This is a genomic window from Sorangium sp. So ce590 (genome assembly GCF_051521365.1).
Classification (GTDB): Bacteria; Myxococcota_A; Polyangia; order Polyangiales; family Polyangiaceae; genus Sorangium.
In genome coordinates, this window is sequence record NZ_CP150346.1 from 6,925,699 (window position 1) to 6,981,756 (window position 56,058).

General features: G+C 71.1%; 48 protein-coding genes and 2 pseudogenes (1 of these 50 only partly in view). 20 read left to right on the forward strand and 30 right to left on the reverse strand.

Annotation, left to right across the window (positions count from 1 at the left end):
• Positions 1-131: 131 nt before the first annotated feature.
• Entirely contained in the window at positions 132-848 is a 717-nt protein-coding gene (locus WMF28_RS25785) for a hypothetical protein (RefSeq protein WP_437595972.1), read from the reverse strand.
• A gap of 360 nt (positions 849-1,208) precedes the next feature.
• On the opposite strand from WMF28_RS25785, the gene groES reads away from it, so the two are divergent.
• The 6 genes and pseudogenes from groES (at position 1,209) to WMF28_RS25815 (ending at position 6,661) form a co-directional block, all read left to right on the forward strand.
• The gene (gene groES / locus WMF28_RS25790; protein ID WP_437595973.1) at positions 1,209-1,499 is read left to right on the forward strand and encodes a co-chaperone GroES; all 291 of its coding nucleotides are present in this window, start codon (positions 1,209-1,211) and stop codon (positions 1,497-1,499) included.
• Between the two features lie 33 nt (positions 1,500-1,532).
• Positions 1,533-3,164 carry a chaperonin GroEL gene (gene groL / locus WMF28_RS25795; protein ID WP_437595974.1) on the forward strand — a complete coding sequence of 544 codons (1,632 nt, stop codon included), beginning with the start codon at positions 1,533-1,535 and terminating at the stop codon, positions 3,162-3,164.
• 456 nt (positions 3,165-3,620) lie between these two features.
• The gene (locus tag WMF28_RS25800; RefSeq protein ID WP_437595975.1) at positions 3,621-4,502 is read left to right on the forward strand and encodes a hypothetical protein; all 882 of its coding nucleotides are present in this window, start codon (positions 3,621-3,623) and stop codon (positions 4,500-4,502) included.
• 74 nt (positions 4,503-4,576) lie between these two features.
• Positions 4,577-5,578: pseudogene (locus WMF28_RS25805) on the forward strand (sigma-70 family RNA polymerase sigma factor); the annotation flags it as partial.
• 119 nt (positions 5,579-5,697) lie between these two features.
• A complete protein-coding gene (locus tag WMF28_RS25810; RefSeq protein ID WP_437595976.1) occupies positions 5,698-6,189 on the forward strand; it encodes a DoxX family protein in 492 nt (163 codons plus the stop codon).
• 55 nt (positions 6,190-6,244) lie between these two features.
• Complete coding sequence (locus WMF28_RS25815) at positions 6,245-6,661, forward strand: VOC family protein (RefSeq protein WP_437595977.1); 417 nt, start codon at positions 6,245-6,247, stop codon at positions 6,659-6,661.
• A 287-nt stretch (positions 6,662-6,948) separates the two neighbouring features.
• Here the strand turns inward: WMF28_RS25815 and WMF28_RS25820 are convergent, their stop codons facing one another.
• The gene (locus WMF28_RS25820) at positions 6,949-7,212 is read right to left on the reverse strand and encodes a hypothetical protein (RefSeq protein ID WP_437595978.1); all 264 of its coding nucleotides are present in this window, start codon (positions 7,210-7,212) and stop codon (positions 6,949-6,951) included.
• Positions 7,213-7,282: 70 nt separating this feature from the next.
• Positions 7,283-7,639 (reverse strand): ArsR/SmtB family transcription factor, encoded by a 357-nt coding sequence (locus tag WMF28_RS25825; protein ID WP_437595979.1) that lies wholly within the window; start codon positions 7,637-7,639, stop codon positions 7,283-7,285.
• 366 nt (positions 7,640-8,005) lie between these two features.
• Here WMF28_RS25825 and WMF28_RS25830 point away from each other — a divergent pair, with 366 nt between their 5' ends.
• Positions 8,006-8,503: an SRPBCC family protein gene (locus WMF28_RS25830; protein ID WP_437595980.1), complete on the forward strand. Its 498-nt coding sequence runs from the start codon at positions 8,006-8,008 to the stop codon at positions 8,501-8,503.
• A gap of 211 nt (positions 8,504-8,714) precedes the next feature.
• Here the strand turns inward: WMF28_RS25830 and WMF28_RS25835 are convergent, their stop codons facing one another.
• The 4 genes from WMF28_RS25835 to WMF28_RS25850 form a co-directional block, all read right to left on the reverse strand.
• A complete protein-coding gene (locus tag WMF28_RS25835) occupies positions 8,715-9,233 on the reverse strand; it encodes a hypothetical protein (RefSeq protein ID WP_437595981.1) in 519 nt (172 codons plus the stop codon).
• A 67-nt stretch (positions 9,234-9,300) separates the two neighbouring features.
• Positions 9,301-9,669 carry a hypothetical protein gene (locus WMF28_RS25840; RefSeq protein WP_437595982.1) on the reverse strand — a complete coding sequence of 123 codons (369 nt, stop codon included), beginning with the start codon at positions 9,667-9,669 and terminating at the stop codon, positions 9,301-9,303.
• 64 nt (positions 9,670-9,733) lie between these two features.
• Entirely contained in the window at positions 9,734-10,117 is a 384-nt protein-coding gene (locus tag WMF28_RS25845; protein WP_437595983.1) for a DUF4180 domain-containing protein, read from the reverse strand.
• A 759-nt stretch (positions 10,118-10,876) separates the two neighbouring features.
• Positions 10,877-11,812 carry a DUF2935 domain-containing protein gene (locus tag WMF28_RS25850; RefSeq protein WP_437595984.1) on the reverse strand — a complete coding sequence of 312 codons (936 nt, stop codon included), beginning with the start codon at positions 11,810-11,812 and terminating at the stop codon, positions 10,877-10,879.
• Positions 11,813-12,386: 574 nt separating this feature from the next.
• On the opposite strand from WMF28_RS25850, the pseudogene WMF28_RS25855 reads away from it, so the two are divergent.
• Together WMF28_RS25855 and WMF28_RS25860 are read left to right on the forward strand one after the other, a co-directional pair.
• A pseudogene (locus WMF28_RS25855) lies at positions 12,387-12,476 on the forward strand (YciI family protein); the annotation flags it as partial.
• A gap of 454 nt (positions 12,477-12,930) precedes the next feature.
• A complete protein-coding gene (locus tag WMF28_RS25860) occupies positions 12,931-14,151 on the forward strand; it encodes a cellulase family glycosylhydrolase (protein WP_437595985.1) in 1,221 nt (406 codons plus the stop codon).
• A 13-nt stretch (positions 14,152-14,164) separates the two neighbouring features.
• On the opposite strand, the gene dauA is transcribed toward WMF28_RS25860, so the two are convergent.
• The 3 genes from dauA to WMF28_RS25875 are packed head-to-tail and all read right to left on the reverse strand — an operon-like array spanning position 14,165 to position 18,101.
• Entirely contained in the window at positions 14,165-15,907 is a 1,743-nt protein-coding gene (gene dauA / locus WMF28_RS25865) for a C4-dicarboxylic acid transporter DauA (protein ID WP_437595986.1), read from the reverse strand.
• Positions 15,908-15,909: 2 nt separating this feature from the next.
• On the reverse strand, positions 15,910-16,329 hold the full coding sequence (locus WMF28_RS25870) for a hypothetical protein (RefSeq protein WP_437595987.1): 420 nt from the start codon (positions 16,327-16,329) through the stop codon (positions 15,910-15,912).
• Entirely contained in the window at positions 16,329-18,101 is a 1,773-nt protein-coding gene (locus WMF28_RS25875) for a phosphoenolpyruvate carboxykinase (GTP) (protein ID WP_437595988.1), read from the reverse strand. The genes WMF28_RS25870 and WMF28_RS25875 overlap by 1 nt, the downstream gene beginning before the upstream one ends.
• 252 nt (positions 18,102-18,353) lie before the next feature.
• Here WMF28_RS25875 and WMF28_RS25880 point away from each other — a divergent pair, with 252 nt between their 5' ends.
• On the forward strand, positions 18,354-19,328 hold the full coding sequence (locus tag WMF28_RS25880) for a sigma-54 interaction domain-containing protein (RefSeq protein WP_437595989.1): 975 nt from the start codon (positions 18,354-18,356) through the stop codon (positions 19,326-19,328).
• 202 nt (positions 19,329-19,530) lie between these two features.
• Here the strand turns inward: WMF28_RS25880 and WMF28_RS25885 are convergent, their stop codons facing one another.
• Entirely contained in the window at positions 19,531-20,382 is an 852-nt protein-coding gene (locus tag WMF28_RS25885; RefSeq protein WP_437595990.1) for a hypothetical protein, read from the reverse strand.
• Positions 20,383-20,647: 265 nt separating this feature from the next.
• On the opposite strand from WMF28_RS25885, the gene WMF28_RS25890 reads away from it, so the two are divergent.
• Positions 20,648-21,307 (forward strand): hypothetical protein, encoded by a 660-nt coding sequence (locus tag WMF28_RS25890; protein ID WP_437595992.1) that lies wholly within the window; start codon positions 20,648-20,650, stop codon positions 21,305-21,307.
• On the opposite strand, the gene WMF28_RS25895 is transcribed toward WMF28_RS25890, so the two are convergent.
• From WMF28_RS25895 to WMF28_RS25950, 12 genes are all read right to left on the reverse strand, one after another.
• Positions 21,302-21,601: a type II toxin-antitoxin system RelE/ParE family toxin gene (locus tag WMF28_RS25895; RefSeq protein ID WP_437595993.1), complete on the reverse strand. Its 300-nt coding sequence runs from the start codon at positions 21,599-21,601 to the stop codon at positions 21,302-21,304. The genes WMF28_RS25890 and WMF28_RS25895 overlap by 6 nt on opposite strands.
• On the reverse strand, positions 21,598-21,852 hold the full coding sequence (locus tag WMF28_RS25900) for an addiction module protein (RefSeq protein ID WP_437573748.1): 255 nt from the start codon (positions 21,850-21,852) through the stop codon (positions 21,598-21,600). The genes WMF28_RS25895 and WMF28_RS25900 overlap by 4 nt, the downstream gene beginning before the upstream one ends.
• Positions 21,853-21,944: 92 nt before the next feature.
• The gene (locus tag WMF28_RS25905) at positions 21,945-22,139 is read right to left on the reverse strand and encodes a ferredoxin (RefSeq protein ID WP_437477000.1); all 195 of its coding nucleotides are present in this window, start codon (positions 22,137-22,139) and stop codon (positions 21,945-21,947) included.
• The gene (locus WMF28_RS25910) at positions 22,136-23,389 is read right to left on the reverse strand and encodes a cytochrome P450 (RefSeq protein ID WP_437595995.1); all 1,254 of its coding nucleotides are present in this window, start codon (positions 23,387-23,389) and stop codon (positions 22,136-22,138) included. Before WMF28_RS25910 ends, WMF28_RS25905 begins: the two co-directional genes overlap by 4 nt.
• A gap of 493 nt (positions 23,390-23,882) precedes the next feature.
• On the reverse strand, positions 23,883-24,593 hold the full coding sequence (locus WMF28_RS25915; RefSeq protein WP_437595996.1) for a hypothetical protein: 711 nt from the start codon (positions 24,591-24,593) through the stop codon (positions 23,883-23,885).
• 204 nt (positions 24,594-24,797) lie between these two features.
• The gene (locus tag WMF28_RS25920; RefSeq protein ID WP_437595997.1) at positions 24,798-26,162 is read right to left on the reverse strand and encodes a hypothetical protein; all 1,365 of its coding nucleotides are present in this window, start codon (positions 26,160-26,162) and stop codon (positions 24,798-24,800) included.
• A gap of 387 nt (positions 26,163-26,549) precedes the next feature.
• Positions 26,550-27,191 carry a bifunctional 4-hydroxy-2-oxoglutarate aldolase/2-dehydro-3-deoxy-phosphogluconate aldolase gene (locus WMF28_RS25925; RefSeq protein WP_437595998.1) on the reverse strand — a complete coding sequence of 214 codons (642 nt, stop codon included), beginning with the start codon at positions 27,189-27,191 and terminating at the stop codon, positions 26,550-26,552.
• 8 nt (positions 27,192-27,199) lie between these two features.
• Positions 27,200-28,297, reverse strand: coding sequence for a PfkB family carbohydrate kinase (locus WMF28_RS25930; RefSeq protein WP_437595999.1), 1,098 nt, complete (start codon positions 28,295-28,297; stop codon positions 27,200-27,202).
• A 110-nt stretch (positions 28,298-28,407) separates the two neighbouring features.
• Entirely contained in the window at positions 28,408-30,072 is a 1,665-nt protein-coding gene (locus WMF28_RS25935; protein ID WP_437596000.1) for an MFS transporter, read from the reverse strand.
• Positions 30,069-30,842, reverse strand: coding sequence for an SDR family NAD(P)-dependent oxidoreductase (locus WMF28_RS25940; protein ID WP_437596001.1), 774 nt, complete (start codon positions 30,840-30,842; stop codon positions 30,069-30,071). The genes WMF28_RS25935 and WMF28_RS25940 overlap by 4 nt, the downstream gene beginning before the upstream one ends.
• Entirely contained in the window at positions 30,839-31,957 is a 1,119-nt protein-coding gene (locus WMF28_RS25945; protein ID WP_437596002.1) for a hypothetical protein, read from the reverse strand. The genes WMF28_RS25940 and WMF28_RS25945 overlap by 4 nt, the downstream gene beginning before the upstream one ends.
• Positions 31,954-33,195, reverse strand: a complete 1,242-nt coding sequence (locus WMF28_RS25950; protein ID WP_437596003.1) for an enolase C-terminal domain-like protein — start codon at positions 33,193-33,195, stop codon at positions 31,954-31,956. Before WMF28_RS25950 ends, WMF28_RS25945 begins: the two co-directional genes overlap by 4 nt.
• 392 nt (positions 33,196-33,587) lie before the next feature.
• On the opposite strand from WMF28_RS25950, the gene WMF28_RS25955 reads away from it, so the two are divergent.
• Complete coding sequence (locus WMF28_RS25955; protein WP_437596005.1) at positions 33,588-33,755, forward strand: hypothetical protein; 168 nt, start codon at positions 33,588-33,590, stop codon at positions 33,753-33,755.
• A 155-nt stretch (positions 33,756-33,910) separates the two neighbouring features.
• Entirely contained in the window at positions 33,911-34,780 is an 870-nt protein-coding gene (locus WMF28_RS25960) for a PAS domain-containing protein (protein WP_437596006.1), read from the forward strand.
• A gap of 49 nt (positions 34,781-34,829) precedes the next feature.
• On the opposite strand, the gene WMF28_RS25965 is transcribed toward WMF28_RS25960, so the two are convergent.
• The gene (locus tag WMF28_RS25965) at positions 34,830-35,429 is read right to left on the reverse strand and encodes an antibiotic biosynthesis monooxygenase family protein (protein WP_437596007.1); all 600 of its coding nucleotides are present in this window, start codon (positions 35,427-35,429) and stop codon (positions 34,830-34,832) included.
• Between the two features lie 37 nt (positions 35,430-35,466).
• Complete coding sequence (locus tag WMF28_RS25970) at positions 35,467-35,910, reverse strand: hypothetical protein (protein ID WP_437596008.1); 444 nt, start codon at positions 35,908-35,910, stop codon at positions 35,467-35,469.
• A gap of 363 nt (positions 35,911-36,273) precedes the next feature.
• Here WMF28_RS25970 and WMF28_RS25975 point away from each other — a divergent pair, with 363 nt between their 5' ends.
• The 3 genes from WMF28_RS25975 (at position 36,274) to WMF28_RS25985 (ending at position 40,963) form a co-directional block, all read left to right on the forward strand.
• Positions 36,274-36,915 carry a hypothetical protein gene (locus WMF28_RS25975; RefSeq protein ID WP_437596009.1) on the forward strand — a complete coding sequence of 214 codons (642 nt, stop codon included), beginning with the start codon at positions 36,274-36,276 and terminating at the stop codon, positions 36,913-36,915.
• Positions 36,916-37,038: 123 nt separating this feature from the next.
• Positions 37,039-39,726 (forward strand): protein kinase domain-containing protein, encoded by a 2,688-nt coding sequence (locus tag WMF28_RS25980; protein ID WP_437596010.1) that lies wholly within the window; start codon positions 37,039-37,041, stop codon positions 39,724-39,726.
• Between the two features lie 388 nt (positions 39,727-40,114).
• Positions 40,115-40,963, forward strand: coding sequence for a GDSL-type esterase/lipase family protein (locus WMF28_RS25985; RefSeq protein ID WP_437596011.1), 849 nt, complete (start codon positions 40,115-40,117; stop codon positions 40,961-40,963).
• A 28-nt stretch (positions 40,964-40,991) separates the two neighbouring features.
• Here the strand turns inward: WMF28_RS25985 and WMF28_RS25990 are convergent, their stop codons facing one another.
• Positions 40,992-41,807, reverse strand: a complete 816-nt coding sequence (locus tag WMF28_RS25990) for a hypothetical protein (protein WP_437596012.1) — start codon at positions 41,805-41,807, stop codon at positions 40,992-40,994.
• Between the two features lie 545 nt (positions 41,808-42,352).
• Between WMF28_RS25990 and WMF28_RS25995 the strand changes: the two genes are divergently transcribed.
• Positions 42,353-46,582, forward strand: coding sequence for a TOMM system kinase/cyclase fusion protein (locus WMF28_RS25995; protein ID WP_437596013.1), 4,230 nt, complete (start codon positions 42,353-42,355; stop codon positions 46,580-46,582).
• A 106-nt stretch (positions 46,583-46,688) separates the two neighbouring features.
• Positions 46,689-47,153 carry a BMA_0021/BMA_0022 family TOMM bacteriocin gene (locus WMF28_RS26000; RefSeq protein WP_437596014.1) on the forward strand — a complete coding sequence of 155 codons (465 nt, stop codon included), beginning with the start codon at positions 46,689-46,691 and terminating at the stop codon, positions 47,151-47,153.
• A 1-nt stretch (position 47,154) separates the two neighbouring features.
• Here the strand turns inward: WMF28_RS26000 and WMF28_RS26005 are convergent, their stop codons facing one another.
• Together WMF28_RS26005 and WMF28_RS26010 are read right to left on the reverse strand one after the other, a co-directional pair.
• Positions 47,155-48,327, reverse strand: a complete 1,173-nt coding sequence (locus tag WMF28_RS26005) for an amidohydrolase family protein (protein ID WP_437596015.1) — start codon at positions 48,325-48,327, stop codon at positions 47,155-47,157.
• Positions 48,328-48,356: 29 nt separating this feature from the next.
• Entirely contained in the window at positions 48,357-50,564 is a 2,208-nt protein-coding gene (locus WMF28_RS26010; RefSeq protein WP_437596016.1) for a TOMM precursor leader peptide-binding protein, read from the reverse strand.
• A gap of 215 nt (positions 50,565-50,779) precedes the next feature.
• Here WMF28_RS26010 and WMF28_RS26015 point away from each other — a divergent pair, with 215 nt between their 5' ends.
• Entirely contained in the window at positions 50,780-52,633 is a 1,854-nt protein-coding gene (locus WMF28_RS26015) for a sigma 54-interacting transcriptional regulator (RefSeq protein ID WP_437596017.1), read from the forward strand.
• Between the two features lie 109 nt (positions 52,634-52,742).
• Here WMF28_RS26015 and WMF28_RS26020 read toward each other — a convergent pair whose 3' ends face one another.
• The gene (locus WMF28_RS26020) at positions 52,743-53,618 is read right to left on the reverse strand and encodes a sensor histidine kinase (RefSeq protein WP_437596018.1); all 876 of its coding nucleotides are present in this window, start codon (positions 53,616-53,618) and stop codon (positions 52,743-52,745) included.
• A 706-nt stretch (positions 53,619-54,324) separates the two neighbouring features.
• On the opposite strand from WMF28_RS26020, the gene WMF28_RS26025 reads away from it, so the two are divergent.
• Positions 54,325-55,245 (forward strand): transposase, encoded by a 921-nt coding sequence (locus tag WMF28_RS26025; RefSeq protein ID WP_437596019.1) that lies wholly within the window; start codon positions 54,325-54,327, stop codon positions 55,243-55,245.
• Between the two features lie 371 nt (positions 55,246-55,616).
• On the opposite strand, the gene WMF28_RS26030 is transcribed toward WMF28_RS26025, so the two are convergent.
• Positions 55,617-56,058: the end of a hypothetical protein gene (locus tag WMF28_RS26030; protein ID WP_437596020.1), read on the reverse strand. Its footprint extends 1,346 nt past the window's final position; only the last 442 of its 1,788 coding nucleotides appear in the window; its start codon lies beyond the right edge, outside the window; the stop codon is at positions 55,617-55,619.

Below are 56,058 nucleotides of genomic sequence, written 5' to 3' on the forward strand. Positions count from 1 at the left end.
TGTGGAGGAGGGCAGTTCGCGCGCTGGCATCGCGTCGGCATCGCGTCGGCATCGCGCTGGCTTGCGGCCTTTTGCCGCGGACATCGAGACCTGGATATCGCTGCTGAGCTGGAGACACGGGGCGCTCGTGCTCAGAACGCGACGCGCAGCCCCGCGCTCAGGGGGCCAGCCCCGGGCGACGCAGCGACGGCGCCCGGACCGACGAGGAGCCGCGCGACGACAGGCGCGCTCGACGCGGCGTCGCGCCGCACCCGCTTCTTGCCGATCACGTAGAGCGGCAGGCCGATGGCGGCGCCGGCCACCCCGCCGGCCGCGGTGGCGATCGCCAGCTTGGACGCTTCGCTGCGCCCCGCGCTGCTGTCGTCGTAGCTCGCGAAGACCAGCACCGCGCCGCCGAGGATGGCGGCGCCGCCGAGGCTCGCGAGGACGAGCCCCGAGACCATCATGACAGGGCTGTTCCACTCCGTCGTTCGCTCCTCGAAGTCGTCGAAGTCCCTCCGCGCCGCCGCGAGCTCCAGCTCGATCCGGCGCTGCGCGGCGCGCCGCTCGTCCTCGGAGCCGATCTCGTGGACGCGGCGCGCCTGGCTCTCCAGCGCCGCGATGCGCGCCTCGTGCACAGCGGCGGTCTCCTCCCACGTGGCCCCCGGCCGGAGACCCGCCACGGCCGGCGCGACAGGGGGCGCGGGCGCCGCGGGCGGCGGGGTCGAGGCGCCCGCCGCGCCTCCCGCCGGCGGCTCCGCGGCGGCGGGAGGCGCGGGCGCCGCGGCGGCGAGGGCCAGCGCCCACGCGACGAGACGACAGCGCGCTGCGCGACCACGGCGGTGCGCCGACGACACGCGCGGACGCACGGGTTGGGACTGGACCGGTTCCATCAACGCAGCGTCATCGCTCGACTGAGCGGGGTCAAGGCGCGAGCAGGCGAGCAGGCCGCCGGGTCCTCAGGCCCTCAGGAACGAACGGCTCTGACGGCGTCTTAACGATGGACAACCCGGGGCGGCCGAGTATAGTGCCACGTTCTTGCTAGCACTCACATCTCGTGAGTGCCAGAACCCCAAGCCAACGCCAGCATCCGGCCAGACGGCAGAGGCGCGCCCGAAGCTGTTCCCGGGGAGACCCGGGAGCCGAGGCACGAGCGTGCCGCCATGCACGACGCACGGGATGAAGTGACGTCAGGTCGTGACCGGTGGGTCACGCCAGGAGAAAACAGAATGAAAATCCGACCGCTCCAGGACCGTGTGATCGTTCGTCGCGTGCAGGAAGAGGAGAAGACCAAGGGGGGCCTCTTCATCCCGGACAGCGCCAAGGAGAAGCCGATGGAGGCCATCGTGCTCGCCGTGGGCAACGGGAAGACGCTCGAGGACGGCACCGTCCGCAAGCTCGACGTGAAGGAGGGCGACCGCGTCCTCTTCGGCAAGTACACGGGGAACGAGATCAAGATCGACGGCGAGCAGGCCCTCATCCTCCGTGAAGAAGACATCCTCGGCATCATCGAGAGCTGATTCGGGCAAGACCGTTTCAAGGAGATTCGCACCATGGCAGCCAAAGAAATCATCTACAACGAGTCGGCCCGAAGCATGATCCTCGCGGGCGTCAACGCCCTCGCGGACGCGGTGAAGGTCACCCTCGGTCCCAAGGGCCGGAACGTCGTCATCGAGCGGAGCTTCGGCGCTCCCACGATCACCAAGGACGGCGTGACCGTCGCCAAGGAGATCGAGCTGGAGAACCGCTTCGAGAACATGGGCGCCCAGATGGTGCGCGAGGTCGCCTCGAAGACCAGCGACATCGCCGGCGACGGGACGACCACCGCGACCGTGCTCGCCCAGGCGATCTACCGCGAGGGCTCCAAGCTCGTCGCCGCGGGCCACAACCCGATGGAGATCAAGCGCGGGATCGACAAGGCCGTCGAGGCCATCGTGGCGCACCTCAAGGGCGCCGCCAAGTCGACCCAGGACGCGAAGGAGATCGCGCAGGTCGGCACCATCAGCGCCAACGGCGATCTCACCATCGGCAAGCTCCTCGCGGACGCGATGGAGAAGGTCGGCAAGGAGGGCGTGATCACGGTCGAGGAGGCGAAGAGCCTCGAGACGACGCTCGATGTCGTCGAGGGCATGCAGTTCGACCGCGGCTACCTCTCGCCCTACTTCGTGACCGACCCCGAGGCCATGAAGTGCACGATGGAGGACGCGTATGTCCTCATCTCGGAGAAGAAGATCTCCAACATGAAGGATATCCTGCCGGTGCTCGAGGCGATCGCCAAGAGCCAGAAGCAGCTCCTCATCATCGCGGAGGACATCGAGGGCGAGGCGCTCGCGACGCTCGTCGTCAACAAGCTCCGCGGCACGCTCCACTGCGCCGCCGTCAAGGCGCCCGGCTTCGGCGATCGCCGCAAGGAGATGCTCAAGGACATCGCGGTGCTCACGGACGGCCAGGTGATCGCGGAGGAGCTCGGGCTCAAGCTCGAGAACGTCACGCTCAGCGACCTCGGCCGCGTGAAGACCGTGATCATCGACAAGGACAACACGACGCTCGTCGGCGGCGAGGGCAAGAAGGACAAGATCAAGGCCCGCCTGACCGAGATGCGCGGGCAGATCGAGAACTCGACGAGCGACTACGACCGCGAGAAGCTCCAGGAGCGCCTGGCGAAGCTCGTCGGCGGCGTGGCGGTGGTCAAGGTCGGCGCCGCGACCGAGACCGAGATGAAGGAGAAGAAGGCCCGCGTCGAGGACGCGCTCCACGCGACCCGCGCGGCCGTCGAGGAGGGCATCGTCGCCGGCGGCGGCGTCGCGCTCATCCGGGCCCAGGCCGCCCTCGAGAAGCTCCAGGTGAGCGACGAGCAGCGGACCGGCGTGAACATCATCCGTCGCTCCATCGAGGAGCCCCTCCGCCAGATCGCCGCCAACGCCGGCGAAGAGGGCTCGATCGTGGTGCAGAAGGTCCGCGAGGGGAAGGGCTCGTTCGGATACAACGCCGCGACCGGCGAGTACGGCGACCTGATCGCGATGGGCGTCATCGACCCGGCGAAGGTCGTCCGCTCGGCGCTCCAGAACGCGGCGAGCGTCGCGAGCCTGATGCTGACGACCGAGGCGCTCATCGCCGAGCGTCCGAAGGACGAGAAGCCGGCCGGCGCCGGTGGCCACGCGGGCCACGGCCACGGCGACTTCTAGTCTCCTGAGGGCGCGCGCCGGGCGATGAGCCCGCGCGCGCCGCCGGGAGGAGCGTGAGGGCCGGTCTCCCGGGCGGGAGACCGGCTCTTCGCCTTTTTGTGGCCGGGAAGCGCCCCGCCGGGCGCGCTCACCCCTGGCCGCTCTGCGCCGCCGGCGGCCGGCCGCGGCGCCGCCTCCCCTCCCCCGCCGGCCGCGCGTCCGCGGCCACGCGGAGCAGCTCCTGGAGAACTCGCGGGTGCCCGCGGCCTCGAGCAGCTCCGCGGCCTCGATCTGCGCGCGGACGCCGTCCCGCAGCCAGGCGAGCGCAGGGGCGTCGCCGTCGCGCCGGAAGCGGCTGCGCGCCGCCCGGCGAGCTCGGGCAGAGCGAGCGATCGGGCTGCCCGGGCTTCGCGAGGGGATCCATGACGCCGCTCGTCGAGGGCCGTCGGCCCGGCCAACTCGAGTAAGCTGCTCGCCATGGACCCTGCCCTGCTCCGTTATCTCGATCTCGTGCAGCGCGAGCTGTCCGCCGATGACGTCCTGATCGAGCTCGGCGGCAGGCCGCCCGGCGATCCGCGCGCGGTGTGGTGCGCGCTGCCGAACGGCTCGCGGCTGGTCGCGCGCTTCGCCGAGCCGCCCGGCGAGCCCGCCAGGGTCTCGAGGCAGCTGGAGGAGCTCGCCGCGTCGTTCTCGGGGCTCTCGTCAGGGGGTGGCGACCAGCGGCCCTCGCGCAGCGGGTCGACGCACCGCCTGGACGACGAGCTGGAAGGGCTCGCGTCGCGCGCGGGCGCGCTCGGCGCGATCGTCGTGGATGACACCTCCCCGGTGATCTGGGGGACCTCGGAGCCGCGCCGGGACGAGGTGGACGTCGGCGATGCGTTGCTCCTGGCGCAGTGGGCCGACGACGTGGAGCGCGTCGGCGTGAACCTGATCGATCTGCTCGAGCTCGACGACGCCGCGCTGGAGCAGGCGCTCGCGACAACGTCGCTCGGCCCCGGGGCGCGCGAGACCATCGCCGGCCACCTCCAGAAGATCCGGGAGCGCGGCTCACGCAGCCCGATGGCGTGGCGGCGGCAGGTCGCCATCGCGCGCGCCATCGACCGCGTGCGGGGCCCCGCGGCCTCGGAGAGCGCCGCTCACGGCAGGTTCATCAGCCAGCACGAGCAGGTCGGCGTGTACGCGCGCGCCTTCGCGAACATCTACCGCCTGATCCTCGCGTATCCTGGCCCGTTCTCCGAGCTCCAGGCAGAAGGCTCGGTGCAGCAAGCATTGCCGCTGATCGAGCGGCTCGTGCTCGCGTTACCCCCGATCGACCCCCATCGCGGCGCGAAGATCCTCCACTTGCGGCGCCCGAGCTGATGCGGGGAGGGGGTTCCGGGGCCGGGTCGTGAGCGTCCTTTGACCCCCACCCTGGACACCGATGCTCCGCGCCGAGCACGCGTGACCGATGGACCCGCCGGAAAGCCGATGATACTGTCCGGCCGATGTCGGAGAGCGTAGCCCAGCTCGAGGAACACCGCGCGGCGCTCACCGGGCACTGCTACCGGATGCTGGGTTCGGTGGTCGACGCCGACGACGCCGTCCAGGAGACGATGGTGCGCGCCTGGCGCAGCCTCGATCGGTTCGACGGGCGCTCGTCGCTGCGCACCTGGCTGTACCGCATCGCGACAAACGTCTGCATCGACCTGCGGGCCGACCGCGCGCGCCGGGCGCGCCCCATCGAGGAAGGCCCGGTGGGCACCGCGGACGACACGCTCGAGACGCGCCCGCGCACGCACTGGCTGGAGCCCATTCCCGACGCGCACGCCCTGCCGGCGGACATCGACGCCGCCGAGAAGGCGATGCTCCGCCAGAGCATCCGCCTCGCGTTCGTCGCGGCGCTCCAGCACCTGCCGCCGAAGCAGCGCGCCGCGCTGCTGCTCACGGAGGTGCTCGGCTGGTCCGTGGCGGAGGTCGCCGACAGCCTCAGCACCTCGGTCGCCGCGATCAACAGCGCGCTCCAGCGCGCGCGGGCGACGCTCGCGAGCCGCGATCTCGGCGACGCGCGCGTCTCGCTGCCCGAAACGCAGTCCGCCCTGGTCGACCGCTACGTCGCCGCCTTCGAGCAGTACGACGTGGACGCGCTCGCGGCGCTGCTGCACCAGGACGCGGTCCTGTCGATGCCGCCCTACACCCTCTGGCTGCGCGGCCCCGAGGCGATCCGCACCTGGTTACTGGGCCGGGGAGCGGGCTGCCGCGGGTCGCGGCTCGTGCCGACGGCGGCCTGCGGCGCGCCGGCGTTCGCACAGTATCGCCCCACCCCCGAGGGCGGCCACCGGGCCTGGGCGCTCATCGTGCTCGACATCGCCGGGGACCGCATCGCCGGCATGACGTCCTTCCTCGACACCGAGACGCTCTTCCCGCGGTTCGGGCTGCCGCTCGATCTTGCGGCCTGACTTCCGGCCTGACCGCGGGCGCCCTCCCGGCATCGCGGCACGGCGATCTTTTTTTTCGGCGACCGATGATTCTCGACGGGCGCGGGGGTCTATGGGGTGAATCCAGCACGGAGGCACCCATGACCGCGAACGTCGCCAGCACCCATCATCGTGACAAAGATCTCACCACCGGGCCCCGGACCGAGGCGCCGACCCGCGTCGCAGCGCCCGGCGCGGCGCCGTCCAGGCGAGCCCTGTGGGCGGGTCGCGTCCTGAGCGGGCTGGGCGTGCTGTTCCTGACGTTCGATGCCGCGGTGAAGGTGCTGCGGCTGGTCCCCGCGGAGGCGGGGACCGCCGATCTCGGATTCCCGGCCAGCCTCGTCCCCACCCTCGGCTATCTCCAGATCGCCTGTCTGGTGACGTACCTGATCCCGCGCACCGCGGTGCTCGGCGCGATCCTGTGGACCGGTTACCTGGGCGGCGCGATCGCGATCCACGTGCGGGTCGGGAGCCCGCTCTTCAGCCACACGCTCTTTCCGATCTACATCGCCGCGCTCCTCTGGGCGGGGCTCTGGCTGCGCGACCGCCGCGCGCGCGCGCTGCTCGCGAGCCCGGCGTCGCTCGACCGATGAGCTTCACGTTTCCCCGGAGTCCGTCACAGCAGAGGAAGCAGAGGAGAAGAGAGCCATGACAACGAACAACCCTCGCAAGATCTTCGTCAACCTGTCCGTCCGCGACCTGAAGCGGTCGATGGAGTTCTTCGGCAAGCTCGGGTTCGAGTTCAACCCGCAGTTCACGGACGAGAACGCCGCCTGCATGGTCATCAGCGAGGAGGCCTACGTCATGCTCCTCGCGGAGCCGTACTTCAAGACGTTCACGAAGAAGGAGATCTGCAGCACGAGCACGCACACGGAAGGGCTCTTCGCGCTCTCGTGCAGCAGCCGGGCCGAGGTCGACGAGATGGTGAAGAAGGCGCTCGAGGCGGGCGGGTCGCACGCGATGGATCCGCAGGATCACGGCTTCATGTACGGCTCCAGCTTCTACGACCTGGATGGCCACCACTGGGAGGTCCTCTGGATGGACCCCGCGGCGATCCAGCCGTAGCCCGCGGCGGCGGCCGCGCCGCCCGGAGGGAGCTCACATGAAGGCACCTCAGCTCGCGCTGATGCCTATCTCTGCTGCGACCTTCCGCATCTTCTGATCGTCCGGCGCAAGAACGCTCAGGACACGCCGAGTGAGCTCGGGACCTGCAGCTTCCGGCGTTCCCGCGTTGAACGGCGGGGCAGGGTGCGGCGCCGCGCCTGGCCATGACGAGCGCCCTGTCGACGGCGCTCGGTGGACCTGACTGTGAGCGACGCCGAGGTGAACCGACAGGACATTCCACCCTGCTTTCAGGACACGGGGCTCAGGCCCCCGCGCGAAGTTGCGAGGAGCACCACGAGATCCCTCGCCACATCGTACCCGAGCTCCTCTTCCACCAGCGAGAGCGCGAGATCGATGCTCGCGGTGGTGCCCGCGGACGTGTAGATCTTCCCGGATCGAACGAAGGTCGCGTCGGGGTCGTCACGCGGGGAGCGCTCTTCGATGGCCGGGGCCGATTCACGCGATGACGCTCCCCCGCTGCGCAGTTGACCGTCAAGACAAGGTACCTGCATTTCCTGCCAAGCACCCTGAGCGCGGAGAAGGTGGTATGGGACCGTTCTCCGAGCGACCTGCGCAGAGGGCTCAGCGCTTCGAGCGCTCGCCCTTGCTCTCCTGCTCCTTCAGCTCCTCCAGCAGGGCGTCGAGGCGCTCGTAGCTGCCCTCCCAGAAACGACGGTAGTTGTCCAGCCAGCCGCTGGCGTCCGCGAGCGGCGTGGCCTCGATCCGGCACGGCCGTCGCTGCGCGTCGCGACCGCGCGAGATCAGGCCCGCGCGCTCCAGCACCTTGAGGTGCTTCGAGATCGCGGGCTGGCTCATCGCGAACGGCTTCGCCAGCTCGTTCACCGACGCCTCGCCGGACGCGAGGCGCGCGAGGATCGCTCGCCGTGTCGGATCGGCGAGCGCAGCGAACGTTGCGTCGAGGCGCTCGGAGGGCGTCATCTTATAACTCCTTGGTTAAAAAACCATGTGGTTATACATGATACGGGCGCCACCGTCAAGCCTCCCGTGAAGGTGAGGCTGCTCGGCGTCCGTGAGGCCGTCCTTCACGGGCGCTCCCAGCGCGGAGCGATCCCTCGATGGCAGGACCCGGAGGGCGACGTCGGTGCGCTCGCCGACGAGATCGACATGACGATCGACGGTGAGGCCCTCGACGCGGAAATCGGGCGGAGCTCCGCCTTGACAAGCGCGGGGCGGCGGTATACTTAACCCAAAGGTTAATTAACCAATTGGTTAACCACGGGTGCCGGCCCATCCGCTGGGCATCCCGTACAGGATCGGGAACGATTGCGCAGGAGGAGGAGAGTCATGGTCGCAACCAGCGTCGCCAACAAGAGCAGCTTCCAGGTCACGACGCCGTCGGAGCAGGAGATCTGCATGACGCGCCTGTTCAATGCGCCGAGGCACCTCGTGTTCGAGGCGATGACGAGGCCCGAGCACGTGAAGCGATGGTGGGGCTGCCTGAGCGAGGGATACTCGGTGCCCGTCTGCGAGATCGACCTTCGCCCGGGCGGCGCGTGGCGCTTCGTGAACCGCTTCCCCGAGGGCGAGGCCGCTTTCCACGGCGAGTACAAGGAGATCACGCCGCCGAGCCGGATCGTGTTCACCGAGATCTTCGAGCAATTTCCGGACACCGTCTCGGTGGTGACATCGGTCTTCACCGACGAGGGCGGCAAGACGCGCGTCACGACCACGGTGCGCTATCCGTCGAAGGAAGTGCGCGACGCGGTCGTCGCGTCCGGAATGGAGCAGGGCGCGGGCGTGAGCTACGACCGCCTCGAGGAGCTGGTCGCGCAGCTGCAGTAGCGATGAGGCGGCTGGGGTCAGCGGGGGCGCTCGGCTGGCCCTCACGGCGGCTCGGGGTGGCTGCAACGCATTGACTGCATATGGCACCTCCACATGCTCCACCCGAAAGCCTATGTCGCCGACTGCATGAGGCTGTTCGGCGAGATCCTCGATCACGACGGCGGGTTCGGCGGAACATGCGAGGAGGAGCCGGTGCTCCAGGCGATGTTCGTCAGGACGGCCGCCTCTGGGAGGCGAAGCTCGGCGAGCCGTACCTGGGATCCGTCGTCGCGTGCAAGCGGAACTGCGTGAGCCGCTGCCGCCGGAGGTGCTCGTCGCGGGCGACCACGTCGCAGCTCGACCCGACCTGCTGCTCCTCCCCCGCTTCACGAGCACGCCCGTGTCGGTCGCGCCAAGCCATGCAGGGTGGCCGTCGAGCGGGACCTTCCGGGGGGCGCCGCGCCTCGGCGCCTCGTACAGGAGCCCGCGGAGCACGTCGCCCCCCCCAGAACGAGCGCAGCCGCAGCGCGGCCGGCAGCGCGCCGCCGAAGGCCTCGTAGGCATCGCAGGCGTCGTGGCCGGGGTCGAGCGGGAGCAGATCGGCGTCGTCCGGGACGAGGCGAGCGAGCGCCGCGTCGCGCGCCTCCACGAAGCGCGAGAGCGCGCGGCGCAGGCGGGCGGGGGGCAGGTTGGCGACCGATGCGGATCCAGCGCTGCTCGTCGCGGACGAGCCACGCCGCCGTGGCCTCATCGAGCGCGCGATCGAGGTCAGCCTGGTTCGGCGGCGGAGAAGGCGCTGTAGGCCACGCCGCCATGAGTTATGCCTTCGGCTTCACGGGGATGTAGTCCTCCGGACCGCTAATGGGAATCGGCTTACTGGTCTCCGGATCGAGCCAGTTATTCCCGGTCACCGGGTGCTTGGCGACGCCGTGCACCTTGGGATCCCAGGGCGTGCCGCTCATCTCGCCGGGGTGGATCACGCCCTTCGGCCCATTCACGTAGTCCTTGCCGTCGATCGTCGTCTCCGACTTCGACCAGAAATTGTACCAGGGCCGCGGCTTGACGAAATTCCCTTCCCAGTCCCCAGCGCGGTCACCTTGGCCATCGCGTCCGACCTCCTGGTGGGGAGCGTACAGGGCGCCGCAGGGCGAGCCAACAGGCCCCTGGGCAGCACCGGCGACGGCCACGCAGCAGGACCCGCGCGCCACGGGCGGACGCGCGCGCGGCGCCTGCCCGCGTCATCGCCGCATGTCACACCGCATCTGCATCCGACGTCCGGCGGATCCACTCGACGGCAGCCTGGCGCGTCTCGAACACCCCGAAGTGCGCGCCGCGGCGCTCCTCGGCCACCATCTCACCGAACCGGCTGCTGAAATCGGATCCCCCCGGCGGACACACCACGGCGAGCCGGATCCAGTAGTTCCTGAGCTTCTGCAGGATCTCCCCGGCCTCTCTCGAGCTGAGATCGAAGAAGGCGGCCGGCAGGTTCGCCGCGTAGAGCAGGGCGCACCGCACGCCATCCGAGAAACAGGCCTCGAGCACGCGATCGACGTCGCGAGCGCTCGACATGAGCGCCTGGTCCGGCAGGCCTTCCACGAACCTCACACCGCCCTCGTCGACCGCCGTCAGATCCATCGCTGCCCTCGCATGCGGCTCCGGCGCCGCGGGCCCAGCGCCGCAAGAACCGCTAGGCCCGCGCTGGGTAATACCAGAGGAGCCTAGCGCCGCGCGCCGGCAGCGGCCACGTCGGGCTGACGCCGAGACCAAGATCGCGCTCGCCCGCCCTGCGGCAGGCCAGCGCGACCTCATGTGCGTCACCGCAGCGACGCTATCTCCCCGCGAACGGGAACGGCGTGGGAGGACAGCTCGCCAGGCATCTCCAGTAGCGCTGGTAGCACACGTGGGGCAGCGCAAATGACAAGCAAGCTCGATACATGCGCTGGCACCTGAACCTGCAATAGGGCGAGATGGCCTCGACGGCGCTGCCGATCGTCTCGGAGTCTGTCTCCTCGACGGCCCGGGGCTGAACCTCTCCATCGGCTCCGCCCGGCAAGAGCTCCTCTGCGCTGGCCGGGCGCGCCCCGCCGGCGAAGGCCGCCAGCATGCCGAAAGCGAGGACTGCCTGAATTCTTCTCGTCGTTCTCATGGTCGCCCCCTCCGCGTGGAATCCGCTGCATAAGACGAACGATCGGAATCGCGCACCGTCTCATGGCCGCACGACATGTTGTGCGGGCATCGCTGGATGTCCACCCGGCCGCGCGGGGCGGCGCGGTGTCGCTCTTCTCCGCGTCCGATCCGCGTCCGATCCGCGTCCGATCCGCGTCCGATTCGCGTCCGATTCGCGTCCGAGCGACCTATCCATGCTCGCTCATCGAGCGCGGTCGACCGGCGACCTCACTGGGCGCGCTGGATCTCGTCGGAGAACCTCACCGCCTCCCGGAGGATGTGATCGGCGAGCGACGGATCGATGATGCTCTTGATCTGCCCGGTCTCGATGCCCTGCTCCGCGGCCGTCTTGAAGTCGATGACCTCGTCGGCCATGCTCGCGAGCTGCCCGCTGCCGACGCGCTGCGTGTGCGCTTGATACAGCTGCTCCGCGCGCGCGTTCGCGTCCGCGACGAGCGCGCGCTCCTGCGGGTCGAGCAGGTGCGCGACGAACTCGAGGTGATCCGCCATGATCGTCGTCCAGAACGCCGAGACCTCGTCGCGCTGGAGCGCGGCGCTGCCGTTCGCGAGCAGCTCGAGCCGGGCGGCGAAGCGCTCGGCCTCGCGCGCGATGTGGTCGAAGAAGAGCGGCCAGACGAGGCTCCGGAGCGTGCCGGCCTCCTGCGCGCGCTGCATGCGGCGCTTGTACTCGATGAACGGGAGGACGCTCGCCCGCGTCGAGGAGAGGAGCCAGGAGAGCCCGTCGTCGCGATAGCCGCCGTCACGGGCCGAGAGGAAGTGTCTCGCAAAGACGATCTGGAACTGCCGCGCCTCGCTCCGGGGCCCGCGGAGGTGGTCGCCCGGCATGAGCAGCGACATGAACATCGCGTGCTCCATCATGATGTCCGTCCAGAAGAGGACCTCCGAGACGGCGTACCCGGCGAGCCCGGCGTTCATGCCGGGCAGGTAGATCGGCTTCCTCGCGCGCTGATCGACGAAGACACCGGGCGTGAACGCCGCCCCCTCCGGCAGGGAGAGCGGCCCGATCGACTCGCAGCTGCCCTGACCCTTGCTCGGCTCGAGCGCGAGGACCGGTGTCGCGATCAGCGATACACCGGCGGCGGCCGCCGCCGTGCCGGCGAATTGCCGGCGTCCAAGTTTCCCTTGCAAAGCACGCTTCTCCATCGACGCTCCTCCAGGTTCGTACGGCGTTGAGAATCCGAGCGCGAGGGTGCATGTCCCGCGCCCGGGCCGAGGCGCGGGACGGAGAGCGGTCCGCCAATGCGCGTCCCGCAGATCCCACCGACCCGCGGCGCCGTGATTCACCACGCCCGGGCGCCTCGTCGCGAGGGATGCCGCCGGAGGATCCGTCGGACGCATGGCCGCGGAATCCGCCCGTGATGGGAGGTCGGCGAGCGACAACCTGCGAAGACCGAGCACATGCTCCCTCATTCGCGGACCACCTGCGACGACCGAGCACACGGGGCCCCAACCTACCGTCCGCGGGAGAGCCCCGGACGCGCTTCGAGGACGTACCGCCGCTCGCCCCCTGCCGGCGCACGACGCGGGCGGAGCGGACAACGTCGCCCACGCAAGCGCAACGGCCAGGTCGCCGGCGCGACAGGCACCGCCGACACACGCCCACCCTCACGCCAGCGACACCTACATTCCCCTACCCTCGCCCTGTATTGGTCCCAGAATTTTTTCGCGATCGTCGCCCGGGATGTCGAGACCCCGCCCTCGGCTCCGACCCGCCCATGAACGCGCCTACGAGCTCGCCGCGCAGGCGTCCGCCGCGCCGGGCCCCGGCGGCGGGCCGCTCCACCTGGCGATCGACGTGCGAGAGGTGGCGTGTCGAGCGAGCCGCTGGAACTGGAAGAAGACGAGACCGATCTCATCGTGCACGGCTTCCCCCGCGGGTTGCGGCGACGGCGTCTGCAGCACCGGCGAGAGCACCTCGTCCTGCCCGGCGGACTGCCAGCTGGAGGTGCTGTACGACGAGCACACGCCGCAGCCGAACTGGGTGACGCCGGGCATCCAGGTGCGCAATGCAGGGCCCGCCAACTGAACCGGTACAGTAGGAGAGGAGCGATACCGTGAGCCTGATGGCGAGTGAAGGGTGATCGCGCGAAAATGGTGAGGATGACCCTCGATCCTGCGCGAAGGCGGGCGACGAGGATTGCCCGCCCCGCTCTGCTCGTGCATACCGGCGTCTGGTGCAGTCAGGTGCGGGGGCAGGTGAACGGGAGATCACGATGCGCGTTATCCATGGATCGGTAGCTGGCTGGGCCGGTGCAGCCCTCATGGCCTTGGGCCTCTCCGCCGGGTGCGGCGAAGCGGACGATCAGCAGGGCTCGGGGCAGGAGGCGACCGGATCGGGCGGGGGCGCGTCGGGCACGGGCGGCGATGCCACCGGCGCCACGTCCGGCGCCGGCGCCGGCAGCGCCACCTCCGGCGCCGGCGCCGGCAGCGCGACGTCGGGCGCCGGCGGCGACACGTCGGGCACGGGCGCCTCCTCCGGCACGGGCGCCTCCTCCGGCACGGGCGCCTCCTCCGGCACGAGCGCCACCTCCGGCGCCGGCGCCGGGGGCGGGGATGTCACGGGGCCGGGGTTCTCGGTGCGAGGCCGCTTCCTCCACGACCGCTGCGGCGAGAAGGTGCTGCTCCGGGGCGTCAACGAGATGGTCGTCTGGCTCTCGTCGGGGTCCGACGGCATGCCGGAGTTCCAGGAGATCGCGAAGACGGGCGCCAACACGGTGCGGATCGTGTGGGAGACCAAGGCGTCCGTGGCGGGCCTCGATCAGGCCATCACGAACGCGCTCTCGCAGAAGCTCATTCCGATCGTCGAGCTGCACGACGCCACGGGCAAATGGGAGCTCCTGCCGAGCCTCGTCGACTACTGGACGAAGCCGGAGGCCGTCGCCATGATCAAGAAGCACGAGCAGAACCTGCTCGTCAACATCGGCAACGAGGTCGGGGACGTGGTGGACAACGCGGCGTGGGAGGCGGGCTACAAGCAGGCCATCACCCGGATGCGCGACGCCGGCATCACGACGCCGCTCATCATCGACGCCTCCAAGTGGGGGCAGAACATCGACCAGCTCCAGGCCGTCGGTCCCGCGCTCGTCGCGCACGATCCGAACATCCTGCTCAGCGTGCACATGTGGTGGACGGACGGGAGCGGGGCCACGATCACGAGAGAGCTCAACGAGTCCGTGGCGCTGAACCTGCCTCTGATGGTCGGCGAGTTCGCGCAGCACGCCGTGTACGAGTGCAGCCGGCACCCGTTCGATTACAAGACCCTCCTGGCCAAGAGCGTCGAGCTCGAGGTGGGGTGGCTCGCCTGGTCGTGGGGCGCCGCCGAGAACGGCGACTGCAAGGACGACGGGCCGTTCGACATGACGACCGACGGGACCTTCGCGGGGCTCACCGGCTGGGGCCGCGAGGTCGCGGTGACCGACCCGAACAGCATCCAGAACACCTCGGTGCGCCCGCACTCCATCGAGACGGGCTCGTGCAGGTAGCGCGGCGGTCGCCTCAGGCGCTCACCAGCGCGCCGGCGAGGCGGATCGCCGCGTCCAGGTCCTCCGCGATGTAAACGCGCTTGGACCTCTCCTCCAGGCGCGCCTTGTCGAAGATCTCGCGAGGCCTGGGCAGCGGGCCGGCCAGGACCACCGTCTTCTGGCGCCGCACGAGCCCGTCGAGCACGTTCTCGAGGGCGACGAACCCCGTGCTGTCGATGAACGGGACCTTGCCGAGGTGGAGGATCATCACCTCGTAGCTATCCCCACGGATCGCGTGCAGCGCCGCCATCGCCTTCTGGACGGCGCCGAAGAACAGCGGGCCATTGATCTCGTACAGGGCGACCCGCTCCGGGAGCGCGAACTCGCCCAGGTCGTCGGCGGTGCTCAGCACCGTTCGACTCCCCGTCAGCTCGGCCATCCGGCGCATGAAGAGGACGGCGGCCAGGACCACGCCGGCCGACACCGCGACCACCATGTCCATCACCACGGTGAGCCCGTAGCAGGTGAGCAGCACGAACACATCACTCCTCGGCGCGAGCTTCACGATACGGATGAAATGGTGGAGCTCCGACATGTTCCACGCGACGAGCAGCAGCAGCGCTGCCAGCGACGCCATGGGGACGTAGGCCACGAGCGGGGCGAGGAAGAGGATCGACAGCAGGACGACCACGGCGTGCGTGACGGCCGCGATCGGAGAGCGCGCGCCTGCCCGGATGTTCGTGGCGGTGCGCGCGAGCGCGCCGGTCGCCGCGATGCCGCCGAAGATCGGCGCGACGATGTTCCCGATCCCGAGGCCGATGAGCTCCGAGTCCGGATCGTGCTTGGTCCCCGTCATGCCATCGGCGATGACCGCCGACAGCAGCGATTCGATGGCGCCGAGCATGGCGATGGCGAACGCGGAGGGGAGCAGCTCCCTCACGAGCTCGTGCGAGAGCCCGTCGCCCCACGGGAGCGCGGGTGTCGGGAGGACCGGCGGGATCCCGGCGAACTCCACGCCGTCGAGGGTGGTGTGAAAGCGGCTGCCGATCGTCGCCACGGAGAACACGGGGTAGACCTCGGCGACGACCACCGCGGCGAGCGACACGAGGGTGATGGCGAGGAGCGGCGCCGGCACCTTCTTGACGACGCGGGGGATGACAAGGAGCAGGGCGAGCGTCGAGGCGGCGACGGCCAGCTCGAAGACGTCGGCCGTCCCGCGAGCCGCCCACAAGGCGGCCACCTTGGCCGCATAGTGCTCCGGGAGCGGCCCTGCTGCCTCGAGGCCCAGGACGTCCTTCAGCTGAAGCGTCGCGATCACGGTCGCGATCCCTGCGGTGAAGCCGGTCGTCACCGGATACGGGATATATTCGATGAGCCGGCCGAGCCGCGCGAGCCCCATGATCACGAGCAGCACGCCGGCCATCAGCCCCGCCGTCATCAGCCCTGTCACCCCGTGCTTCGTCACGATCGGCGCGAGGATCACCACGAAGGCCGCCGTCGGGCCGGTGACCTGGAACTTGCAACCGCCCAGGAGCGCCACGAGCGCGCCGGCCACGATCGCCGTGTAAAGCCCGTGCTGAGGCGGAGCGCCCACCGCGATGGCGAGGGCCATCGAGAGGGGGAGCGCCACGACGCCGACGACGGTGCCGGCCAGGAGGTCGGCCTGGAAATCCCCGAGACCGTATCCCTTGCTGAAGCTGCGCCGGAGGGCAGCCGCCACCGGGATTCGACGCCTCACCGGCTCGGGCTGAGGAGCAGGCCGAGGAGAAGCAGACATCGTCACACCTCCACCACCCGCGCACGGATGGTGTCCAGGATAGTCCATCCCCAGGCGGGCTTCGGGATGATCGTGAGGAGATGGCGCGCGCCTCCGCCCGTCGCGAGCGCCGCGAAACCGCGAGGATTCCGGGTCACGAGGAGGGGGAGCACGCCGGGACGGTCGCGCGTGATCCGCTCGACCGCCGCCTCGACCTCCGCCAGCGGGTAATCGTCCGGGAAGAGCACGATCGCCGAGATGGCGGCGCCGTCCAGCACCGGCGCGCGCAGGTGGCGCGTCACGTGCGCCGTCACGCCGGCGCGCTGGAGGTACTCTTGCAGCCCATCCAGCGTCTCCGCGTTGTCCGAGACGATCACCACGTGAAGCGGATCGCCCCGTCGTCGCACGCTGGAGTGCACCGCGGCCCTTGTCTTCCTCACCATCAGTTCGACGCCATCTTCAGGCGGTGGACGATGCCTTCGTGCTCGCCGCGCAGCGCTTCGGGCAAGCGGTTCCCGAAGCGCGCGAGGAGCTCCTGATTGCGGGCCATCTGCTCTGTCCAGGCGCGAAGATCGACCTCGTGCAGCTTCTGGGCGTGGTCCGCGGAGAGCCCCAGGCCGGCCACGTCGAGCTCGGTGGGAACGAACCCGATCGGCGTGAGCCGCGCGGCGGCGTTCCGATGCACGCGCTGGACGATCCACTTCAGGACGCGCGCCTCGTGCCCGCGGTCGGGCCACAGGGGCTTGCCCCTGTCGGCGCGGTGCCAGTTGACATGGAAGACCCGCGGCGCCCTCGGCAGCCGCGCGCCGATGGACAGCCAGTGAGCGAAGTAGTCGCCCATGTTGTACCCGCAATAGGCGAGCATCCCCATCGGGTCGCTCCGCGGCGCCGCGGCGGGCGTCGTCTGCGAGAGCAGGGTGGCTCCGATGTACACGCCTTGCGCCCAGCTCGTGGCCTCGTACACGAGCGGCGCCACCTCCGCCCCGCCGCCGGCGAAGACGATGGCGGAGACGGGCACGCCCCTCGGGTCGTGGATCGCGCGCGTCACGGTGGGGCCCTGGCTCGCCGCGACAGTGAACCGCGCGGCCGGGTGCGCCGCGGGCTCCGGCGACGAGGCCGACCACGGGCGCCCCCGCCAGTCGACGAGCCCGTCTCTCGGCTCCTCGCCCATGCCCTCCCACCACGGCGCGCCGTCCTGCTGAAGCGCGGTGTTCGTGAACAGGACATCGTGACGAAGGAGCTGCTTGACGCTGGGGTTCTCCTTGAGGTTCGTCCCGCTCACGACGCCGGACATCCCGGCCAGCGGGTTGATGGCCCAGAGCTGCCCGTCCTCCCCCGCGTGCATCCAGCAGACGTCGTCGCCGACCACCTTCGCCGACCATCCGGGCACGTCCGGGAACAGCGTCGACAGGCGCGTGTTCCCGCCGGCGCCGGGGCTGGCCACGGCGATGTAATGCAGGTCTCCCTCCGGATCGGTCAGCTCCAGGAGGAGCATGCGCTCCGCGAGCCAACCTTCCTTCCGTGCCTGCGCGCTCGCCATGCGGAGGGCGTGGCACGACGTGCCGAGGACCGCGCTGTCCCCGTGCCCGGAGCCGATGCTCCAGATCGTCTTCGTCGAGGGGAAGTGGACGACGTACCGGCGGTCCGGGGAGAGATCGCCCGTGCTGTGGAGACCTCGAACGAAGTCGGAGGAGCTGCCGAGATGCTCCAGGGCCGCCTTCCCCATGCGCGTCATGAGCCGAAGGCTCGCGACGACGTACGGGCTGTCCGTGAGCTGCACCCCCACGCGGCTGAAGCGCGAGCCGCACGGGCCGAGGAGGTACGGGACCACGAACAGCGTCCGGCCCGCCATCGCCCCGGCGAACAGCGGCCACACGATCCGGCTCGCGTCGTCCTCGGACATCCAGGGGTTCGTCGGCCCGGCGTCGACGCGCTGCTGCGTGCAGAGGAGCGGCGGAGGCTCCGCGCGAGCCACGTCGTCCGGAGGGGAGCGATGCAGGAAGCTCCGCGGGTATCTGTCCGGATCGAGCGGCGCCAGCACGCCCTTCGCGACCATCTGCTTCTGGAGCCACCTGATCTCCGCGTCCGTACCGTCACACCAGTGGATGCTCGAGGGGCGGACGTGCGTCGCGACCGAGAGTACCCAGGAGTCGAGCTCTTCATTCTGCATGCTTGTTCTTTCCTTCAGGCGCCTCTCGGCTGCTCCGATGGCCACCGGCGCGAGGCGCCGCGATGCGCCTTCTCCCGCGCAGCCACGTCGGTCACAGCGACGGCGGTCACAGCCACGTCGGTCACGGCCACGGGGCACAGCAACATCGGTGCCACGCGACGATGTCCTCTGTTCGTCGCGCGATCCCTACCCGTCCAGCGCAAACAGCGGGATGGATGTGGCATCACGACAAATTGTCGCTATAATTTCCTCGTGAACCGCCGATCGCGACAGATTGACGTAGTTATCGAGCCCGTGATGCGGTCGCTTGCGATGCGGGATCTCGGCCGCGTTCTTCGCACGGTGGCCCCGAAGGAGGTGGGGATCTCGCTCGTCGGCGAGAGCGGGACCGGCAAGGAAGTGCTCGCCCGCCAGGTCCATGATCTGTCGCTCCGTCGCTCGGGTCCTTTCATCCCCATCAACTGCGCTGCCGTGCCGGAGGCGCTCTTCGAGAGCGAGCTGTTCGGCCACGAGAGAGGCGCCTTCACCGGAGCGGTCGAGAGGACGCGCGGCAAGATCCAGGCGGCGGACGGCGGGACGCTCTTCCTCGACGAGATCGGCGAGATGCCGATCTCGGTTCAGGCAAAACTCCTGCGCTTCCTGGAGAACAGGAAGTTCATGCGCGTCGGCGGCACCGAGAAGCTGTCCGTGAACGCCCGCATCGTGTGCGCGACGCTGCGGCCGCTGGAGGAGGAGGTGAAGGCCGGCCGTTTCCGGGCCGACCTCTATTATCGTATCCAGGGGGTCACGCTGCTGGTGCCGCCCCTCCGGGAGCGACAGGCCGATTTCCCGCCGCTCGTGCACCTGTTCCTGCAGCAGCTCGCCGCCAAGCACGGGGAGCCGCCGGCCCGGATGACGCGGGCCGCGATGGCCGCTTTGCGCCGGCACGACTGGCCGGGCAACGTGCGCGAGCTCCGGAGCGTCATCGAGCTGCTCACGCTCCTGCGATCGGGCAAGCAGGTCCGGGTGCGCGATCTTCCAAGGCCGCTCCGGGAGCTGGCCCCGGCCGGAGAGGCCCTTTCCGCATCGGGCTCCGGAGGCGCTCGCGTGCTGGAGATCTCCCTCGACGCCACGCTGGACGAGTCGCTCCGGAAGATCCTCGACGCCGCGCTGGCGCTGGAGAGCGGCAATCGCTCGAGGGCCGCAAAGCGGCTCGGGATCAGCCTTCGCACGGTGCAGCGGTATCTCGCGGCGTCGGGCCCGCTCGGGCCGGCTGCGCCGCCCGCGCCTTGAGCCAGCCAGTCGACGCCGCGCACATTCCCGCTCGCGCCGACGCGGACCGCGCGGATACGCGACAGATCGGCGACGGGGATGGCGCGCGGCGCTTCGCCCTTGACACCTCGAATCGCTTCGAGCTTCGGCAGACGAAGCGAGCACTCACAGTGCGGATGAGCCCGCCGTGAACACCGCGCGCCCACGAGGGAGCCATCTCGGCTCACGCCACGGGGAGCTGCTCCGCGACCCACGCCTCCCAGTCCGGCGGCATGCGCGTGGCGTCGAGGTAGCGGCGGAGCTGGTCGGCGTCATCGAAGGCCGACATTCCCCACAGGCGGAACGCGTCGACATAACCCATGTCGTCCTCGAAGGAGTCGGCGAAATCGGCGAGCGACAGGCCGAGCTGCCAGGGCGCCTTCACGTGCCCGGCGCAGAGCACTCGGGCGAGCGACAGGAGCCCGCGGTGAGGATCGAGCATGCCAGCGTCCCCTGTCTCGAGCGCCTGTGCGCACGCTCGCCAGCTCTCCGGCACGCCGGGGGGCGTCCATCCGCTGCCTTTCCGGAGCTCGGCGACCTGGCGCGACCAGAACCAGAGCTCGCGGGTGTTGTAGCGGGCCGCGTCCTCGGGCGTCGGGTACATCTCCCACGGCCAGCTCAGCTCCTTCTGCTGGGCGAGCCAGGTGGTGAAAGCGACGTCGGACGCGATGAGCCCCTGTTCCAGGAGCGCGGAGCGGCGCTGGACCACCGCAGTCGGGTCGTCCTCGTCGCTGTCGTCCTCGTCGCTGTCGTCCTCGTCGCCACCCTCCGCGGGGTACAGGACATCGTGAACGGCGTCTGCCCAGCTGATGGGAGCGGGCGGGTGGCGTCGCAGGTAGGCGATGCGGCTCTCGGGATCCGGGGCAAGCTGCTCGAGGAAGACGCTCCACAGCCCCATCCAGTCCTCACCTGCGCCCATTCGCCAGCCGAGCGTGTGGCGCTCGTAGTCGGGGAAGCGCTCCCATGGCGGAGGGAGATCGCCCTGCGGGTCGAGATGCTCGCGGAGGCGGGAGCGACAGCTCTCTTTCCAGCTCATGACGGCAGCATACAGCACACGACGCGAGCCGTCGTGGACGGCGTCGAGCCATACGGCTCGACCGTCCGATCCGGGATGGACGAGACAGCGCCCGTCCGGCGCCGCCGCGACGAAACCGGCGACGCCGCCCCGCGTAGGAGCGGTGGGTGCGCTGCGCCCGGAGGGCCTCGACGAGGTCATCCAGGGCGATGCGGTCGCGCAACCCGCGCGCGAGCGCGCAGCTTCCAACCGGAGTATCCCTCCCCCGTCCAAGGACTGACCCCCAATGAGCCCCCTGAGACATCTTCAAGGATGGTCCCTGCTGCGCACGAGCCTGCTGATCATCGCGGCCGTCGCGGTCGCGATCCTGTGGCGCAGCGACTTCTCGGTGGATGGCGTGCGCATGGTCCTGCGGACGACGGCGCGCACCTCCCTGGCGCTGTTCCTGCTGGCCTTCACCGCGTCGGCGGCGTTCCGCCTGTGGCCCAGCACCTTCACGCGCTGGCAGCGCGCCAACCGCCGCTACCTTGGCCTGTCGTTCGCGGGCTCGCACGCCATCCACGCGCTGGCCATCATGGCGTATGCCTTCATGGATCCGGTGCTCTTTCACTCGCGGATCCCGCCATCGACCCATGTGATCTCGGGCCTCGGCTACGTCTTCATCCTCGCGATGGCCGTCACGTCCTTCAGGCGCACCGCGGCCTGGCTCGGCGCCCGGGCGTGGAAGGCGCTTCATCTCGCGGCATCCTATTATCTGTGGCTGTCGTTCATGAACTCCTTCGGCAAGCGCGCGGCGTCGGACCCGTTCTACTGGCCGTTCGCGGGCCTTGTCGTGGCCGCGTTGCTGATCCGCATCGTCGGCAAGACCCCGGGTCTTGCCGCGGATCCAGCGAGTGATGAGCTGCCGCGGGCTCGGTCGAGGACGCCCGCCCCGACCCTGCTATGAAGAGATTCGGCTCTTCCAGTATCCAGGTTCGCGGCGAGCGTGCATCACAGCGATGATAACGATGTGCTCGCTCGAGAGCCGGTAGATCAACGCGTAAGGGAACTTGCGCAGGTTCCACCGCCGCACGTCATCCTCGATCCGCGCCGCGGCGTCAGGGTTCCGTCGAGCGAAACCGACGGCCGCCTCGAACGCATCGACGAACCGCGATGCCGCCTCGGGCGACAGCTCGAGATAATGGTCGACCGCCTCTTCGAACTCCTGAAGCGCACGCGGGTGGAACCGGAACCGCCTCACTGCCGGCGCGCATCGATCCGGGCGCGCGCATTGCGGAGGACGTCCTCGCCGTCCACGAGCTGCACCGTCCCTGCCTCGACCTCCGCTGCTCGCCTTCGGATCTCCTCGATCTGCCCTGATGCGAGAGGCCAGCTCTCCTCGGGGTGGAGGCTCTCCCAGATCCGGTAGGCCACGAGCTCACGCAGCGCCGGCGGGAGGGCGAGCGCCAGATCTGTCAACCTGTCCACTTCGGCGTCCACGTCGGCAGGCATGCGATCCGATCTCCTCTTGCGGAGCGCGATCCTACCACGAACGGCGACGTGGGCGACCCTTTCCGGCGCGCGCGCCCTCCCCCGGATACCCCTTAATCCACGATCTCGAGCGCTCGCCGCGGGCACGCCCGCACCGCCCGCTCGACCTTCGGCCGCAGCGCCGGGTCCACCTCGTCCAGCAGGACGTGGAGCCGATCCTCCTCGTCCACGCGGAAGGCCTCCGGCGCGACCCGCATGCAGGCCTGGTTGGCCTCGCAGAGATCCCGGTCGACGACGACCCGGCTCATCCGCCCACCCCGGACCGAGCCGCGGGCGTCACCGCCACGCGCAGCGACGAGAGCTTGCGGAGGATCGGGTGCCGCGCGTACGTGGGCTCTCCGATGACCCGCATGTCCGCGTAGCGGCGCATCAACGTCCCGATGGCGACCTCGCCCTCGAGCCGCGCGAGCGAGGCGCCCAGGCAGTAATGCGGCCCGAGGCCAAAGCTCAGGATCTCCTCGGACTGCCGCCGCGGGTCGTAGCGGTCCGCGTCGGGGATGGCGCGAGGATCGCGCAGCGCCGCCGGCAGGATCGCGACGAGGGTCGACCCCCTGCCCATGCGCACGCCGCCGATCTCGACGTCCTCCGTGCAGTACCGCACGATCCCTCCCTTGCCGAAATTGTCGAAGCGCAGGAGCTCGTCCATCGCGCCGCGCAGGAGCGCGGGCTCGGCCCGCACCGCCGCCGCGCGCTCGGGCACGCAGAGCAGCGACATGACGCCGAAGCAGATGAAATGCACCGTGGTCTCCGAGCCGGCAGCGAGGATCGTGGCGACGAGCCCGAGCATCTCGTCCTCGCTCAGCCGGTCCCCCTCGGCCTCGGCGCGGATGAGCGTGCTCAAGAGATCGTCGCCCAGGCGGTCGCGCCGCTCGGCGATGAGCTCGCGGAGGAGCTCCACGCCCGCAGGCACCGGGGCGACGACCGCCGCGAACGTCTCGGGGGTGAGGCGCGGGTCGACGGTCCTGATGAGCGCCTCGCCGAAGTCCCGGAAGATCTTCTCGTGCGTTCCCGGGATGTCGAGCATCGAGGCGACGACGCGCAGGGGGATGAAATCGGCGAACTCCGCGATCTCGATCTCGTCCTTGCCCTCGAACGGCGCGAGCGCCTCGTCGACGGTGCGCTGGATCATCGGGCGCAGGCGGTCGATCGCGCGCGGGGTGAAGGCAGGGCTCACGGCCCGGCGGACGCGCGCGTGGTCCTTGGGTGCGAGGCGGAACAGCGAGTGCTCGAACGGCGCGCGGATCGGCTCCGGCAGCCCCGCCTCGGGCGCGGGCAGCCCGGCCGCCGCGGGATCGGTCGCGAGCCGCGGATCGCGCAGCACGCTCGCCACATCGTCGAAGCGGCTCACCACATAGGACTGCGCATCCGGCCAGAAATACACAGGCGCGGACTCGCGCAGCTCCGTGTACGCGGGGTAAGGGTCCGCGTCGAACCCCGGCGCGTCCGGCTTGAAGTGGAGCACCGGACATCCCTTTGCGGCTCGATTCGGCGTCATCATCGTCCCTCCTTCACGCGCGGAGACGGGCACCCCTCCGATCTCCGCCGGCGCCCCTCGCAGCCAGCGCGATCGGCGAGCGAGCCCACCATCGCGGCGACAAGCATACCCACGAACCGAGGAGAAGGTGCAGCTCGAATGGCGCAGGGAGCATCGATCCGGCGCGGCGCACCACGGGGTCTCTCGCGGGGGAAGCGCTTCCCTCGCGGCCCCGAGCGCGCCGAGCGACCCACCGGGAGCCCGATGCGCGCTCGTTCGATCGCATTGCGGAGGAAGAGCCCCGATCGTGCACACTCGTCCCCTGTTCTCCTTCTCATGTGAGCAGGAGAAGCAGCTGGGTCCCCACACCGCACGAGACACCGGCCCGGTTTCCGCTCTCGTCAGAGATTGTGCTCTATGCGGCGCTCCCGGGCCGGTTATTCCTGGGCTTGCTCGATCGGACGAGGGGATGCCCCTCGCGGGACACACGTCGAGCCCATCGCTGCCCAGGAGCCCCTCAGTCCTCCAGGGGATAGCAGGACCCGGCCAAGCAAATGCAGGTCTCGGAGAATCCGCACGCACAATCGCTGTCCTCGACGCACTCATCGCCCATGCACTGGCCCTCCCCGTCGCACTGCTCCTGCCCCCCCCAGCCGCACGGCATCCCTCGCTGAACGGGCTCCGTCAGGCAGGCACCGTCGATGCAGATGTGCTCCGCACATTCCGTCGAGGAGTCGCAATCGGCGTCGTCCACGCACTCTGCCGACGCGCATTCGCCAGCCTCGTCGCAGTCCCCGCCTGGGCACGAGCACCCCGCCGGCACGCATTGGCCAGCCTCATCGCAGATCCCTCCTGGGCACGACGACCCTGGCTGGGGCGAGTGCTCGGGCGTCACCCCGGCGCAGGCGTCGACGGTGCAGGGATTGCCATCGTCCGGGAGCTCGTCCGCGGGGACCCCCTTCCGAGCGCCGCGGCCATCGCAGACCGTCCGCTGGCAATCGCCCGCCACCGGCTCGATCTCGGTCCCCTCCGGCAGCAGCGCCGCGCCGCACCTGCCGTCGACGCACGCCGAGATCTGGCATGGATCCGCCGGAGCAGGGCAATCCGACGGCACAGCGCAGCTCCCCCCGGAATCAGGGTTCGAGGCACCAGCGCCGCCGCTCCCCCCGTCGCCGAAGTTGCGTTCCTCGACCTCGCATCCGGTCACCGACGCGCCGAACCCGGCCATCGCGGCAATCAGGAGGAGCTGGAAAGAACCAGCGGTGCTGCGACGATCACAGCGCCACTGTCGATTTACAGGGACATAAGATGGCGACATGGGTCATTGTAATGCAGGACGCGCCCGCTGGCGAAGCGAGTGCCCCCATGCTCGTCGCGCGAAGCAGGGTGGCTCGACCCGGCCCGGCTTGAGGGCGACGCGGCCGAGCGCCGCTCAGAAGAAGCTGTAGAGGGACAGCTTGAAGCGCTCGTTTGTCGCGGTCACGTCGTCGGCGAACGTCTGCTCCGAGCGCTGGAACGAGAGGCCCGCGCGGAGGGCCGGCAGGATGTCGACGAACAGGTTGCCATCGATGTAGCGCGACTCGCGGAAGGCGGTGCGAAGGTCCCTGTAGCCGTGCTCCGCCGTGATCCGATCCGACCAGCCCTGGGTATAGTTGGCGGAGAGGGAGACGCGGCCCGAGGGGGGCAGATAGTACTGGAGCCCGACCATCATCCCGCGCCAGCCGATGGTCTTGAGGTCGTTGTTCGCGTCGTACACCGCGAGGCCGTTGTCGATGTCCGGCGTGTAGGGCGCGCCGTCCGGGAGCGGCGGGTTCGGCACGTTGCTCGCGACGCCCACGATGTCCGCGATGCCCGTGCCGGAGAAGAACGAGCCGGTCAACGTCAGCGCATTGCCCGGGTCTTCGAGCGCGCTCGCCGGGATGATCGGGATCAGCGCGTCGACCGAGATCCCGTAGCCGTTGGCAGACCTCGAGTGGAGCGGGGCGGCGGTGTGCTCGGCCACCTTCAAGTGGCGGAACAGGCCCGAGACGCCGAGGGTCAGCGAGTCGAACAACATCCCGCCGGCGCCCAGCGTGTGAATGCCCTTCCAGCCGTTGAAGCCGAAGCGCATGCCCGCCTGGAAGTCGGGCACCTCGGAGTCGCGCTGCGGCGGCTTGACGACGGCCGCCGCGATCTCGACGTTGACCGGCTCCGACTTGAAGGTGTGGCCGACGCGCACCTGCGGCATCCTGCCGAAGACCTGGTTCATCACCGGGAAGAACGACGACGTGGCCGGGAAGAAGAACGGCTGCCACGCGAACAGGTGATAGGTCTGGCCAATCACCACGTCGACGTAATCCGACTCCAGCTTGACGAACGCCTGGCGCAGGCGGAAGGTGCCGCTGCTCACCAGCGCGGCTTCCGAGACGTTGGGCGGCTGGCTGCCGAAGAAGTCGAGCTCCAGGACGGAGGTGGCCTTGATCCCCTCGTACTCGGGCGCGCTCACCTTGACGCCAAGGCGGGAGTTCCGCGTCGTGAAATGCGTGCGGGCGTGCCTGCCCGCATAGGTGTCCTCGCGCTGGATCACCGTGGCCCCCACCGACTCGCCGAAGCTCTGGGTGGAGTCGTGCATGATGTCGAACTCCGCCATCCCGTAGATCGTGGCTTTCCACTTGGAGGTCACGGGAGCGGCGGCCGGAACGGGCGGCTTGGCCGACTCCACCGGAGGGACCGGCTCCGGCGCCGCAGCCGCAGGCCCGGTGCCCGCCATCGGCGGAGGCGTGGCCGGCGCCTGCGTGCCCGTCGGGAGCTGCGTCATGCCGGCGTCCGCCGGCTGGGGGGCTTGCGCCGCCTCAGCCGGGGCCGGAGCCGCCGCCGCAGCCGGGGCCGGGGCCGGAGCCGCAGCCGGGGCCGCAGCCGCCGCCCCCGGAGGCGGCGCCGGCGGGGGAGCCTGGCCATGCGCCGCCGCCGCCGCGAAGAGAATCGACGCACCGAATAGGTTCGCAACCTTCGATTGGTTCATGTTCGAAGCCCCTGATGTTCGACGGCGCCGGGGATCCTCGCGAGCGCCGCAAGTAATTGATTTTGTTATATTTTCACGTCGCACCGGGCGGATCACGGCCCGGGCGTCTTGATCATCACGGCTGCCCGGCGGCGCAGACCGGGGTCGAAACGACGAACGGTGTTCGCGCCTGCTGTGTCCGCCTCAAGCCGGGCGGACGGCCTCGCGGAATGCGCGGGCCCGGGCGACGAGCTCGTCGCGCCGCCCCTCGCGCAAGAGCTTGAGATCCACGAGATTGCTGCCGACGCCGACGGCCACCGCGCCCGCGGCGAGAAAAGAGCCCACGTTCTGCAGCGTCGCGCCGCCGGTGGGCATGAGCGGGATGTGCGGCAGAGGCGCCTTGAGCGACTTGAGGTACGACGCGCCGCCGAGCGCGTCGCAGGGGAACACCTTCACGACGTCCCCGCCCGCCCGGTGCGCCGCCACGACCTCGGTCGGCGTGAGCGCGCCGGGGGCGTGGACGACGTTCATGGCGAGGCACGCCTTCACCGTCGCCTCGTCGAGCGCGGGGCTGACGACGAAGCGCGCCCCGGCCTCGACGCACGCCTCGGCGGTGCGGGCGTCGAGCACGGTGCCCGCGCCGACAAGGGCCCGATCGCCGTGGCGCGCGGCGATCTCGCGCACGACCTCCACCGCGCCGGGCACGGTCATCGTGATCTCGAGGACGTCGATCCCGCCGTCGAGGAGGGCCTCGACCGCCTGCAGCGCCTCGTCGGCCGAGCCCGCGCGCACGACAGGCACGATGCGCGTGCGCCCGATCCAGCCGAGCACGGCTTGCTTGTTCATCGGCCCGCTCATCGATCCACCCGCGCCGTGCCCAGCTTCATCGCCTTGAGTACCTCGTCAAGGGTCGCCATCGTCGTGTCGCCGGGCGTCGTCATCGCGAGCGCCCCGTGCGCCGCGCCGCAGTCGACGGCCCACTGCGGGCCCTGACCCGCGAGGAAGCCGTAGATCAGGCCCGAAGCGAACGAGTCGCCGCCGCCCACGCGGTCGTAGATCTCGAGGTCCTTGCGCTCGGGCGCCTTGTACAGCTGGCCGCCCTCGTACAGCACCGCGCTCCAGTCGTTGCGCGTCGCCGAGGTCGCCACACGCAGGGTCGTCGCGACCGCCTGGATGTTCGGGAACGCCGCGATGACGCGCTCGATCATGGCCTCGAACGCGCCCACGTGGAGCGTCCTGTGCGCGTCGTCGAGGTCCTCGACCTCGAAGCCGAGGGCCGCGGTGAAGTCCTCCTCGTTGCCCAGCATCACGTCGACGTACGGCGCGAGCGCGCGGTTGACCTCCCGCGCGCGGGCCTGGCCGCCGATCGACCTCCAGAGCGAAGGGCGGTAGTTCAGATCGTAGGAGACGACGACCCCGCGCCGCCTGGCCGACTCCATGGCCTCCTTCGCGACGTCCGGCGTGGTCTCGGAGAGCGCGGCGAAGATGCCGCCGGTGTGGAACCACCGCGCGCCCTCCCGGCCGAAGATCGCGTCCCAGTCGATGTCGCCGGGCTTCAGCTGCGACGCGGCGGTGTGGCCGCGGTCCGAGACGCCCACCGCCCCGCGGATGCCGAAGCCCCGCTCGGTGAAGTTCAGGCCGTTGCGCACCGTCCGCCCCACGCCGTCGTGGGGCACCCAGCGGAGGTGCGAGAGGTCCACGCCGCCCTGCAGCATGAGATCCTCGATGAGGCGCCCGACTGGGTTGTCCGCGAGGGCGGTCACGATGGCCGACCGGAGCCGGAAGCAGCGGCGGAGGCCGCGGGCGACGTTGTACTCGCCGCCGCCCTCCCAGGCGTGGAAGCCGCGCGCGGTCGAGATCCGACCGTCGCCTGGATCGAGGCGCAGCATGACCTCGCCGAGGGAGACGAGGTCCCAGCGGCAGGCAGCAGGATCGCGGAGCGTGAAGGGCATGGTTCACCGGCAGGAGCGCTGGCCGCGCGACGGAGGGGCCGAGTCGCGGAGGAGGGCGCGAGGGGATGTGAGAGCCGCGGAGAGGCGATGAGGCTCGCCGGGGGCGGAGCTCACGGGTTGCCTCCCGGCGCTGCGGACGACTGCACCTCTGCGACGGACGGGCCCGTATAGCCCTTGGCGCCGGCGCCCCTGGACTCGACGATGGGCCGCCCGTCGCGGTCGAGCTTGACGAGCTCGGCCTTGGTCCCCTGGGCCGTCGGCCAGAGATACCAGCGCGCGTCCATCCAGCCCACGTGAGCGGCGGGGCCCTCGACCGGCGCGCCCGTCGCGCCGAGCTGGGCGGACCGCGTCGCGCGGTACTCGGCGACGGAGTCGTACGGAGGACGGTTGAGGGCGAACTGCAGGGCCGCGATGCTGGCCAGCATCGCCAGGCCGCCGGCGACGATCGCCGCCTTCGGCACCCGCCGCCTGGGCACGACCGGCTCGACCCGCGGCAAGAGGAGGTGCAGCACGAGCAGCCCGACGAGGTACAGGCTGCCTGCGAGCAGGAACGGCACGGCGTACGAGCCGGTGAGCGTGAGCGACCGGGCCACGAAGATCTGGAAGATCGCCCCGCCGACGACGCCGAACGCGGTCTTGATGCCGACCACCGTCGCCATCGCAGGGCGAGGCAGGGTGTCCGAGACGAGCGTGTAGAGATTGCTGCTCCAGCCCTGATGCGCCGCCGCGGCGAGCGAGATGAGCCCGACGGCGATGTACACCGACGGGATGCCGGCGACGCTCGGGACGTCGACGAGCTGGCCGACGGCCATGACGGGCACCGCGGCGAGCGCGCAGGCGAGCATCGCGAGCTTCCGCGCCGTGCCGACCGAGCGGCCGCTCGCGATGAGCTTCGAGGAGAGCCAGCCGCCGCCGATCGCGCCGCCGTCGGCCACGATGAACACGACCGGGATCGCGTAGGCCATGAACATCGGCGTCAGCTTGAACTCGCCGACGAGGAACTTCGGCAGCCAGGTGAGATAGAACCACCACGGCGCGTCGGTGAAGAACTTCGCCATCGCGACCGCGTAGACGGGCCGCATCCCGAACACCTCGCTGATGCCGAGGGCCTCGGTCGACTCCTTCGCGTCGGAGCGGATGTGCGCGAGCTCCGCGGGCGACACCTTCGGGTGCTCCTCGGGGCGCCGGTAGAGGCGCGTCCAGAAGAAGATCCACACGACGCCGATCCCGCCGAGGAAGAGGAAGCAGGCGCGCCAGCCGTACGCCTCCGCGATGCGCACCGCGAGGAGCGGGGCGAGGATGGCGCCGACGTTCGAGCCGCAGTTGAACAGGCCGGTCGCGAGCGCCCTCTCCTTCTTGGGGAACCACTCGGCGACGGTGCGGACGGCGGAGGGGAAGTTGCCCGCCTCGCCGACCCCGAGCAGGAAGCGGATCGCGGCGAAGCCGCTGAAGCTGCCGACGAAGGCGTGGGCCGCAGAGGCGACGTTCCAGAGCAGGAACGTCACGGTGAGCCCCTTGCGGGTGCCGACGCGGTCGATCCAGCGCCCGACGAACACCATGCCGAAGCCGTAGGCGAGCAGGAAGCTCACGTTGATGAGCGCGAGGTCCGTCGGCCCGAGGCGCAGCTCGTCCTCGAAGAACGGGACGAGCAGCGAGAAGAGCTGCCGGTCGAGGTAGTTGATCGTCGTCGCGAAGAAGAGGAGCGCGCAGATGGTCCAGCGGGTGCGCGTCATCACGCCGCCGCTCGCCGGGACCACGGGAGATGCAGCGGTCATTGGTTCACCCCAGAAGCTAGAAAGCCACCGTCGACTGCGATGCTCGTGCCGGTGATGAAGCTCACCGCGTCAGAGCAGAGGAAGAGGGCCGCGCCGATCAGCTCCTGCGTCTCGCCGAAGCGGCCGAGCGGCGTGCGGGCGAGCAGCTCCTGCCCGCGCGCGGTGCCGTCGAGGAGGGCGCGGTTGAGGTCGGTCACGAAGACGCCCGGCACGAGGGCGTTCGTGCGGATACCGTGCTTCGCCCACTCGGCCCCGAGGCTCCGGGTGAGCGCCATCACGGCCGCCTTGGATGCGCCGTAGGCCGCCACCTCGTGGAACGCGACGAAGCTCGACAGCGAGGCGATGTTGACGATGCGGCCCCGGCCGCTCTCGCGCAGCGGGCCGTGGAACGACTGGCAGGCGCGCAGCATGCCCGTGACGTTCGTGTCGAGCAGGCTGTTCCACTCGGCGTCTCCGACGTCGACCGTGGGTGTGCGGAAGGTCCGGCCGGCGCAGTTGACGAGGATGTCGACGCCGCCGAGCGCCTGGACCACGCCGTCGCGCAGGGCGTCGAGGGACGCCCGGTCGCTGACGTCGCACGTCGCCTCGAGCGAGCGGACGCCCCGCTGGAGGATCTCGCCATGGACCGCCCGGGCCCGATCGGCGCGCGTGCCCGAGGCGACGGTGTGGACCCCCGCCTCGGCGAGGCCGAGGGCGATCGCGCGGCCGATGCCGGAGGTGCCGCCGATCACGACGGCCGTGCGGCCCGCGATGTCGAAGATTTGGGTCATGCTCCCAGCCATTCCCCGGCGATGCCGCCCAGGAGCGCGCGCGCGTCGCGCTCGATTTGCGCGTCGGTCGGCGGGACGGACATCGCGCCGTAGCGTCGCGAAAGCGCGTTGCCGATCGAGCGGCGCGCGTGGCGCCATTTGTAGATCAGCTGATCCAGGACGCGTGCGTCGGAGTGCTGCGGCACGAAGGTCGGCCCCAGCATCTCCAGCCGCATCGAGGTCGTCTCCTCGATGAGGCTCGGGTTGTTCATGAACCACCAGCAGCCGAACGGGAGGACGTTCGCGAACTTGCGCGCCACGACGCAGAGGCCGTGCGTGTTCTCGCGCGCGAGCGTCGTGACGAGGAAGCGGACGTCGGGGTTGTCGCCGGCGAGCCGCTCGAGCGGGGCCAGGTCGACGGTGCTCATGCCGTCGCCGGCCACGCCGAGGCGGGGGTTCACCGCGCGCCGGACGCCGACCATCATCGCGAACGGCAGGTCGTGCGCGCGGCACGCGTCCAGCACGGCCCGGGGCGGGGCCGAGACCTCGTTGACGGAGATCGCCAGGTAGCGCGGCCGCATGCGGGCGATCCACCGGTCGAGCTCGGCCGCGAGGTCGTTCGAGGTGACGAGACGATCGATGCGCAGCGCCGCGTAAAACCGCGGATCGGGCGCGACGTCCGCCTCCCAGATCGCGCGCTCCGCGGGGTCGGTCGGGTCGTTCGTCATCGCGAGCGCGGTCACGCCCGCGAGGCGCAGCACGTCCTCCAGGTGCTCCTCGACCTTGCGCGCGGCGAAGAAGGCGCGCGCGTCGCGCAGGTCGGGCGCGGCGGGGTCGAGCCCGAACGCGTCGAGCACGGTGGCGACCCCCGCGGTCGCCTCGGACAGCGGCGATCGGCGGACGAAGAGCGCCTCCCACACGAGATCGGCCTGCGCCGTCTTGTCGCGGGCGTAGAACGCCTCGGGCGCGACCTTCGGCTCGGCGCGCAGGGTCTCGGCGACGAGGTAGTGATAGGTCAAGAGCTCGTCGACGCCCCAGAGGTTCAGCGTGTTGAACTGGGGGGCGAAGAGGTGAGTGTGGAGATCGATGACGGGCGCGGCGGCGACCGCCTTGGCCACGCGTTCGGCGAGGGTCATCTCGGCACCTCGGGGATTCGGTCGTCCTTGGGATCGGCCCAGCGATCGTTCGGCACGGTCGCGCACCAGGCCGGGCGCAGCGGATCTCTGTCGTAGGGATAGGAGCCCAGGCGGCGGTATTCCTCGGCGTAGTGGGCGAGCTTGTCGCGATCGAGGCGGACGCCCAGGCCGGGGCCCTCGGGGACGCGAATACGGCCGTTCCGGTAGGGGAGCGGGCCTCCCCGGATCACGTCGTCTTTCAGGTGGTGGTAGTGCGCGTCGGCGGCGAACGAGAGGTTCGGGATGACGGCGCCGAGGTGCAGCATCGTCGCGAGCTGCACGCCGAGCTCGCCCGAGGAGTGGACGGCGACGCCGAGGCCGAAGGTCTCGCAGATGCCCGCCGCCTTCACGCAGGGCCGGATGCCGCCCCAGAACGTCGTGTCGAGGAGGATGACGTCCACCGCCGTGTCCAGCACGTTCGCGGCGAGCTGCTCGAAGCCGACGACGACGGTGTTCGTCGCGAGCGGCATCCGCACCTTCTCCCGGGTGCGGCGCATCGCGTGCAGGCCGAACACGGGGTCTTCCAGGTAGTCGTTGTTCAGATCCTCGATCGCCTGCCCGAAGCGGATGCCCTGTTCCGTCGACCAGACGGCGTTCGGGTCGAAGCGGACGCGATCTTCCCCGACGGCGTCGGCCACCGCGCGGTAGCACTCGAGCTCGTAATCCGGGTGGAACACGCCGCCCTTGAGCTTGTGCGAGGTGAACCCGTGCTTCTTCTTCAGCGCCCTCGCCTCGTCGGCGATCTGCTTCGGCGTGCGCACCTCGCCCGATCCATCGGCGTTCGGGTAGCGGAAGAAGAGGTAGGACGCGAAGGGGACCTCGTCCTGCAGCTTGCCGCCGAGAAGGTCGTGGACCGGCACGCCGAAGGCCTGCCCGAGCAGGTCGAGGCAGGCGAACTCCAGCGCGGCGAGGATCTGGGTGCGGTTGTTGTAGAGCGAGGCCGTCGGGTTCGCGATCCTGAACCGCATCTCCTCGAGGCGGGCGGGGTCGTGGCCCACGAGGTAGGCCTTCATGGCGCGGAACACCGCCTCGGCCGACTCGCCGCCGCCGCCCATCTCCCCGAGGCCGATCAGCCCGTTGTCCGCCTCGACCTCCACGATCGTGCGCACGAAGCGGCCCCAGTGGCAGCCGTTCGCGTGGCGCAGCGGCGCCTCGAGCGGCACGGTGACGGTGGTGGCGCGGATGTCGACGATTCTCATGCAGGATGGGGCTCCCGAGGCCCCAGCTTTCCGGTGGGTTGGACGAAGGGTACCCGACGCGCAGTGGTGCCTGCAGGGCGCGCCATCGCCCGATCGGCTCCAGCGTGCAAGACCCGATCAGCGGCTGTGACGCATAAAATTGCAGCAAATCCGCGTAAACGCCGGCGTTGCTGTGCGGCGCCGGTGAATTCCCCCACCGAGACGAATTGATCACGCGTCGATCTGAAATGTGCGATCTCCGCCACCTCGCCGACAAAGTCGCCCGATCAGACCGCCGAGGGGGCTCTGCAGCGCTGCGCGAGAGTTAGAGAAGGAGAGGAACCGCCAAGAGCGCCAAGAGCGCCAAGAGCGCCAAGAGAAGAAATTTTCACAACCACCGTTGACACCTCGCCATGTCCCCGGCTCCGCGGAGAGCGCCGCCCCGAGATCGCCCCCCGCGCCGCTCGGTGGACCTCGCGGTGACGGTGGCGGACGAGCTGCCGGCCGGCACGCGACCGCTCGCGCGGAGCTCCGTCGGCCTCACCACGGCGCCGCTCGTCAAGCTCCACGCAAATATGTAGTGACCGTTAGAAAGACGAGGTACGTTCAAGACGTTATGGCGTGCGCCAATACCTCTTCGTCGCTTGGCGTGGTACCCCGCCCGTTTCTGTCCTTGCGGCGCGATCCACAATGGCTGATAACGAGAGGCTGACCGGGGGGAGATGGGTTTGGCTGCATGGCGTTCAAGCTCCCTTGCATCGACGTCTCTGACTGGAAGACTTTCGAGCTGCTCCAGCTCGTCATCGACACCATCCCGGATCCCATCTTCGTCAAGGATCGGCAACACCGCTGGATCGCCTGCAACCCGGGCTTCTGCAGGCTGATCGGGCAGCGCCACGAGGCCCTGATCGGCCGCAGTGACCCGGATTACTGGCCGAAGGAGCAGGCGGAGGTGTTCTGGAGCTACGACGATGTGGTCTTCGACTCCGGTGAGCCGAGCGAGAACGAGGAGAGCGCCACCGGCTCGGACGGGGTGACGCGCACGATCTGGACCCGCAAGTTCCCGATGAAGAACGCGCGGGGCGAGGTGGTCGGCCTCTGCGGGCTCATCACCGACATCACCGATCTGAAGCAGCGGCACATGGAGGCCGAGCGGATGGCGGCGGAGAACCGGGAGCAGCGGGCGATCATCGACGCGCAGTCGGCGATGCTCGATCGCATGGCGATGCCGGTCATCCAGGTCTGGCAGGGGATCCTGCTCATGCCGCTCGTCGGGGAGATCAACGACCAGCGCGCGGCCCAGGCGCTGGAGAGCCTGCTCGGCGCCATCGGGCAGCGGGGCGCGGAGTTCGTGATCCTCGACATCACCGGCGTGCCGATGATCGACACCGCCGTGGCGCGCCACCTGATCCGCGCCGTGCAGGCGGCGGAGCTGCTCGGCTGTCGGAGCGTGATGGTGGGCATTGGCCCGGAGATCGCGAGGACGCTGGTGAGCCTGGGCATCGACTTCGGCGGGATCTCCACGCAGAGCACGCTCCAGAGCGGGCTCGCCTACGCGATGAGCCGCCTCGGCGCGCAGCGCGCGGCGAGCGCGGCCGCCCGCTGATCCTCGACCGCGGCGGGCCGCGCCGCGGCGCAGCCGTCGCGGCGCGAGCTCACCGCGCCCGGGTCTCGCTCGCCTGGATGCGGCGGACCCCTTCCTCGAGGGTCACCTCGTCGGCGCCGGCCGCCTCCCAGTGGGTGACCGCATAGTTGGGCTCGACCAGCTCGTTCACGGCGTCCATCGCCGCCAGGTGGGCAGGGCTCATGACGAACTCGACCATCGCCTCGGTCGACGACCACACGGCCAGCGTGCGCCCGGAGCCGCAGGACGGCGACTGGCCCAGCTGGATCGCCACGAGGCCTGGCTGCGACGCGAGCTGCGCCTGAATCGCCCCGAAGTACTGCACGTATTTCTCCATCACGGCGTCGCCCGGCCTCGGGATCCCGTAGGTCGCGCTGACCGTGTACGACGAGCCCTCCGGGGGCGGCTGGAGCTTGCCCGTGGCGGGATCGACGCCGGGCCCGCTCAGCGGTTCCGCCTGCAGATCGGCCTCGAGCACGCCGCCTGTGCACTCGGCGGGGGGCGCGTCGGGGGGCGTCGCGCCGGCGTCGTTGCCGCATCCCGGCAGCATCACCCCGAGCGCCGCGAGGACCGCGGCGGCGAAGGCGCGCGAGGAGCGCTCGAGGGTCTCGTTCAACGTGCGTGTCGTCATGGTCATTGTCCTTTCTGGTTCGGGCGCTGCCAGGGGCTCAGTCGGCGCGCGAGACGACCCCGAACACGAGCTCGGGGAACGTCCGCGAGAGGCGGCTTGAGTGGAAATTCGTCTTGCGACCCATGCTCCGCACCTGCACCGGGGTGCCGGGCGGCGGCGCGTCGCCGACCGTGACAGCCCACGTGAGGGCCTCGCCGGTGCGCACGGCGACATAGGTGTACGAGCCGGCCGGGAGGCGCTCCTCGACGCGGCCGACGAGGAGCGCGCGATCGGCGCCGGACCGGGAGAGCTGGCCGAGGGGGTTCGCCGCCGCCACCGCCGCGAGAGGCCCCGAGGCCGCGGATGGCCGGTCCAGTTGCCACGCGAGCGCAAGGAAGAGCGCCGCGAAGACCATGAGGCCGAGGAGCGGCTTCACGAGCCGGCGCCGGGCAGATCGCGGCGCAGCGCTCCGCGCCGCGGGAGCAGGGGAGAGGGGCGTCATCGGTGACTCCTTGTGGGCGCGCCTCGGGCACCCCTTCGAGAGGTCGCCGCTGCGTGGCCGGATACACCTCCGTTCCCGGACGCCGGCGGAACGTTCAATCGACGCCGCGCTTTCGCTCGCGGCCGTTCCAGCACCCCGTGTCGTCGATGATGCAATGCGTTATATTCGCCACGATCGCACAGGATGCAGCGACGCAGGGGGACACAAGGGGGGCGGCGATCCTCCGACCTGCTGAACAAGGAGACGGATCGCGTGGATCGAGCGAGAAATGAACCGCCGCGACGCGAGGGGCGGTCCCAAGAGGCGGCTGTGCAGCCGCCCGGAACCATGTAGAATGACGGTGTCCTCAAAAAGGGGGTAGATTTGAGCCTGTCCGATTTCTTCAAGTCGCCGTTCAGCCGACGGTCCGACGTGTCGTCGCTGCCCTCGCCGCCGCTGGCACCGGAGGACGACGTGCCCGCACCGCCTTCTGAGGTCGATTTCGCGGCCATCCTGCTGGCCGCCGGCGTGAGCCCCGAGCAGCGGAGCAAGATCCTCAAGGCGCAGGAGCTCCTGAGGACGCTGCCCGGCGATACGCCCGCACCGGTGAAGCGGGACATCGTCGAGGCGGCATTCAAGGCCTTCGATGTCCCGACTCAGGAGATCGTGGCCGCAGCGTCGAAGCAGATCGAGGCGCTGAGGGCGTTCACGCGCACCGGCGAAGAGCACACGCAGGAGGTGCTCGCCGAAGGAAACCAGCAGATCAAGCTGCTGGAGTCCAAGATCGCCGGAGTGAAGGCGTCGATGGACCGCGAGGTCGCCGCGCAGGCGGTGCGCGCCAGATCCACGCTCGACCAGATCAACAAGGTGCAGCCGGTGCTGCAGTTCTTCGCGCGGGACGCGGCCGTCCCGGACCACCAGGCCGACCCCACGGTCACCTCGCCGGGGCCAGGGGAGTGGTCCCAGGGCGAAAGCGTGGACGTCCAGTTCGACGGGAGCCCCCTCACCGAGCAGCGTCGCGGATAGGTACCCTCGTCCAGCAGCCGGATCACGAAGGCGACAGGAGCGTCGCCGTCCGGCTCCATGACAGGATTGCGCCGCCGCTCCGCCTTGCCATGCGCTCGGGTGAGGGTGCATCCTGACCAGCCCATGCTGCCCGGCAGGCTGCTCGACGACCGCTTCGAGCTGGCGGAGGTCGCCGGCTCCGGAGGGATGGGCACGGTCTACCGGGCCATCGATCGCGCGAGCGGCGAGGTCGTCGCGGTCAAGCTGCTGCGCCGGGTGGACGCGCGCGCGGAGGCGCGCTTCCTCCGCGAGGCCGAGGCGCTGTCCCGGCTCACGCACCCGCACATCGTGCGGTACGCGACGCACGGGGTGGCGCCGACGGGGGAGCCGTACCTCGCGATGGAGTGGCTCTCCGGCGAGAGCCTCGCGGATCGGCTATCGCAGCAGGAGCTGCGCGTCGGCGAGAGCGTCGCCCTCGCGCGGAGGGTGGCGGACGCGCTCGGCGCGGCGCACGCGCGCGGGATCGTTCACCGCGACATCAAGCCGAGCAACCTCTTCCTGGTCGACGGCGCGCTCGATCGGGTCAAGCTGCTCGACTTCGGCATCGCGCTGCTCTCGGACGCCACGTCCCGCCTGACGGGGACGTCGGCGGTGCTGGGCACGCTGGGCTACATGGCCCCGGAGCAGGCGCAGGGCGACCGGGCGGTGGTCGATGCGCGCGCCGACGTCTTCTCGCTCGGCTGCGTGCTGTTCGAGTGCCTCACCGGGCAGCGGGCGTTCCGCGGGCAGCACCTCTCGCTCGTGTGGAAGCTGCTCCTCGAGGCGCCGCCGCGGGCGACGGACCTGCGGCCCGAGGTGCCCGAGGCGCTCGACGCGCTCCTCGCGCGGATGCTGGCCAAGGACCCGTCGGGGCGACCCGAGGACGGCGCGGCCGTGGCGCGCTGCCTCGACGCGCTCGGCGCCCTGGGAGCGGGCGGCGCCCCCTCGCGCCTGCCTCGCGCCGAGGCCATCAGCGCGAGGGAGAGGCGGCTGGCCTCGATCGTGGCGGTCCGGCCCGCGCAACCGTCGTTCTGCGCGACGACGGAGTCCCTCGATGTGCGCGCGCCGCCGCCGGGCGCGCTCGCCGTGGTGCGCCGCGCGACCCTGCCGCTCGGCGCGCAGGTGCAGGAGCTCGGCGACGGGAGCGTGGCGGCCATCGCGGCGAGCGCGGGCGGCGCGACCGACCAGGCGGCGCTCGCGGCGCGCTGCGCGCTGCAGATCCGCGCGCAGCTCCCCGGCGCGGCGGTCGTGCTGGTGACGGGGCGGGGCGAGACAACGGGGCGAGCGCCGTTCGGCGAGGTGCTGGACCGGGCGGCCGCGCTGCTGGAGGAGGCCGCCGCGCCCGCGCCCGCGCCCGCGGACGGCGGGCGCGGGGGCGTCCACATCGACGCGGTGACGCGGGCCCTGCTCGACGCGCGCTTCGAGGTCGTGGCGCAGGACGGGATCGCGCGGCTCGAGGCCGAGAACGAGATCGGCGAGGGGGCGCGCGAGCTCCTCGACAGGCCGAGCCCCTATGTCGGGCGCGAGCGGGAGCTGCAGCAGCTGCTCGAGCTCGTCGACGACAGCTTCACCGAGCGGCGCGCCGCGGCGGCGCTCGTGACCGCGGCGGCGGGCATGGGCAAATCGCGCCTGCGCCACGAGGCGGTCGAGGCGCTGCGCCGGCGTCACCCCGGCCTGGTGCTGAGCGTCGCCCGCGGCGACCCCCTCGGCGCGGGCTCCGCGCTCGCGATGCTCGCCGGAGCGCTGCGGAGCGCGCTCGGGATCGCCCCCGACGAAGCGCTCGACGTGCGGGGGGAGAAGGTCGCGCAGGCGCTCGGGCCGCTGCTCGCGGGCGAGGAAGGGCGGCCGGCGGCCGCGGTCCTTGGCGAGCTGCTCGGCGTCGCCCCTCGGGACGCGGCCGCGCCGGCGCTGCGGGCCGCGCGGCGCGATCCGGCGCTGGTGGCCGAGGAGAGCCAGCGCGCGTACGTCGACCACGCGCGGGCAGTGACGGGCGCGCGCCCCATGCTCGTCGTCCTCGAGGATCTCCACTGGGGTGACGCGCCCTCGGTGAGGATCTTCGATCGGGCGCTGCGGGAGCTCGGCGATCGCCCCTACGCGGTGCTCGCCTTCGCCCGGCCCGAGGTCCACGCGCTGTTCCCCCAGCTCTGGGCCGAGCGGGGGCTCTCGGAGCTCCGGCTGCGCGAGCTGCCCGCCCGGGCGGCCGAGCAGCTGGTGCGGAGCGCGCTCGGCGCGTCGCTCGCGGCCGAGCAGGTCTCGGCGCTCGTGCGGCGGGCCGGGGGCAACGCCTTCTGCCTCGAGGAGCTCATCCGGGCCGCGGCGGAGGGGCGCGGCGGCGCGCCGCCGGAGACGGTGCTGGGCATGGTGGAGGCGCGCCTCGCGGCGCTCGGGCCCGAGCCGCGGCGGCTGCTGCGGGCGGCCAGCGTCTTCGGGGAGGTCTGCTGGGCGGGGGGCGTGCGCGCGCTGCTCGGCGCGCCGGCACCGAGGGCGAGCGAGCGCGATGCGTGGGCCGAGCTGGTCGATCGGGAGGTCCTGGAGCGTCGGCCGAGCTCGCGGTTCGCGGGCGAGGAGGAGCTCGCGTTCCGCGATGCGCTCCTGCGGGAGGGCGCCTACGCGATGCTCACCGATCGCGACAGGACGCTCGGCCACCGGCTCGCCGAGGCGTGGCTGAAGGAGGCCGGCGAGCAGGACCCGGAGGTGCTGGCCGAGCACCTCGCGCGGAGCGACGAGACCGGGCCGAGGAGCCCGGATCGCGCGTTGGGGTGGAGCGACCGCCGTGGTAGGGGCGTCGCATGAGCGCGGTTTGCAGCTCCAGCGCGGGCCGGCCGACGAGGCGCGAGCCCCGGAGGCACCTCCGCCCGCCGACGGGTTTCAATGACGCCTCAAAAATGCACCGGGTGTCCCAGGAAATGCGCCGCGGTCGACGGCTTCGAGAAAAAAGCGCCCATCCGTGATTGATTGGAAGGCGTCCCGGATACAGGGACGCTGGAGGAAAGGCTCGTTCATGCACTGGGACGTTGGATCTGCCGCTCGTCGGAGGGTGGCCCGGGTATCGTGGGTCACGCTGCTTGCCCTGGCCTGTTGCACGGATCCGGGGGCCTCCGGGGACGGCACCGGAGCTGGAGCGGGAGGGGCCGGCGGAGGCGCGTCGCCCGAAGCGAGCAGCTCGAGCGCGGGGAGCACCGTGGCGTCGACGGGGACCGCTGGCAGCGCCGGGGCCGGCGGTGACGCGCCCGCCGGAGCGGGGGGCTCGGGCGGCGATCCCGGCGGCGGCGGCGGGTCAGGCGGGATGGAGCCGCTGCCGAACATCACGATCTGGATCGCGGGCGACTCCACGGTCGCCAACGGGCAGACCCCCTGCCCGGCGGGCTGGGGCGGCCAGCTCGCGGCGCTGTTCGACGAGCGGGTCACCGTCGTGAACCGCGCCGTCGGCGGCCGCAGCGTGCGGACGTGGCTCTACCACGTGCAGACCGCCATGGATAGCGCGGGGGAGTGCGTGCTCGATCGCGACTCGAGCGGCGAGCCCGTGCTGCAGGACAGGTGGACTGAGATGCTCGACGGCATGAAGCGGGGAGACTACCTGTTCATCCAGTTCGGCATCAACGACGGCTCGCGCACGTGCGATCGGCACGTGGGGCTCGACGCCTTCAAGAGCAGCTACGGGATGATGGCCCTCGCCGCGCAGGAGCGAGGCGCCCAGCCCGTGTTCGTGACCCCCGTGAGCGCGATCGCCTGCAATGGCAGCACGGCCCGGGGGACGCGCGGCGGGTATGTGACCGCGACCCTCGAGGCGGGCGAAAAGCACGGCGTGCCGGTGATCGATCTCCACGAGCACAGCGTCGCGCTGTACAACACCCTCGGCTTCTGCCCGGTCCCCGGGGGAGACGTGAGCGGGACGACCGGAGGGCCGGTCGGCGAGTTCTTCTGCGATGATCACACGCACTTCGCGCGCTCCGGCGCGGAGCAGATCGCCAGGGTCGTCGCCGGCGCCCTCCGCGCTCAGGAGCTCGGCCTGGCCGCGTACCTCGAGTGACCCCGCGCCGGCGCGGCGCGGGAGCCCCTCAGAAGCCGATGTCCTCACGGATGGCGGCCACGATCTTGCAATGGTTCACGAGATCGTCCGTCGTCTTGACCTCGCTCGTATAATTGAGACCGTACGGCCAGAAGTGCTGGCTGTCCGCGTGCACGACATCGCTCTCGTTCCCCGTGATGGCCCTGAGCTGGCGCGTCGCCGCATCGCCCGTGAAGATGCCGTCCTTCACCAGCGCCACGAACTCGAAGCTGCCGACCCCCAGGGTGTGGCCGATCTCGTGCATGGCCGTGATGTGATTCATGGAGGCGAGCGAGCCGAACCGGATGGATCCATTGACGTTGCCGTCGGCCGTCGCGACCGATGGCACGTAGGACACCGACAGGCTCTTCTCGATGCTCGTGTGGCAGTTGTAGTGCGACAGCGCCTCATCCATGGCGCTCGTGATCATGTCGTACGCGGACTGCTGCTCTGCCGTCGGCGCAGGCGCCTTCGCGAGCGTGTAAGAGATCCCGCCCATTCCCACGCAGCCGGTCCCCTCGCCCCCGCCCGCGCCGCCCGCGCCCGCGCCGCCGGTGCCCCCGCCGCCGGTGCCCCCGCCGCCGGTGCCCCCGCCGCCGGTGCCCCCGCCGCCCCCCTCCGCGAGGCCTCCCGCGCCGTCGTCCCCGCCGGCGCTGCTGCTGCTGCTGGCCGAGGTCTGTCCGCCGGAAGCCGCCGCGCCGCCGCTCCCGCTGGCGACGCCGCTGTCGTCGGTGCCCGCAGGGCTGTCACCCGACCCCGAGCACGCGACCGGACCGGCCGCCGCGAATGCGAGCAAAACGATGTTCGTCGCCAGTTGCCTCAGCATGTTTCGCACTCCTTCCAAAGAACCTTGCGTCGTCGCTCACAGGCCGTGGGGCGCTCGCGGCGCATCGCGCGACAGCTCGCCGACGAAGCCCGCGCCCTCGCCCTCTCACCGGCGGCGTCAGAGGTCAATTCGCTGCAGATCGCAGGGATTGAATCGGCAGCTGCGGTAGAAGATTCCAGCGGCCTCGGACAGCTCCGGACGAGCTCCGCCGCCGCCCGGTGAGCGGCGCGCCGCCCCGCGCGCACCGGTCCGCCTGCCGGCCGCGGCGCTCCCGCGACGCCGGTCGGGCGCGAGCGCGATTCTGAATTTCTTCATCAGGTGCGCCGGAACCGGACGACCCTCGACGGACGTCCGAGGCTCCACACCTTATATGAGCTACCGTGAGCAGCGAGGTCGGCCGTGGATAAAGCCTTATTGACGAGGTCGACAGCCGCCCTGCGCAAGCGCATCATCGACCAGGCGAGCCGTCCGGCGCCGCGCGCCGCTCCTCCCGGAGCGCGCCCGCTCGCCCTGCCTCGCCGCGCCGCCCAGCAGGGGGAGCGACGATGAGCCGGACCGCCATCGGCCCGGGAGCCGTGTTCCAGGAGCGCTACGAGATCGTCTCCGCGCTGCGGGAGAGCGGGTTCGCCGACGTCTACAAGGGGCGTCAGCTCGCCACCGGGCAGATGGTGGCCATCAAGGTCATGCGACCAACCGGGGGCGGCAAGCCCGCCGACGTCGCCCGGCGCTGCGCTCGCTTCCACCAGGAGGCGCGGTTCTGCGCGCAGCTCCACCACCCCAACATCGTCCGGCTCATCGACGCCGGACAGACGGACGAGGGCACGCTCTACACCATCTTCGAGTTCGTGCCCGGCAAGAACCTGGCAGAGGTGCTGGCCGAAGAGATCGCCCTGGAGCCGCGCGAGGCGCGGCACCTGATGCTCCAGATCCTCGACGCGCTCGGCTGCGCCCACGGGCAGAACGTCGTCCACCGCGACCTCAAGCCCAGCAACATCATGATCGTCTCGACCGGCGCGCGGCGCAACGCGCTGGTGCTCGATTTCGGCATCGGCGCGCTCATCGCCGGGGCCATGGAGGGCATCGACGCCAAGCTCACCCCGAGCAACGAGATCCTCTGTACGCCCGCCTATGCAGCGCCGGAGCAGCTCCTCGGGCAGCCGGTGAGCGTGCGTTCGGATCTGTACGCCTGGGGGCTCGTCTTCCTGGAGTGCCTCACCGGGCGGCCGTCGATCGCCGGCAGGTCGCTGCAAGAGGTGCTCTTGCGACAGGCCAGCTCCGAGCCGATCCCGATCCCCGCGGCGCTCCTCGGGCACCCGCTCGGCACCCTCCTCAGGCGCGCGACCCTGAAGAACGTGTCCGATCGCGTCGTCACCGCCTCCAGCCTGCTGCGCGCGCTCGAGGCCTGCGACGTCGAGGAGCTGAGCCGTGAGGACCTCGTCGCGCCCGCGCGAGCGCTGGACCCACCGATGGCCCCGGACGCGCCGGAGAAGGACGGCTGGGTCCAAAGCGCCAGCGAGACGGCGCCGCTCGCTCGGCTCCCGCGGGAGGGCCGGGCGACGCCCAGCGACCGCGCGGCGGCAGACACGCTGCCTTCCCCGGCGACACCGCGCCTGGACGACACGCCCTCTCCCCTGGAGGGGGAGCGCGCCGGCGGCGCCAGCGCCGCGTGCCTCGACGGCGAACGGCGGCCGCTCACCGTCGTCTGCTGCGCCTTCACCACCTCGGGCCCCGGCCTGAAGAGCGCCGACGTCGAGGAGATCGACGACCTGCTCGGCGAGCAACAGGACGTCTGCTCCGAGATCGCCCGCCGCCACCGCGGGCGCTTCGCCGGCGCGCTGGGCGATCAGATCCTGCTGCATTTCGGCTACCCGTCCGCGCAGGAGGACGACGCCCGGCGCGCCGCGCGCGCGGCGCTGGAGATCGTGGAGGACGTCCGCGCGCGCAGCGCGCGCCTGGAAGCGACGCGGGGCCTCTCACTCGAGGTCCAGGTCGGGCTCCACACCGGCCTCGTGATCGCCGGCCAGTGTCCACGCTACACACAGCACCTCGGGACGACACCGCAGATCGCGTCCCGGCTGAGCGCGCTCGCGGCCCCGGGCACGATCGTTGTGAGCGGCGACGCGTTCAGGCTGCTCCGGAGCCGGTTCACGCTCGAGCAGGTGACGTCGCACGACCTCTCGTATGCGGACCGCCCGGTCGCGATCTACCGCATGGGGCAGGAGATCGCTGTCGCGCCCCAGGACCAGGACACCGCAGGCCGGGATACGGAGCCGCTGATCGGCCGGAGCCAGGAGCTCGATCTCCTGCTCCAGCGCTGGGGCCAGGTCCGGCAGGGCATCGGGCAGAGCATCCTCGTCACCGGCGGGCCCGGGATCGGCAAATCCCGCCTCAGCTGGGAGCTCGCCCGGCGGCTCCACGGCGACTGGCACAGCTGCCTCGAGTGCCGCTGCACCCCCGACCGGCGCAACAGCGCGCTCCACCCGATGATCGAGCTGCTCGATCGGCTGATCGACCCCGGCCGGGACGACGCGCCGGGGCGCCGGCTCGCCCGGCTCGAAGGGCTCCTGTCCCGCCGCGGCTTCGACCTGGAGGAGACGGTGCCGCTGTTCGCGGCGCTGCTGTCGATCCCCCTGGAGGCGCGCTACTCCGCCCCGCAGGACCCGCCGCCGCGGCAGAAGGAAAGGACGCTCAACGCGCTCGCGACAATGCTCTTCGACATGGCCGAGGAGCGGCCCGTCCTGTTCATGGTCGAGGACCTGCAATGGGCCGATCCGACGAGCCTGGAGTGGCTCGGGATGCTGATCGTCGACGTGCCCTCGACGCGGCTCATGGCGCTCCTCACCGCGCGGCCGGAGTTCTCGCCGCCCTGGTCGACGTCGGGCATGCTCCAGATCCAGCTCGGCCGCCTGGATCGCTCGCACGTCGAGCACATGGTCGCGCGGCTCGCCGGCGGCCGCTCGCTGCCCGAGCCGCTGCTGGCGCAGGTGGTCGAAAGGACCGACGGCGTCCCCCTCTTCGTGGAGGAGCTGACGCGGATGGTGCTCGAGTCCGGGTCCCTCGTGGACGAGGGGGACCATTACACGCTCTCCGAGCCAATCTCGGCGCTCGCGATCCCGACGACGCTGCGGGGCCTCTTGATGGCGCGCCTCGACCGGCTCGGCAGGGCCAAGGAGACGGCCCGCATCGCCGCGGTGCTCGGCCGGGAGTTCAGCCTGAAGGTGCTCAGCGCCGTGTCCACGCTCGACGGGGAGCTGGTCCAGGAGGACCTCGATCGGCTGATGGCCGCGGACCTCGTCCACAGGAAGCGCCGGCTGAACAACCCGACCTACCTGTTCAAGCACGTGCTCATCCGGGACGCCGCCTACGAGTCGCTCTCGAAGCGGAGCCGGCAGAAGCTGCACGCCCGCGTGGCCCGGACGCTCGAGGAGCGCTTCCCCGAGATCGCCGCGGCGCGGCCCGACCTGCTCGCGCACCACCACGCCGCCGCCGAGCAGAAGCAACAGGCGATCGCCTACGCGGAGACCGCGGCGGAGCGCGCGCTGAAGCGGCCGGCGAACGCGGACGACAACGAGGCCGTCCTTCATGTGACGCAGGCGCTCGGCTGGCTCGAGGCCATCACGGACGACCGGGAGCGCGCGCTCGCCGAGCTGCGCCTGAACAGCCTGCTGATCATGGCGCTCCTGGAGCGCCGCGGGTACATGCTCCAGGAGCTCGCGGCGGCGGTGAAGCGCTGCGAGGAGCTGAGCGACGCGTTCGGGGACAGCCCGATGACCGCGCCGACGCTGTGGGCGATGTTCTGGTACCACAACTTCCGGAGCCATCGGCGCGAGGCGCGGGCGCTGACGGAGCGGCTGCTCGGGATGGCGACGCGGTCGCAGGACACCGGCCAGCTGGTCGCGTCGACGGTGCTGCTGGGGAATTGCCTGTTCTTCGAGGGGAAGCTCGCCGAGGCTCGCCCGCACCTCGCGCGCGGCATCGCGCTCTACGACCCTGCGCATCGGGAGCAAGTCGCCCTGTATGGCTTCGATCCAAAGACCAATGGCCAGTACACGCTCGCGCTGTTGCTCTACCTGATGGGCAGCCCGGCGCAGGCGTTCGCCCAGGGGGAGGCGGCGGTGGCGTGGGCGCGCGAGCTCGACCACCCGAACACCCTCGGGATGGCGCTGCTCCACCTGGCCGGCGTCTATCACTACGGCCACGAACGGGAGAAGGTCGCCGCGGTGACCGACGCTCTCGTGCAGCTGACCGAGCGCCATCTCCTCTGGTTCAAGGAGCTCTGCTGGGCCATGCGCTCCTGGGCAGAGCGCGACCTCGAGAAGCTGAGGCGGGATGTCGAGGCGATCCGGCGCACCGGTCAGAAGATGGGATTGCCGTACTGGCTCTCTCTCGTGGCGGAGCTCGAGGCCGAGCGCGGGCAGCACGAGGCCGCGGTCGAGCGGCTCGCGGGCTGCTTGCTGCTCGCCGCGGAGCTGGGCGACGTCTACTACGTGCCGGAGCTCTACCGCCTGAAGGCGCTGTCTCTCCGCGCCTGCGGCGCCCACGCGGAGCAGGAGAGCGAGCGCTGCCTGCGTCAATCGATCGCGATCGCGCGCGAGCAGGGCTCGCGGATGATCGAGCTGCGCTCGACGCTCTCGCTCTGCCGTACCCTCGTGCGGCAGGACCGGCGCGACGAGGCGCGCCCGCTGCTCCGGGAGATCGACGGCTGGCCTGTCGAGTGCGCCGATCTGCCCGAATTTGCCGAGGCGCGCACGCTGTACCAGGAGCTGGCCGGTTGAGCTGTCACGGCACCTTCTCGAGCGCTTTCCATCCCCCGCGGAGGGCTCGACGGGGGGCGGCGCCGGCTCCATGGTTCCTGGGGCGCCTGCACGGATGGAGACAGCCATGTTTTCCCCTCAGTCATCCAAATACGAGTCTGGGACGTCGGAGACCGAGAGCACAAGGGCGCAGGTCGAGGGTGGAGGCGGTTCGGTCGAGATGCGCCCGCCGCGCGAGCGAGGCGCGACGGAGGACGAGCTCCTGGAGCTGGAGTCCGCGTGGCTGCGCGCCGTCGCGCTCACCTGGGAAGACCCGGCGCAGCTCGCTCGGCTGAAGAGGGATCCGCGGGAGTTCTTGAGGGCCTGCTGCAGCTATACGCTGCCGCCGGGGATCGAGCTCACCCTCCGCGAGGCGCGGGAGCCGGGCTCGCCCAGCGGCGACGGGTGGCGCTTCTGCGAGCAGCGCAAGGGCTGGGATCCATCGGCGAGCGCCCTCACGCTCTATATCCCACCGCCGCCGGAGCTGTCCGAGCGTCCCGTCGCGCTGGCCGAGCTCGCGAGCGACGCTTCGCTCTCCGTCCTCATCTGCTGAGTCACGCCTCGATCCCGTAGAACCTGGCGGCGTTGTCCCAGAGGATCTTGCGGAGGGCGTCGCCGGGGAGCCTGCCGCGGAGCGCGAGCGCCCGCTCCACCATGCCCGCGTCGTGGTCGATGTGGGGGAAGTCCGTCCCGAAGATCGCGTTGCCCTCCCCGAGCCACGGGATCGCCTGCGCCAGCAAAGGCTCGTCCGGCTCGATCTCGATGAAGCACTGGCGGCGGAAATACGCGGACGGCTCGCGGCGGACGTGCGGCGCGACCTCGTCGGCCAGGCCGCGGTACTCGATCTCGTCGAGGCGCCAGAGCCAGTAAGGCAACCACCCGCAGCCGGCCTCGAGGAAGGCCACCCGCAGGCGGGGGTGGCGCTCGAGCACGCCGCCCTCGATCAGCGCGAGCAGCGCCATCATCTGCTCCATCGGGTGCGAGCAAGCGTGCAGGGCGAAGCGGCTGCGAAAGCGGTCCGCGCCGGCCGCCGGCAGCGAGGCGTGCGCGCCCTCGTGGAGGGCGACCGCGATGGAGCGCCGCTCGCACTCGGCCCAGAACGCCTCGTAGGCAGGGTCGCCCAGCGTCCGGCCCGCGACGGGGTTCGGCCGGAGCACGACGGCGCGGAAGCCGAGCGCCACCGCCCGCGCGAGCTCGGGCACCATCTGCGCCGGATCGTGCGGGCTCATCAGCGCCACGCCCCGGAGGCGCCCGGGGTCGTGATCGCAGAAGCCGCGCAACCAGCTATTATAGGCCCTCGCAAAGGCGCTCGCAAGCGGCGGCTCCAGATGGGCCATGCCGAGGAGCATCAGCGCGAGGGTCGGGTACAGGAAGGCCACGTCGATGCCCTCGCGGTCCATGTCCTCGACCTGCGTCCGGGGCAGCTCGAGCGGGCCGAGCCGCGCGAGCCGCCCGGACCGCCGGCGGGCGGCCGAGGCGAGCGCGCGCCATGTCCGCGCGCTCATCCGGTGATGGAGCGGCTGTCCATCCACCATCGGCTGCGGAGGGAGCGAGAGCAGGCCCTCCGGTCCGGGGTACGCCACGCGGTCGGCCAGGGGCTCGCCCTCGCCGGTGTACGCGAGGTACGGCGCGTGAGCGCGGAGCTCCGGATCGAGGTGGGACTTCCACAGATCGAGCGGCTCGATCACGTGACGATCCGCGTCGAGGATGCGATGGCCGTCGCGCATGGGAGGGGGTCTCCTTGGCCGGATGCGGCCTAGACGTGGAGAGGCACCGGGTTCAGGTCCCCTTCCCGATTCGCCCGGTCGAGCCACCCGAGGCGGACCGGAACGTCGTAGAGGCGCCCCGGCCCGAAGCGGGGCCAGAAGTGCCGCAGCCCGGGCACCGCCACCTTGACGACGCACAGGCCCGTATCGGGCCGCGTCTGGTCGAGCACCACGGTCTCCAGGCCGACGCGCGCGGCGCGCGCCACGCAGTCGTTCACGTCGTCGCGCAGGTCGTCGCGCAGGGCGTAGGGGTAATCGCCGCGCGTCCGCGCCGGGACGGCCTCGGCGGGAAACAGGTACGGCTCGCCCGCCAGGGAGGCGCGATCCCAGCCGCGGGGCGGCCCGAGGCCGCTCGGGTCGAAGAGCTGGTTGAGCTCGGTCAGCGCCCGCTGCACCCCGAGGCGGGCCTCGTGATGACAACCGAAGCCGAGGGTGAGCCGGGCGGTGTCCGGCGCGCGCGCCACGGCGACGAACGCCGGGATGCCGAGATCGGTCGTGACGTCGAGCACCCAGAGGCGCTGGCCGAGATCGCGGTAGTGGGCCTCGAGCGCGTCGAAGTACGGCTCTCCGAAGCTCGCCAGATCGACCGCGGGCCGGCGCGCGCGGTTGTACCACCAGAGCGCGACCGCATCGCGCTCCACGAGCTCCAGGAAGCCTTGCACGATCGCCTCCTCGATGCAGTTGCCGGCCGCGTGCCCGTTCGAGTCGAACGAGCAGAACGGCTCCCCGGACGCCGCCGGCAGGTGGAGATAGCAAGCAGCGGCCGGGAGGTAGCGCCGCCTGCCGTGGGTCAACGACCATGCAGGGGCCCAGTCGATGGCCGCGGCCGGGTCGTACGGCAGGGAGACCGCCTGCCGGGGGTCGCGCGCCCGGCCGAGCTGCGCGCCGCCGGCCTCCGCCGCGCGGAGCTGCGCCTCGCTGACGTGCTGCAGGGCGTCCGGGGGGATGGCGTCGCCGCCCAGCTCGGCCAGGCGCGCGCGGCGGAGGGGCGCGTCGCCGTGGTAGGTCGCGCTGTAGCGCTCGATCGCCTCGCACAGGGCGCTCGCCCGCGCCTGGGCGGGGGTGCGGCCCTTGCCGCTGCTCGCGCGGTGGAAGTCGCCGAAGGCGGGCGCGTCGCCCGCGGGGCAGGCGCGGTAGACGGCCGCGTAGACCGGCCGGAGCGGGTGATCGCGGCCCTCCAGGGGGCCAACGCTCGCGACGAGGCCGGTCGACGGGCTCACCTGGCGGCGGACGCGCGCGATGGTCGCGTCGGGCGGGACGGCGCGGTGGCCGCCGTCGTCGGTGAAGCGCTTCGGGCGGGACGCCAGCGTCACCGGCGCGAGCGCGCGCGCCCGCGCGCCCTCGGGGTCGCCGCAGGCCGGGCACTGGGGGCGCCGCTCGACCGGGTGCTCCGCGAGCCGCATGCACGCGAGATCGAGGCTGTAGAGGCGATCGTCGAGCGGGCCGGCGCCCCCCGCGGCGATCCAGCGCGCGAGGAGCACGGCGGCGAGCCCGAGCGCCGCGCGCCGGCCCGCAGGCAGGGCGACGCGCGGAGGCAGGAGCGGGTCGCCGCCGCCGCGCCGCCGCTCCAGGTACGCCTCGACCGGGCGGTTATGCCGCAGCCGGTGCGCAAGACAGGCCCAGCACGGCCCCGCGCCGGGGCAGAACATCGGCCCCATCCACGGCTCGACCCCGCCGGGCTTGACCGGCACCCAGCGGAGCACCTCCCGGAGCGCGCGCCGGTTCCACGCGTCGAGCCCGGCGTCCAGGTAATCGCCGGTCGCCAGGGCGACGATCGGGGCCTCCGGCTGCACGACGACGCCCGCCTCGGCGAGGGCGCCGGCGAGCGCCTGCGGATCCTCACCCCCGGCCGCCCGCACGGCGACGGGCGTCGACGCGAGCCGCTCCGCGGCGCGGCCGGCGTCCACCCCGAGCGCCTGCCAGAAGCCGGCGACCTCCGGCGCCGGCGCGGCCTCGGCGAGGTAGCCCCGCTGCTCCAGCCGCATCAGCGCATAGCGGACCTCGACGGCGGAGACCTCGCCGTCGAGCGCGGAGACGAGCTCGTCCTCGGTCCGGCGGCCGTCGAGGAGCGGCCCGAGGAGCCCATAGACGCGGCCGCGGAGCATGAAGCGCTCGCGCTCGCCGATCAGGAACACGGTCTCCTTGTCACCAGCGGGCTCGACGCGCAGGTGGTGCTTGAATTGCAAGATACGAGGCATGCGAGGCATGCGCGGCATGAGGGGCATGAACACCGGACCCGATGAGCCATCTGGTGCGTCGCGGGCCGCAGGAGACGCCCGTGCCGGTGCGCAATTCAGCATCAGCGAGCGCCTGCCTGCGAGGCGGGCGGGCGGGCTCGCCGCCACGCGCCGCCCGGCGCGCAGCGTGGCGCCCAGGCCCCGGGACGACATCTCGTGAGAGGGGGATAAACAGCGTGTCAGTCATTCGCGAGGACAGCGGCATGGAGACAACGCCGCTGTCGAACAGCTTCATCGATGCGCTCCAGCGTGTCAGGCAGGACGACCGGCGCGTGGCCCTGCTCGTCTACCATCGCGACGGCGCCGAGCGCGTCGTGCTGAGCCCGGGCGCGCCGGTCGTCATCGGCCGCGCGCCGCCGTCGCAGGTCCAGATCCGCGACGTCAGCCTCTCGCGCGAGCACGCCCGCTTCACCCTGTCCGGCGAGAATGTCCTCATCGAGGACCTGCGCTCGACCAACGGCACCTGGCTCGGCGGGGCGCGCGTCGCGCGCTGCGAGGCGAAGCCGGGGGACGAGGTGATCCTGGGCAAGGTGGTGGTCGCCGTCCGCGCGATCACGGCGGCCGAGGGCGAGCTGCCGGGCCTGCTGAGCCACGAGCAGCTCCGCGTCGCCCTCGAGGAGGAGGTGAGGCGCGCGCGGTACTTCGGGCGGAGCTTCGCCATCGTCATGGCCCGGCCCGCGCGCCAGCAGGACGCCCACGTGAGCCACCTGTTCCCGCGCGTGCGGGCGCTGCTGCGCCCCGTGGACCGGATCGCGCTCTACAGCTCGGACGTGGTGGCGGCGCTGCTCCTGGAGGCCGGGGCCGAGACGGCGCTCGACGTGGCGCGCGCGCTCGCCGCGCCGCCCGGGGGCGGGGGGCCCGTCATGCTCTCGGGATTCGCGACGTTCCCGGACGCGGGGACCGTGGCGGAGGAGCTGCTCCATCGGTGCTGGAGCGCGGTGCGCAGCGCGACGGTGGATCAGCCGGTGCGGTCGGCGCCGGGGGGGACAGTGAAGAGCTATCCGGGCTCCGGGCACACCGATCCGGTCGCCGCGAGCCCCGCGATGCTCCGCGTCTTCGAGATCGTCAAGCGGGTGGCGCGGTCGTCGATCCCGGTGCTCTTGCTGGGCGAGACGGGGACGGGCAAGGAGGTCGTGGCGCGCGCGATCCACGACCTCGGCCCGCGGAGCGGGAAGCCGATGGTGTGCGTCAACTGCGGGGGGATCCCGCAGCAGCTCGTCGAGAGCACGCTCTTCGGCCACGAGCGCGGCGCGTTCACCGGCGCGTGGCAGCAGCAGCGGGGGGTGTTCGAGGCGGCGGATGGGGGGACGGTGTTCCTCGACGAGATCGGCGAGCTGCCGGCCGCGGCGCAGGCCGCGCTCCTGCGCGTCCTCGAGACCCGGCAGGTGACCCGGGTCGGCTCGAACAAGCCGATCGAGGTCGACGCGCGCATCCTCGCGGCGACCCACCGCGACATCGAGACAATGTGCGCGTCCGGCGGGTTCCGCAGCGATCTGCTCTACCGCCTGAACGCGATGACGGTGACGATCCCTCCGCTCCGGGCGCGCCCGGACGACATCGAGCCGCTCGCGCTCCGCTTCCTCGAGCAGGCGAACCAGGCGAACGCTCGCTTCGTTCGCGGGTTCGACGCCGGGGCGCTCGCGCGGCTCCGGGCCTACGCGTGGCCGGGGAACGCGCGGGAGCTGCGCAATGCGATCGAGCGGGCCGTGGTCATCGCCGAGGGCGAGTGGATCGCGGAGGAGGACCTGCCCGAGCGCGCGCGGGCGGCGCCGCCGCCGGCCGCGACGGCGGAGGAGCGCGAGCCGCCGTGCGACGGCATTGAGCTCACGGCGGCGGCTCCTGAGGGGGACTTCCTGAAGGCGCGGCTCCAGCGCTGCGAGGCCGAGCTGATCGTCCAGGCGCTCCGCAAGGCGGGCGGGAACCAGACGGAGGCGGCGCGCGCGCTCGGCATGCCGCTGCGCACGCTCGTCTACAAGCTCAAGGCGCTCGGGATCAAGCGGCTCGGGTACGCGCCGCCCGGGGATCCGTAGCGCGGGGTCATGGGTCCGTAGCGCGGGGTCATGGGTCCGTAGCGCGGGGTCATGGGTCCGTAGCGCGGGGTCATGGGTCCGTAGCGCGGGGTCATGGGCTCGACGGCGTTCACGGGAGGCGCGCGACGCTGGCCTGAATGGCAGGCTCGGGGCCGAGCGGGAGGTCGACGAGGAACGTCGAGCCGCGGCCCAGCGAGCTCTCCACGCCGATTTGGCCGCCGTGGGCGCGCGCGATCTCACGCGCGAGATAGAGCCCGAGGCCGAGACCACCGAAGTGCTCCACATCGCCCACGCGCTCGAAGCACGCGAAGATGCGCTCCTGGTCCTCGTCCGCGATGCCCGTGCCGTGATCGCGGACGAGGAGCTGCGCCCCCCTGGGAGAGGCCTTCACCTCGACGGAGATCGGCCGGCCTTCACCGAACATGATGGCATTCTTGACCAGGTTGAGCACGAGGCGCCCGATCTGCTCGCGATGCCAGCGGCCGACCACGCCCTCCGGCGTGTCGACCGAGATCGAGGTGGACGGGGCGCTGAGCTCGATCGCAAGCCCGGCGACCACCTCCCGGACGAGCGCCCCGAGATCGACGCTCTGGCGCTCGGGCGCGAGCTGGCCCGCTCGGAGCGCGATCGCCTGGAGCATGTCGTCGCAGAGCCGGGCGAGCCGGTTGACCTGCCGGCCGACGACCTCGAGCGAGGCGACCCACGTCGACGCGTCCCCCGCCTGGCGCTCGCTCATTCGCTTCATCCTCTGCACCTGGAGCGCGAGCGAGGTCAGGGGCGTCTTGAGCTCATGGGATGCGAGCGTGAGGAACTCGTCCCGGAAGCCGTCCCCTCCGTCGTGCTCCGAGGCGCGAGCAGGCCGGCGTACATCGAGGGTTCCAGTGGGCTGCGGGTTCAGGGCGGACATGGTGAGCATCCCGGTCAACAGTGGATGGTCGTTCGTGGTCGTCGCGTCGTCGTCGTCTTGTCGTCGTCGTTCAAGCATCCGCGATGCCATGCGTCCGCGCCGCGGGCCGGAGCGTCATTCACCCTGGATCTTGCATGCGAGTCCAGGCTGCCGAGGGCGGGTGTGTCCTCGCGCGCGACCTGCGTTTGCTCAAGTACGCAAGAGGCGTACGAGGAGGCGGTGTCCGTGGGCAGGGAGGCCAGGACCGCCCGCGCGCCGGAAGAGCGGGGCGAGGCGCGTCGCGCGAGCCATGCCGTGGCGGGCCACCGTGGCGGGCCACCGTGGCGGGCCGTCGGCGAGGCCGGTGTGGATGGGGAGGTGTCGTGGCCGGCGAGGACGGCGGAGCATCGAGTAGATCAGGCTCGCCAGGACGTCCTTGACCCGAACCACGTGTTCCCCGTGAGCGGCCGCAGGCTACCGAGCGACGCTCCGATCACGACGAGCTCCAGAGGTCCCGTCCCGTTCGACTTTTCCTTCAACCGGCGCAGTGACCCGACCCAGGTTGCGAAGGTTGAGCGGGCGACCCGACCCAGGTTGAGTGACCCGACCCAGGTTGAGTGACCCGAAGGTTGGGGTGACCCAGGTTGGGGTGACCCGGGTGACCCAAGGTTGGGGTTGGGGCGGGCGATCGACGGCAGCCTGGGGTGGCGGACAACCTGGCGGCCGCCACCCTCCGGGCGCACGGCAAGTCCTTGCAATCGCCCACCACGAGCCTCGGCACGGCGTTTGTTGATGTGCGCCAGCCATGAGCCAGCCCCGCGAGATCATCCCCGGCGCCACGTACCTGATCACCCGCCGTATCCTGCGCCGGCACCACCTCCTCCGCCCCGACGCGACCATCACCCAGCTCTTGGTCTACGCTCTCGCGGTCTCCAGCCGCCGCTACGGCATCGAGGTCCACGCGCTCTGCGCGATGTCAACGCATCTGCACCTCGTCGTGACCGACGTCAACGGCGTTTTGCCGCGCTTCCTGCAGTTCTTCCATCGTATCGCCGCGCTCGGCACGAAGGTGCTCCGCACGTGGGAAGGGCCGGTGTGGGACCACGAGCCCACGAGCGCGGTGCGGCTGCTGACCCGCGCCGCGTTGGTGGAGAAGATCGCGTACGTCCTCGCAAATCCTGTGGCCGCTGGCCTCGTCCAGCATGCGAACGAGTGGCCCGGCGCCAAGGTGGACGTGGGCGAGCTCGGTCGCGGCGTGCTGCACGCAGTACGGCCCTCGGCCTATCTCGACCCGGAAAACCCACAATGGCCCAAGGAAGCGACGCTCCCGCTCGCTCTGCCCCCGGCCATAGAGCAGGACAGCGCGGAAGCGTTTCGCCGCGAGGTCACCATCGAGCTCGAGCGACTGGAAGCGCAGGCACATGCCGAGGCGCAGCGGCAGGGACTCCGGTTCCTGGGCGCCGAGCGAGCCAGCAAGGTCTCCCCTTGCAAGCGGGCCACGAGCTTCGAGGCACTGCGCGATCGCAATCCGACGTTCGCGGTGGGCCGTGATCAGGGTGACGCATGGCGAATCGCTGGTGCCGCTGTGCGGGCGTTTCGCGCGTTGTACCGCGCGGCGCTCGAACGCTGGCGTGCCGGAATACGCAGCGTCGTCTTCCCGGCGGGGACGTGGTGGATGCGCACGTTCCACGGCGCCAGCGCGACCGATGTCGTGCTGGTGGTGTAGGCGCTGCGCGGGTGCGCTACACACTGAAATGCGCACGGGCGCGCGACAGCTGCGACGCGCTGTCGTGGGGACCGTTTGTTTTGAAAAGGCGGAGCGGGCGACAACTCCTCCGCACGGCGTTGCATGAATGGTTGTGCGTGGGTCATGGCGCGCCGAGCGCGTACGAGGCGGCGCCAGGGGCGAGGGGTTGTAGGGGCTGCTTGACCGAGCGGTGCCGCGCCTTAGCGGTTGGCGGCGACCCCAACCGATGGTCAACCCGGGTCGCTTCGAGAAAGGGGTCGATGGGTCAACCCGGGTCGGGCAATGAAAATGGATGGCTCAACCCTGGATGGCTCAACCCAGGTGGGTCACCCGGCTGATTGCGGACGCCCTCAACGCGTAACAACGAACCCCAGGGCCTCCAAGCTCGCGCCAACCTCATTGTCCCAGCCCAGCCGCGGAGCCAGGCGCAGCTCGCCCGGTGCAAGCGATGCCGTCAGTGCCAGCAGGGCGCCGACCTCGACCCCTTCGAGCTCGGCACCGGCGTCGCCTGCGAAGGGCGGGCAGAGCACGCGGCCGAACGGCGCGAGCGCTAGCGCGGTGCGCAGCGGCTCGCCGAGCACGGCACGCAAATCGTCGAGATCGCGGCCGATGGCGACCGGCGGGATGGCCGCCGGCCAGAGCCAGACCGCGAGGCCGGGCAGATCGGCGACGCAGGCCGCCGCCGCGCGCTCCGGCGGGAGTGCGAGGCCGCGGGCGCCGACGCGCGAGGCTGCGATCGCGGCGACGACGAGCCCCGGTGGCGCGAGCGTCAGCGCCGCGAGGCGACCCAGG

What these genes read in the sequence shown, in the direction of transcription:
- groES (WP_437595973.1), top strand. Translation starts at nt 1,209, where the DNA reads ATGAAAATCCGACCGCTCCAGGACCGTGTGATCGTTCGTCGCGTGCAG.
- groL (WP_437595974.1), top strand. Translation starts at nt 1,533, where the DNA reads ATGGCAGCCAAAGAAATCATCTACAACGAGTCGGCCCGAAGCATGATC.
- WMF28_RS25800 (WP_437595975.1), top strand. Translation starts at nt 3,621, where the DNA reads ATGGACCCTGCCCTGCTCCGTTATCTCGATCTCGTGCAGCGCGAGCTG.
- WMF28_RS25810 (WP_437595976.1), top strand. Translation starts at nt 5,698, where the DNA reads ATGACCGCGAACGTCGCCAGCACCCATCATCGTGACAAAGATCTCACC.
- WMF28_RS25815 (WP_437595977.1), top strand. Translation starts at nt 6,245, where the DNA reads ATGACAACGAACAACCCTCGCAAGATCTTCGTCAACCTGTCCGTCCGC.
- WMF28_RS25820 (WP_437595978.1), bottom strand. Translation starts at nt 7,212, where the DNA reads ATGCAGGTACCTTGTCTTGACGGTCAACTGCGCAGCGGGGGAGCGTCA.
- WMF28_RS25825 (WP_437595979.1), bottom strand. Translation starts at nt 7,639, where the DNA reads ATGACGCCCTCCGAGCGCCTCGACGCAACGTTCGCTGCGCTCGCCGAT.
- WMF28_RS25830 (WP_437595980.1), top strand. Translation starts at nt 8,006, where the DNA reads ATGGTCGCAACCAGCGTCGCCAACAAGAGCAGCTTCCAGGTCACGACG.
- WMF28_RS25835 (WP_437595981.1), bottom strand. Translation starts at nt 9,233, where the DNA reads ATGAGGCCACGGCGGCGTGGCTCGTCCGCGACGAGCAGCGCTGGATCC.
- WMF28_RS25845 (WP_437595983.1), bottom strand. Translation starts at nt 10,117, where the DNA reads ATGGATCTGACGGCGGTCGACGAGGGCGGTGTGAGGTTCGTGGAAGGC.
- WMF28_RS25850 (WP_437595984.1), bottom strand. Translation starts at nt 11,812, where the DNA reads ATGGAGAAGCGTGCTTTGCAAGGGAAACTTGGACGCCGGCAATTCGCC.
- WMF28_RS25860 (WP_437595985.1), top strand. Translation starts at nt 12,931, where the DNA reads ATGGCCTTGGGCCTCTCCGCCGGGTGCGGCGAAGCGGACGATCAGCAG.
- dauA (WP_437595986.1), bottom strand. Translation starts at nt 15,907, where the DNA reads ATGTCTGCTTCTCCTCGGCCTGCTCCTCAGCCCGAGCCGGTGAGGCGT.
- WMF28_RS25870 (WP_437595987.1), bottom strand. Translation starts at nt 16,329, where the DNA reads ATGGTGAGGAAGACAAGGGCCGCGGTGCACTCCAGCGTGCGACGACGG.
- WMF28_RS25880 (WP_437595989.1), top strand. Translation starts at nt 18,354, where the DNA reads ATGCGGTCGCTTGCGATGCGGGATCTCGGCCGCGTTCTTCGCACGGTG.
- WMF28_RS25885 (WP_437595990.1), bottom strand. Translation starts at nt 20,382, where the DNA reads ATGAGCTGGAAAGAGAGCTGTCGCTCCCGCCTCCGCGAGCATCTCGAC.
- WMF28_RS25890 (WP_437595992.1), top strand. Translation starts at nt 20,648, where the DNA reads ATGAGCCCCCTGAGACATCTTCAAGGATGGTCCCTGCTGCGCACGAGC.
- WMF28_RS25900 (WP_437573748.1), bottom strand. Translation starts at nt 21,852, where the DNA reads ATGCCTGCCGACGTGGACGCCGAAGTGGACAGGTTGACAGATCTGGCG.
- WMF28_RS25905 (WP_437477000.1), bottom strand. Translation starts at nt 22,139, where the DNA reads ATGAGCCGGGTCGTCGTCGACCGGGATCTCTGCGAGGCCAACCAGGCC.
- WMF28_RS25910 (WP_437595995.1), bottom strand. Translation starts at nt 23,389, where the DNA reads ATGATGACGCCGAATCGAGCCGCAAAGGGATGTCCGGTGCTCCACTTC.
- WMF28_RS25915 (WP_437595996.1), bottom strand. Translation starts at nt 24,593, where the DNA reads ATGGCCGGGTTCGGCGCGTCGGTGACCGGATGCGAGGTCGAGGAACGC.
- WMF28_RS25920 (WP_437595997.1), bottom strand. Translation starts at nt 26,162, where the DNA reads ATGACGCAGCTCCCGACGGGCACGCAGGCGCCGGCCACGCCTCCGCCG.
- WMF28_RS25925 (WP_437595998.1), bottom strand. Translation starts at nt 27,191, where the DNA reads ATGAACAAGCAAGCCGTGCTCGGCTGGATCGGGCGCACGCGCATCGTG.
- WMF28_RS25930 (WP_437595999.1), bottom strand. Translation starts at nt 28,297, where the DNA reads ATGCCCTTCACGCTCCGCGATCCTGCTGCCTGCCGCTGGGACCTCGTC.
- WMF28_RS25935 (WP_437596000.1), bottom strand. Translation starts at nt 30,072, where the DNA reads ATGACCGCTGCATCTCCCGTGGTCCCGGCGAGCGGCGGCGTGATGACG.
- WMF28_RS25940 (WP_437596001.1), bottom strand. Translation starts at nt 30,842, where the DNA reads ATGACCCAAATCTTCGACATCGCGGGCCGCACGGCCGTCGTGATCGGC.
- WMF28_RS25945 (WP_437596002.1), bottom strand. Translation starts at nt 31,957, where the DNA reads ATGACCCTCGCCGAACGCGTGGCCAAGGCGGTCGCCGCCGCGCCCGTC.
- WMF28_RS25950 (WP_437596003.1), bottom strand. Translation starts at nt 33,195, where the DNA reads ATGAGAATCGTCGACATCCGCGCCACCACCGTCACCGTGCCGCTCGAG.
- WMF28_RS25955 (WP_437596005.1), top strand. Translation starts at nt 33,588, where the DNA reads ATGTCCCCGGCTCCGCGGAGAGCGCCGCCCCGAGATCGCCCCCCGCGC.
- WMF28_RS25960 (WP_437596006.1), top strand. Translation starts at nt 33,911, where the DNA reads ATGGCGTTCAAGCTCCCTTGCATCGACGTCTCTGACTGGAAGACTTTC.
- WMF28_RS25965 (WP_437596007.1), bottom strand. Translation starts at nt 35,429, where the DNA reads ATGACGACACGCACGTTGAACGAGACCCTCGAGCGCTCCTCGCGCGCC.
- WMF28_RS25970 (WP_437596008.1), bottom strand. Translation starts at nt 35,910, where the DNA reads ATGACGCCCCTCTCCCCTGCTCCCGCGGCGCGGAGCGCTGCGCCGCGA.
- WMF28_RS25980 (WP_437596010.1), top strand. Translation starts at nt 37,039, where the DNA reads ATGCTGCCCGGCAGGCTGCTCGACGACCGCTTCGAGCTGGCGGAGGTC.
- WMF28_RS25990 (WP_437596012.1), bottom strand. Translation starts at nt 41,807, where the DNA reads ATGCTGAGGCAACTGGCGACGAACATCGTTTTGCTCGCATTCGCGGCG.
- WMF28_RS25995 (WP_437596013.1), top strand. Translation starts at nt 42,353, where the DNA reads ATGAGCCGGACCGCCATCGGCCCGGGAGCCGTGTTCCAGGAGCGCTAC.
- WMF28_RS26000 (WP_437596014.1), top strand. Translation starts at nt 46,689, where the DNA reads ATGTTTTCCCCTCAGTCATCCAAATACGAGTCTGGGACGTCGGAGACC.
- WMF28_RS26005 (WP_437596015.1), bottom strand. Translation starts at nt 48,327, where the DNA reads ATGCGCGACGGCCATCGCATCCTCGACGCGGATCGTCACGTGATCGAG.
- WMF28_RS26010 (WP_437596016.1), bottom strand. Translation starts at nt 50,564, where the DNA reads ATGCCTCGTATCTTGCAATTCAAGCACCACCTGCGCGTCGAGCCCGCT.
- WMF28_RS26020 (WP_437596018.1), bottom strand. Translation starts at nt 53,618, where the DNA reads ATGCTTGAACGACGACGACAAGACGACGACGACGCGACGACCACGAAC.
- WMF28_RS26025 (WP_437596019.1), top strand. Translation starts at nt 54,325, where the DNA reads ATGAGCCAGCCCCGCGAGATCATCCCCGGCGCCACGTACCTGATCACC.